Origin of the sequence: Paraherbaspirillum soli (assembly GCF_042654985.1) — a bacterium.
In the GTDB taxonomy this organism is placed as follows: Bacteria; Pseudomonadota; Gammaproteobacteria; order Burkholderiales; family Burkholderiaceae_D; genus Paraherbaspirillum; species Paraherbaspirillum soli.
Window position 1 is genome coordinate 282873 of record NZ_JBHSMT010000013.1, and the last position, 57671, is coordinate 340543.

54 protein-coding genes and 2 tRNA genes (2 of these 56 cut by a window edge) are annotated in these 57671 nt (G+C 55.3%); 18 read left to right on the forward strand and 38 right to left on the reverse strand.

Features of this window, described 5'->3' with window-relative positions; all coding sequences use genetic code 11:
- From ACFPM8_RS08850 to ACFPM8_RS08870, 5 genes are all read left to right on the forward strand, one after another.
- A protein-coding gene (locus tag ACFPM8_RS08850) for a bifunctional UDP-4-keto-pentose/UDP-xylose synthase (protein ID WP_378997129.1) crosses the window boundary here: on the forward strand, nt 1–215 show its final stretch. It extends 841 nt beyond the left edge of the window; 215 of the gene's 1056 nt are visible here — the last part of the coding sequence; its start codon lies off the left edge, out of view; its stop codon occupies nt 213–215.
- 84 nt (nt 216–299) lie between these two features.
- Nucleotides 300–1265: a polysaccharide deacetylase family protein gene (locus ACFPM8_RS08855; RefSeq protein WP_378997130.1), complete on the forward strand. Its 966-nt coding sequence runs from the start codon at nt 300–302 to the stop codon at nt 1263–1265.
- 123 nt (nt 1266–1388) lie between these two features.
- Nucleotides 1389–1811 carry a peroxiredoxin gene (locus ACFPM8_RS08860; protein ID WP_378997437.1) on the forward strand — a complete coding sequence of 141 codons (423 nt, stop codon included), beginning with the start codon at nt 1389–1391 and terminating at the stop codon, nt 1809–1811.
- A gap of 219 nt (nt 1812–2030) precedes the next feature.
- Entirely contained in the window at nt 2031–3713 is a 1683-nt protein-coding gene (locus tag ACFPM8_RS08865) for a PhoH family protein (protein ID WP_378997131.1), read from the forward strand.
- 117 nt (nt 3714–3830) lie between these two features.
- The gene (locus ACFPM8_RS08870) at nt 3831–4565 is read left to right on the forward strand and encodes a metallophosphoesterase family protein (protein ID WP_378997132.1); all 735 of its coding nucleotides are present in this window, start codon (nt 3831–3833) and stop codon (nt 4563–4565) included.
- Between the two features lie 50 nt (nt 4566–4615).
- Here ACFPM8_RS08870 and ACFPM8_RS08875 read toward each other — a convergent pair whose 3' ends face one another.
- The 3 genes from ACFPM8_RS08875 to ACFPM8_RS08885 all read right to left on the reverse strand — a co-directional run bounded on the left by ACFPM8_RS08875 (nt 4616) and on the right by ACFPM8_RS08885 (nt 7510).
- A complete protein-coding gene (locus tag ACFPM8_RS08875) occupies nt 4616–5470 on the reverse strand; it encodes an ABC transporter permease (RefSeq protein WP_378997133.1) in 855 nt (284 codons plus the stop codon).
- A gap of 48 nt (nt 5471–5518) precedes the next feature.
- Nucleotides 5519–6355: an ABC transporter ATP-binding protein gene (locus tag ACFPM8_RS08880; protein ID WP_378997134.1), complete on the reverse strand. Its 837-nt coding sequence runs from the start codon at nt 6353–6355 to the stop codon at nt 5519–5521.
- A gap of 138 nt (nt 6356–6493) precedes the next feature.
- Nucleotides 6494–7510, reverse strand: coding sequence for an ABC transporter substrate-binding protein (locus ACFPM8_RS08885; RefSeq protein ID WP_378997135.1), 1017 nt, complete (start codon nt 7508–7510; stop codon nt 6494–6496).
- A 152-nt stretch (nt 7511–7662) separates the two neighbouring features.
- On the opposite strand from ACFPM8_RS08885, the gene ACFPM8_RS08890 reads away from it, so the two are divergent.
- The 6 genes from ACFPM8_RS08890 to ACFPM8_RS08915 all read left to right on the forward strand — a co-directional run bounded on the left by ACFPM8_RS08890 (nt 7663) and on the right by ACFPM8_RS08915 (nt 14855).
- Entirely contained in the window at nt 7663–8337 is a 675-nt protein-coding gene (locus ACFPM8_RS08890) for a response regulator (RefSeq protein ID WP_378997136.1), read from the forward strand.
- Nucleotides 8334–9737, forward strand: a complete 1404-nt coding sequence (locus tag ACFPM8_RS08895; protein ID WP_378997137.1) for a sensor histidine kinase N-terminal domain-containing protein — start codon at nt 8334–8336, stop codon at nt 9735–9737. Before ACFPM8_RS08890 ends, ACFPM8_RS08895 begins: the two co-directional genes overlap by 4 nt.
- A gap of 135 nt (nt 9738–9872) precedes the next feature.
- Nucleotides 9873–10328 carry a MarR family winged helix-turn-helix transcriptional regulator gene (locus ACFPM8_RS08900; protein WP_378997138.1) on the forward strand — a complete coding sequence of 152 codons (456 nt, stop codon included), beginning with the start codon at nt 9873–9875 and terminating at the stop codon, nt 10326–10328.
- Between the two features lie 103 nt (nt 10329–10431).
- Nucleotides 10432–11946, forward strand: coding sequence for an efflux transporter outer membrane subunit (locus ACFPM8_RS08905; protein WP_378997139.1), 1515 nt, complete (start codon nt 10432–10434; stop codon nt 11944–11946).
- A gap of 57 nt (nt 11947–12003) precedes the next feature.
- Nucleotides 12004–13212, forward strand: coding sequence for an HlyD family secretion protein (locus tag ACFPM8_RS08910; protein WP_378997141.1), 1209 nt, complete (start codon nt 12004–12006; stop codon nt 13210–13212).
- A 74-nt stretch (nt 13213–13286) separates the two neighbouring features.
- Nucleotides 13287–14855: a DHA2 family efflux MFS transporter permease subunit gene (locus tag ACFPM8_RS08915; RefSeq protein ID WP_378997142.1), complete on the forward strand. Its 1569-nt coding sequence runs from the start codon at nt 13287–13289 to the stop codon at nt 14853–14855.
- Nucleotides 14856–15013: 158 nt separating this feature from the next.
- Here the strand turns inward: ACFPM8_RS08915 and ACFPM8_RS08920 are convergent, their stop codons facing one another.
- From ACFPM8_RS08920 to rpsF, 13 genes are all read right to left on the reverse strand, one after another.
- Nucleotides 15014–15814 (reverse strand): hypothetical protein, encoded by an 801-nt coding sequence (locus ACFPM8_RS08920; RefSeq protein ID WP_378997144.1) that lies wholly within the window; start codon nt 15812–15814, stop codon nt 15014–15016.
- Between the two features lie 329 nt (nt 15815–16143).
- Entirely contained in the window at nt 16144–16869 is a 726-nt protein-coding gene (locus ACFPM8_RS08925; protein WP_378997145.1) for an ABC transporter ATP-binding protein, read from the reverse strand.
- Nucleotide 16870: 1 nt separating this feature from the next.
- The gene (locus ACFPM8_RS08930) at nt 16871–18850 is read right to left on the reverse strand and encodes a branched-chain amino acid ABC transporter ATP-binding protein/permease (RefSeq protein WP_378997146.1); all 1980 of its coding nucleotides are present in this window, start codon (nt 18848–18850) and stop codon (nt 16871–16873) included.
- Between the two features lie 2 nt (nt 18851–18852).
- The gene (locus ACFPM8_RS08935) at nt 18853–19743 is read right to left on the reverse strand and encodes a branched-chain amino acid ABC transporter permease (RefSeq protein ID WP_378997147.1); all 891 of its coding nucleotides are present in this window, start codon (nt 19741–19743) and stop codon (nt 18853–18855) included.
- Nucleotides 19744–19983: 240 nt separating this feature from the next.
- Nucleotides 19984–21123 carry an ABC transporter substrate-binding protein gene (locus tag ACFPM8_RS08940; RefSeq protein WP_378997439.1) on the reverse strand — a complete coding sequence of 380 codons (1140 nt, stop codon included), beginning with the start codon at nt 21121–21123 and terminating at the stop codon, nt 19984–19986.
- A 409-nt stretch (nt 21124–21532) separates the two neighbouring features.
- Nucleotides 21533–21736: a cold-shock protein gene (locus tag ACFPM8_RS08945; protein ID WP_009665193.1), complete on the reverse strand. Its 204-nt coding sequence runs from the start codon at nt 21734–21736 to the stop codon at nt 21533–21535.
- Between the two features lie 373 nt (nt 21737–22109).
- Complete coding sequence (locus ACFPM8_RS08950) at nt 22110–23120, reverse strand: inorganic phosphate transporter (protein WP_378997148.1); 1011 nt, start codon at nt 23118–23120, stop codon at nt 22110–22112.
- A gap of 141 nt (nt 23121–23261) precedes the next feature.
- Nucleotides 23262–23888 (reverse strand): DUF47 domain-containing protein, encoded by a 627-nt coding sequence (locus tag ACFPM8_RS08955; RefSeq protein WP_378997149.1) that lies wholly within the window; start codon nt 23886–23888, stop codon nt 23262–23264.
- A gap of 152 nt (nt 23889–24040) precedes the next feature.
- On the reverse strand, nt 24041–25462 hold the full coding sequence (locus ACFPM8_RS08960) for a replicative DNA helicase (RefSeq protein ID WP_378997440.1): 1422 nt from the start codon (nt 25460–25462) through the stop codon (nt 24041–24043).
- Between the two features lie 100 nt (nt 25463–25562).
- Nucleotides 25563–26015 (reverse strand): 50S ribosomal protein L9, encoded by a 453-nt coding sequence (rplI, locus tag ACFPM8_RS08965; RefSeq protein ID WP_378997150.1) that lies wholly within the window; start codon nt 26013–26015, stop codon nt 25563–25565.
- Between the two features lie 26 nt (nt 26016–26041).
- A complete protein-coding gene (gene rpsR / locus ACFPM8_RS08970; protein WP_038488337.1) occupies nt 26042–26326 on the reverse strand; it encodes a 30S ribosomal protein S18 in 285 nt (94 codons plus the stop codon).
- A 23-nt stretch (nt 26327–26349) separates the two neighbouring features.
- Nucleotides 26350–26682, reverse strand: coding sequence for a primosomal replication protein N (priB, locus tag ACFPM8_RS08975; RefSeq protein ID WP_378997151.1), 333 nt, complete (start codon nt 26680–26682; stop codon nt 26350–26352).
- 53 nt (nt 26683–26735) lie between these two features.
- Nucleotides 26736–27104 carry a 30S ribosomal protein S6 gene (gene rpsF / locus ACFPM8_RS08980; protein WP_378997152.1) on the reverse strand — a complete coding sequence of 123 codons (369 nt, stop codon included), beginning with the start codon at nt 27102–27104 and terminating at the stop codon, nt 26736–26738.
- 258 nt (nt 27105–27362) lie between these two features.
- Between rpsF and lexA the strand changes: the two genes are divergently transcribed.
- Nucleotides 27363–28025 carry a transcriptional repressor LexA gene (gene lexA / locus ACFPM8_RS08985; RefSeq protein WP_378997153.1) on the forward strand — a complete coding sequence of 221 codons (663 nt, stop codon included), beginning with the start codon at nt 27363–27365 and terminating at the stop codon, nt 28023–28025.
- Between the two features lie 42 nt (nt 28026–28067).
- Here lexA and ACFPM8_RS08990 read toward each other — a convergent pair whose 3' ends face one another.
- The gene (locus ACFPM8_RS08990) at nt 28068–28844 is read right to left on the reverse strand and encodes an RNA methyltransferase (RefSeq protein WP_378997154.1); all 777 of its coding nucleotides are present in this window, start codon (nt 28842–28844) and stop codon (nt 28068–28070) included.
- Between the two features lie 145 nt (nt 28845–28989).
- On the opposite strand from ACFPM8_RS08990, the gene ACFPM8_RS08995 reads away from it, so the two are divergent.
- The 3 genes from ACFPM8_RS08995 to ACFPM8_RS09005 all read left to right on the forward strand — a co-directional run bounded on the left by ACFPM8_RS08995 (nt 28990) and on the right by ACFPM8_RS09005 (nt 32117).
- Nucleotides 28990–29793, forward strand: coding sequence for an inositol monophosphatase family protein (locus ACFPM8_RS08995; protein WP_378997155.1), 804 nt, complete (start codon nt 28990–28992; stop codon nt 29791–29793).
- A 213-nt stretch (nt 29794–30006) separates the two neighbouring features.
- A complete protein-coding gene (locus tag ACFPM8_RS09000) occupies nt 30007–30480 on the forward strand; it encodes a VOC family protein (RefSeq protein WP_378997156.1) in 474 nt (157 codons plus the stop codon).
- 266 nt (nt 30481–30746) lie between these two features.
- On the forward strand, nt 30747–32117 hold the full coding sequence (locus ACFPM8_RS09005; protein ID WP_378997157.1) for a DEAD/DEAH box helicase: 1371 nt from the start codon (nt 30747–30749) through the stop codon (nt 32115–32117).
- A gap of 126 nt (nt 32118–32243) precedes the next feature.
- Here ACFPM8_RS09005 and ACFPM8_RS09010 read toward each other — a convergent pair whose 3' ends face one another.
- From ACFPM8_RS09010 to ACFPM8_RS09045, 8 genes are all read right to left on the reverse strand, one after another.
- On the reverse strand, nt 32244–32858 hold the full coding sequence (locus ACFPM8_RS09010; protein ID WP_378997158.1) for a 2'-5' RNA ligase family protein: 615 nt from the start codon (nt 32856–32858) through the stop codon (nt 32244–32246).
- A gap of 391 nt (nt 32859–33249) precedes the next feature.
- Nucleotides 33250–33326: transfer RNA gene (locus tag ACFPM8_RS09015), tRNA-Arg, on the reverse strand.
- 257 nt (nt 33327–33583) lie between these two features.
- A tRNA-Pro gene (locus ACFPM8_RS09020) sits at nt 33584–33660 on the reverse strand.
- 324 nt (nt 33661–33984) lie between these two features.
- The gene (locus ACFPM8_RS09025) at nt 33985–34683 is read right to left on the reverse strand and encodes a response regulator (protein ID WP_378997159.1); all 699 of its coding nucleotides are present in this window, start codon (nt 34681–34683) and stop codon (nt 33985–33987) included.
- A gap of 54 nt (nt 34684–34737) precedes the next feature.
- Nucleotides 34738–36075, reverse strand: coding sequence for a phosphoglucosamine mutase (gene glmM, locus ACFPM8_RS09030; protein WP_378997160.1), 1338 nt, complete (start codon nt 36073–36075; stop codon nt 34738–34740).
- A gap of 83 nt (nt 36076–36158) precedes the next feature.
- The gene (gene folP / locus ACFPM8_RS09035) at nt 36159–37025 is read right to left on the reverse strand and encodes a dihydropteroate synthase (protein WP_378997161.1); all 867 of its coding nucleotides are present in this window, start codon (nt 37023–37025) and stop codon (nt 36159–36161) included.
- A 134-nt stretch (nt 37026–37159) separates the two neighbouring features.
- Nucleotides 37160–39046 carry an ATP-dependent zinc metalloprotease FtsH gene (ftsH, locus tag ACFPM8_RS09040; protein WP_378997162.1) on the reverse strand — a complete coding sequence of 629 codons (1887 nt, stop codon included), beginning with the start codon at nt 39044–39046 and terminating at the stop codon, nt 37160–37162.
- Nucleotides 39047–39195: 149 nt separating this feature from the next.
- Complete coding sequence (locus ACFPM8_RS09045) at nt 39196–39840, reverse strand: RlmE family RNA methyltransferase (protein WP_378997163.1); 645 nt, start codon at nt 39838–39840, stop codon at nt 39196–39198.
- A 31-nt stretch (nt 39841–39871) separates the two neighbouring features.
- Between ACFPM8_RS09045 and ACFPM8_RS09050 the strand changes: the two genes are divergently transcribed.
- Nucleotides 39872–40342: a YhbY family RNA-binding protein gene (locus ACFPM8_RS09050; protein ID WP_378997164.1), complete on the forward strand. Its 471-nt coding sequence runs from the start codon at nt 39872–39874 to the stop codon at nt 40340–40342.
- A 119-nt stretch (nt 40343–40461) separates the two neighbouring features.
- Here ACFPM8_RS09050 and ACFPM8_RS09055 read toward each other — a convergent pair whose 3' ends face one another.
- The 5 genes from ACFPM8_RS09055 to ACFPM8_RS09075 all read right to left on the reverse strand — a co-directional run bounded on the left by ACFPM8_RS09055 (nt 40462) and on the right by ACFPM8_RS09075 (nt 46772).
- Complete coding sequence (locus ACFPM8_RS09055; protein ID WP_378997165.1) at nt 40462–40923, reverse strand: DUF4149 domain-containing protein; 462 nt, start codon at nt 40921–40923, stop codon at nt 40462–40464.
- A gap of 99 nt (nt 40924–41022) precedes the next feature.
- Nucleotides 41023–41499, reverse strand: a complete 477-nt coding sequence (gene greA / locus ACFPM8_RS09060) for a transcription elongation factor GreA (RefSeq protein WP_378997166.1) — start codon at nt 41497–41499, stop codon at nt 41023–41025.
- Nucleotides 41500–41679: 180 nt separating this feature from the next.
- Nucleotides 41680–44901, reverse strand: coding sequence for a carbamoyl-phosphate synthase large subunit (gene carB / locus ACFPM8_RS09065; RefSeq protein WP_378997167.1), 3222 nt, complete (start codon nt 44899–44901; stop codon nt 41680–41682).
- On the reverse strand, nt 44894–46057 hold the full coding sequence (gene carA, locus ACFPM8_RS09070; protein ID WP_378997169.1) for a glutamine-hydrolyzing carbamoyl-phosphate synthase small subunit: 1164 nt from the start codon (nt 46055–46057) through the stop codon (nt 44894–44896). Before carA ends, carB begins: the two co-directional genes overlap by 8 nt.
- A 307-nt stretch (nt 46058–46364) precedes the next feature.
- On the reverse strand, nt 46365–46772 hold the full coding sequence (locus ACFPM8_RS09075) for a heme-binding protein (protein ID WP_378997170.1): 408 nt from the start codon (nt 46770–46772) through the stop codon (nt 46365–46367).
- Nucleotides 46773–47027: 255 nt separating this feature from the next.
- Between ACFPM8_RS09075 and ACFPM8_RS09080 the strand changes: the two genes are divergently transcribed.
- Nucleotides 47028–47588, forward strand: a complete 561-nt coding sequence (locus tag ACFPM8_RS09080; RefSeq protein ID WP_378997171.1) for a C40 family peptidase — start codon at nt 47028–47030, stop codon at nt 47586–47588.
- 129 nt (nt 47589–47717) lie between these two features.
- On the opposite strand, the gene ACFPM8_RS09085 is transcribed toward ACFPM8_RS09080, so the two are convergent.
- The 8 genes from ACFPM8_RS09085 to pstS all read right to left on the reverse strand — a co-directional run bounded on the left by ACFPM8_RS09085 (nt 47718) and on the right by pstS (nt 55800).
- Nucleotides 47718–48656, reverse strand: coding sequence for a patatin-like phospholipase family protein (locus ACFPM8_RS09085; protein ID WP_378997172.1), 939 nt, complete (start codon nt 48654–48656; stop codon nt 47718–47720).
- Between the two features lie 127 nt (nt 48657–48783).
- A complete protein-coding gene (gene phoR / locus ACFPM8_RS09090) occupies nt 48784–50088 on the reverse strand; it encodes a phosphate regulon sensor histidine kinase PhoR (protein ID WP_378997175.1) in 1305 nt (434 codons plus the stop codon).
- A gap of 215 nt (nt 50089–50303) precedes the next feature.
- Complete coding sequence (locus tag ACFPM8_RS09095; protein WP_378997176.1) at nt 50304–50993, reverse strand: winged helix-turn-helix domain-containing protein; 690 nt, start codon at nt 50991–50993, stop codon at nt 50304–50306.
- Nucleotides 50994–51040: 47 nt separating this feature from the next.
- Nucleotides 51041–51748: a phosphate signaling complex protein PhoU gene (phoU, locus tag ACFPM8_RS09100; RefSeq protein ID WP_378997177.1), complete on the reverse strand. Its 708-nt coding sequence runs from the start codon at nt 51746–51748 to the stop codon at nt 51041–51043.
- 34 nt (nt 51749–51782) lie between these two features.
- Complete coding sequence (pstB, locus tag ACFPM8_RS09105) at nt 51783–52571, reverse strand: phosphate ABC transporter ATP-binding protein PstB (RefSeq protein WP_378997179.1); 789 nt, start codon at nt 52569–52571, stop codon at nt 51783–51785.
- A gap of 34 nt (nt 52572–52605) precedes the next feature.
- A complete protein-coding gene (gene pstA / locus ACFPM8_RS09110; RefSeq protein WP_378997180.1) occupies nt 52606–53499 on the reverse strand; it encodes a phosphate ABC transporter permease PstA in 894 nt (297 codons plus the stop codon).
- Nucleotides 53496–54503, reverse strand: a complete 1008-nt coding sequence (gene pstC, locus ACFPM8_RS09115) for a phosphate ABC transporter permease subunit PstC (protein ID WP_378997181.1) — start codon at nt 54501–54503, stop codon at nt 53496–53498. The genes pstA and pstC overlap by 4 nt, the downstream gene beginning before the upstream one ends.
- 253 nt (nt 54504–54756) lie before the next feature.
- Nucleotides 54757–55800 carry a phosphate ABC transporter substrate-binding protein PstS gene (gene pstS / locus ACFPM8_RS09120; RefSeq protein ID WP_378997182.1) on the reverse strand — a complete coding sequence of 348 codons (1044 nt, stop codon included), beginning with the start codon at nt 55798–55800 and terminating at the stop codon, nt 54757–54759.
- Between the two features lie 291 nt (nt 55801–56091).
- Between pstS and ppk1 the strand changes: the two genes are divergently transcribed.
- Nucleotides 56092–57671 carry the 5' portion of a polyphosphate kinase 1 gene (ppk1, locus tag ACFPM8_RS09125; RefSeq protein WP_378997183.1) on the forward strand. 547 nt of this gene lie beyond the right edge of the window, so only the first 1580 of its 2127 coding nucleotides appear in the window; the start codon lies at nt 56092–56094; its stop codon lies beyond the right edge, outside the window.

The following is a 57671-nucleotide window of genomic DNA, read 5'->3' on the forward strand; positions in this document are numbered from 1 at the left end:
ATGCGGACTCGGCCAAGAAGGTCAAGCTGGTCGAAACCACTTCCGCCGCTTATTACGGCAAGGGCTATCAAGACGTGCAAAACCGCGTGCCGAAAATCACCAACACTTGCGACGAGCTGAACTGGCAACCAAGCACAACCATGGCCGACACCTTGCGCAATATTTTTGATGCGTATCGTGGCCAGGTGGCTGAAGCACGTGCGTTGATGGATTAAAAAAAGCATGACACAGGGTGGACTTGCGCCAGCTTTTCCACCCTTCCCCGCAGACCTCCTCCCCCTCTAGCCCGACCGAATACCTTGCCTCTTCTCACATTAAAGATCGACGCCGACACCTATCGCGGCACCCGTGAAGGAGTGCCCAATCTGGTACGCCTGCTCACCAAATACCAGGCCCGCGCCACTTTCCTGTTTTCTCTTGGACACGACCATACCGGCTGGGCCTTGAAACAGGTGTTCCGCCCCGGATTTTTCCAAAAGGTATCGCGCACTTCGGTGGTCGAACATTACGGCCTCAAGACCTTGATGTACGGCGTACTGCTGCCGGCGCCGGATATCGGCAAAACCTGCGCCAAGTACATGCAAGCAGTGCGCGATGCAGGATTCGAGTGCGGCATCCATACCTGGGATCATCGGGTCTGGCAGGACCACGTACGCCAGCGCGACGGCAGCTGGACCAGTCTGCAAATGCAGCGTTCGTTCGACCGCTTTACCGAGATCTTCGGCACGCCTTCGAAGACCCACGGCGCCGCCGGCTGGCAAATGAATCCCACCGCATTTGAACAGCTGGAGAAATTCGGCATGGCCTACTCATCGGACGGCCGCGCCATGCTGACCGAGCGCGGCACCTTGGCCGATCCCGCTGCGGGTCCGCATCGACTGCAGATAAACGGCAACACGCTGAACTGCATACAGTTGCCGACGACCCTGCCGACGCTGGATGAACTGCTAGGCCGCAGCATCGACGGCATCGAATTGAACCCATCGAATATCGCCGCGCATATCCTGAAGCTGACCGAAACTCCGCGCGATCATGTATTTACTCTGCACGCAGAACTTGAAGGACAGAAACTTGCCCCCATCTTCGAAAAATTGCTACAAGGATGGCGCGCACAGGGCTACGATCTGGTGGCCATGGAAGATCTCTATCAGCAAGTCAAAGACCAGCCGCTGCCGAGCCTGCCGCTACTGTGGGCGGAACTGCCGGGGCGGTCGGGTGAAATGATTATGCAAGCGCCGGCGGAGCCAGGCAGTCGGAGTACCTGAGACTGATGTTTTGACATCCTCCTGCGTTGGCAACCGATTCATCATATTTTTAGTGAACAGGACAATACAGTGGCTGACAAACCATCCATCATCGACAAGACAGTGCCCGACTTCTCCGCTGCCATGACCGGCGACAAGACTTTTACCTTGTCGGATTATCGCGGTCAAAATGTCGTGCTGTACTTTTACCCAAAGGACAACACCCCGGGTTGCACCACCGAAGGCATCCAGTTCCGCGACCTGTATCCGGAATTTCAAAAACACAATACCCAACTGTTTGGCATCAGCCGCGACAGCATTCGTTCGCACGACGGCTTCAAGGCCAAGCTAGAGATGCCGTTCGACCTGATTTCGGACCCGGACGAGACGCTATGCGTCATGTTCGACGTGATGAAAATGAAGAATATGTACGGGAAACAAGTCCGTGGCATTGAGCGCAGCACGTTTGTGATTGACGGCGCCGGCACATTGGTGAAAGAATGGCGTGGAGTGAAAGTACCGGGGCATGTTGCAGAAGTACTGGAGTTTGTTAAGACTATTGCTTGAGTTTATCTGTCCTTGAATTCTAAAATTTATCTCTGTAAGCCGTTTGCGGACAAGGTCACGAACCTTCCCAAACGGCTTTTTTACTTTCGATTTGTGCTTTTTGCAATTACCGATGTTCTTTCATCATTTGCCGTTGCCCCAGGCACTACCTCTCCCGTTTGCTCCAGTTTGTGTTAACGCTAAAGCGAACTATTTTTTTATCCTTAAAGCGAGGTTCTGATGCCCCTACCAAAATTACCGACCAAACCCGCTTCTTTACTATCCGTTCAAGATTATCCAAAAGCGGAAGCGGGCAAAGCCGTCAAACCCCGTATCGCTATCGTCGAGCCGATGGCCCGCAGCGTGGAAGCTGCGCCACCAGCACGCATCAAGCCAGTAGAAGCGCGTAAAACCGGCAAGGCGCCGGCAGAAAACGCGCGCGCCGTGATCGCCGCCAAACCGGCAAAACCGGCTGACCGCCCGAAATCAAGCACCAGCCGCGCCGCCGACAAATCCGGCGTGACCAAGTTGTTTGTGCTGGACACCAACGTGCTGATGCACGACCCGACGTCCTTGTTCCGTTTTGAAGAACATGACATCTACCTGCCGATGGTGACGCTCGAAGAACTCGACAATCACAAGAAAGGCATGTCGGAAGTTGCGCGCAACGCCCGCCAGGTATCGCGCTCGCTGGATGCCTTGGTTGGCGACGTGGTCGACGACCTGATCGACCACGGCATTCTGTTGTCCAAGCTGGGCAACAAGGACGCCAAGGGCCGTTTGTTCTTCCAGACCAAACTGCAAAACGCCGACTTGCCGGAAGGACTGCCGGTCGGCAAGGCAGACAACCAGATTCTCGGCGTGGTGCGTGCGCTCGAAGCAGAGCTGCCGACCCGTCCGGTGGTATTGGTGTCGAAAGACATCAATATGCGCATCAAGGCGCGCGCCATGGGCCTGCCGGCTGAAGACTATTTCAACGATCATGTGCTCGAAGATACCGACCTGCTGTATTCGGGCATCCAGCCTTTGCCGGACGATTTCTGGAACAAGCACGGCAAGGGCATCGAGTCGTGGCAAGAGAATAAACACGGCACCGGCTATACCTTCTATCGCCTGAGCGGGCCATTGGTGCCGTCCCTGCTGGTGAATCAATTCGTTTTCATCGAGCCGAAAAACGGTGAGCCGGCATTCTACGGACAAGTCACGCAGATCAACGGTAAAACTGCGGTGATGCAAACCTTGCGCGATTACGGCCATGCCAAAAACAGCGTCTGGGGCATCACTGCGCGCAATCGCGAGCAGAATTTTGCGCTGAATCTGCTGATGAATCCGGACTGCGATTTCGTCACCCTGCTGGGTCAGGCCGGTACCGGCAAGACCTTGCTGGCGCTGGCCGCAGGCTTGGCACAAGTACTGGAAACCAAGACCTACAACGAAATCATCGTCACCCGTGTCACGGTGCCGGTCGGTGAAGATATCGGCTTTCTGCCGGGTACCGAAGAAGAGAAAATGGGGCCGTGGATGGGCGCCTTCGACGACAACCTGGAAGTGCTGAACAAATCCGATTCTGATGCCGGCGAATGGGGTCGTGCCGCGACCCAGGATCTGATTCGTTCACGCATCAAGATCAAGTCGCTCAACTTCATGCGCGGCCGCACTTTCGTCAACAAGTTCCTGATCATCGACGAAGCGCAAAACCTGACGCCGAAGCAAATCAAAACCTTGGTGACGCGCGCAGGACCGGGTACTAAAATCATCTGCCTGGGCAATATCGCCCAGATCGACACGCCGTACCTGACCGAAGGCTCCAGCGGCCTGACCTATGTAGTGGATCGTTTCAAAGGCTGGTCGCACAGCGGCCATGTGACACTGGCGCGCGGCGAACGCTCGCGCCTGGCGGACCATGCCAGCGACGTGCTGTAACCGACCTCGCTGATCAGTGGTGCAGCGATGCACCACTCTGTAAGCTGAACGGGCGCGATTCGATCTCGATTGAATCGCGCCCATTTTTATTAGGAACCCCGGAACTGAGGCAAGCAAATGAAAATCGCAATTTTGTCTGACATCCATGGAAATATTTGGGCGCTGGAAGCTGTGCTGGCCGACGTCAAAAAACAGGGAGTGGACCTGCTCGTAAACGCCGGCGACATCCTGTCTGGACCGCTGGAGCCATCGGCCACCGCCGATTTATTGATGTCCCTGAACCTGCCGACCATCAAAGGCAATCACGAGCGTCAGCTACTCGCCTGCGAACACAAGCGAGGCGGCCCGTCCGACCAGTTTGCTTTTGAGCACACCACACAAGCGCAGCGCGACTGGTTGCAAGGATTGCCAGCCACGCTAGAGCTCAGCAATGAGGTTTTTATGTGTCACGGCACGCCATCCAACGACCTGATCTATTTTCTTGAAGAGGTCGACCAGCGCGGTCGTTACCTGGCGCCGATCGCAAATGTCGAAGCGCATGCAGGCAGCCTGAAGCACAGCCTGATCATTTGCGGGCATTCCCACAAGCCGCGCAGCTATGCCATCTCCGGCGGGCGTCTGGTGGTCAATCCGGGCAGCGTCGGCCTGCAAGCCTATGACGACGACCAGCCCTATTTCCACACGGTCGAAAACGGCAGCCCGCATGCGCGCTACGCCATTTGCGAGAGCGCCGGCAGCACCTGGAATGTCGGACATCGCTGCGTCAGTTACGAGCATGAAAAAGCAGCTGCGACAGCGCACCGCAATGGACAGCAAGACTGGGCCAAATGGCTGGCAACCGGCAGGGCATAAAAAAACGGCGCACCTCAGTGCGCCGCAACCTTAAGACAATACACAGTAACTTAGAACGCCACCGGACGCCACTTCAATAAGCGCTTTTCCAACGTGGTCAGCAAATAATCAGCAGCCAGCGCCACTACCGCCAGCACGATCATTGCAGCAAACACACCGCTGGCATTAAATGCGCCTTGCGCGGTCGAGATCAGCAAGCCGATACCCTGCTTGGAACCCAGGAATTCGCCGACCACCGCGCCAACCAGGGCGAAACCGAAGCTGACATGCAGGCTTGCCAAGATCCAGCTGAGCGCGGAAGGAATCACCACCGACATCGTGACCTGGCGCGGCGAGGCGCCCAGGATCTGGGCGTTGGCGATCATGTAACGATCGGCTTCACGCACTCCCTGGAATGCATTGCCGAACACCACGAAGAACACCATCACCACCGCCAGCGCGACCTTGGATGCCATGCCGAGGCCCAACGCGATCACGAAAATCGATCCAAGCACCACCCGAGGAATCGAGTTGGCGACTTGAATATAGATACTGAATACATCCGACAGCAACTTGTTGCGGCCTAACAAAATGCCGCAAATGACACCGGCCACCGAACCGATAAAAAACCCGAGCACGGTCTCTTCCAGCGTCACCAATACCTGCGTCCACAACGGTCCCTGCGAAGTGCCGTCGACCATCCAGTCGATAATCTGAATCACGATCAGCGATGGTTGCGAAAAGAAGAACGGATCGATCCATTGCAGCCGTGCCGCCAGCTCCCAGCCGCCGAGGATGAATACCAGGATGCCGATGCGCAAAGACATCACCAGCCAATAGCGCTGCTTGATTTTTCGTTGTGCTTCTTGCTCGACAGTGGCCAGGCTGGCAGCGCTGAGCTTGTCGATCGTTTGTACTTGATTCATGGTGCTACCTTTTTCCTCTCGCTCAATCTAAATAGTTGAACGACATAGTTAACTGATGTGTACTTCTTCTCGCAGGTCGGCCCAGATCTTGCGCGAGATGTCGATAAAGCGCTGTTCGTAGCGCACCTCGGACATCACGCGCGGGCGCGGCAGGTCGATCTCGTACACGCTCTTCAGGGTGGCTGGGCGCGCCGTCAACACGTAGACCTTGTCGGCCAATGCAATCGCCTCTTCCAGATCGTGCGTCACGAACACCACCGAGCCGGCTTGCGACGACCACAGCTGCAGCAACTCATCCTGCATCAGTGTCCGGGTCTGCATGTCGAGCGCGCTGAAAGGCTCGTCCATCAACAGGATTTCCGGACTATTGATAAAGGTCTGGGCCAGCGCAACGCGCTTGCGCATGCCGCCCGATAATTGATGCGGATAATGATTGCTGAACTTGTCGAGGCCGACCCGGCGTATCCATTCTTCCGCCAGCGCGTAGGCGGCATCTTTCGGCTTGCCGCGAAACAGCGGTCCGGCGGCGACGTTGTGCAGCACGCTGCGCCACGGGAATACGGCATCGTTCTGAAATACAAAACCGATGCGCGGATCGATGCCGTTGACCGGCTCACCCATGATGCGCACTTCGCCGACGGTCGGCTTCAGCAAGCCGGTGATCATGCTGAGCGTGGTCGACTTGCCGCAACCGGTCGGTCCCACCACGGCGACGAACTCGCCGCGCGCCACGCTCATCGTGAAATCGCGCAGCGCAACGGTCGCTTTGCCGTCCGGAGAAATAAAACGACAGGAGACGTTACGTAATTCGATCGCCGGCGTATCCCGCGAAACCTGCTGTGCCGACGCTGAAGCCGCAGCGGGGGCGTATGTTGATTGGTTCATTCCACATTTCCTTTGCATGAAGTAGGTCGGAAAAGCGCAGCGCCTTCCGACATGGCGGACTGCTGCGTCGGAAGGCGCTGCGCTTTTCCGACCTACGACATCGGTTGTTACCGGCGCATGGAGCGCCGGCCGTCGGCATTACTTCACTTGATTGACAAACTCGTCGGTGTAAGTTTTGGAGAGGTCAATGTGCTTGCCTTTGACGTTTGGATTAAATCCGGACAGCACTTGCAGTACGGTTTCCGGCCCGCCGACCGGCATTTTTCCGGTGGCTGAAAACATCGGCAACGAATTTTGCAGCGCCTGCACATACATCGCCTTGTTGTTGCCGTAATAGTCCTTCGGCATCTTGTCGGCGATTTCAGCGGCGCTATGGGTATTGATGAATTTCAGCGTTTTGGCGAAAGCGCGCGCCAGTTTGGTCGCCTCAACTTTGTGCGAGTTCAGCCACGGGCGTTGCACGTACAGGCTGGAAGCCGGATACAGGCCGCCGAGCGCCTTGACCGTACCTTCCACGGTGCGCATGTCGACCAGCACCGAAGCTTCGCCGGTTTTCAGCAATTGCGACGCGGTCGGTTCGGTGGTCATGCCGGCATCGATGCGGCCCTGCTTCATCGCCACGATGAAAGTATTGTCAGCGCCGACCGGCAACACCGAATACTGGTTGGAAGTAATCCCCTGCTTGGCAGCCAGATATTGGGTCAGGAAATTGGTTGAGGATCCCAGACCGGTCACGCCCAGGGTTTTCCCTTTGACGTCGGCCATGCTCTTGATCGTGGCTGCAGCTTTGCTCGACACCATTTCGACCTCGCCGGGAACCTGGCCGAAAATCACGATGGTGGTGACTTCCTTGCCTTTGCTTTGCAGGTCGATCGAGTGGTCGTAGAAGCCGACCACGGCCTGCACTGCGCCGGCCAGCAATTCGTTTTCGGCATCGACCCCGGCCGGCTGCGATTGCAGTTCGACATCCAGCCCCTCTTCCTTGAAATAACCGAGTTGCTCGGTCAGCTTGGCCGGCAAGTAAATCATCTTGGTGATACCGCCGACCATGATGGTGATTTTTGAGGAATCGGCTGCCATGGCTTGACTGGCGCCAATCACGCCGGCGCCAGCCAGCAAGACGGAAATAAGGGATCCGCGGATGAGGGTTTGCATTAAGTTGTCTCCATTTATTTTTTGGGATAATGACCGGATGCTTTTGCAGCTCCAATCTTGAGCGTATTCTAGGCTCCGATAACTTTCATCCAGCTTTCCAAATCCGCGCTATTTAACTTGCAGTGCAACATAACCATCAGGCTCTAGCACCAATGAAATTACTGCTGATCGAAGACAACCCGCCGCTGGCGCACTGGCTTACCAAGATCCTGAAAGAAGACAAATTCACCGTCGATGTCGCCACCGACGGCGAAGCGGCCGATCGCGTTTTGCAGAGTGAAAATTACGACGTGGTGCTGCTTGATCTGCTGTTGCCGAAGATGAATGGCAAGAGCGTGTTGCGGCGGCTGCGCGAGCGCCACAACAATGTGCCGGTCATGATCCTGACTGCCAGCGGCTCGATTGATGAAAAGGTGGATTGCCTTGGCGCCGGCGCCGATGACTACCTGGTCAAGCCGTTTGAAGTACGTGAGCTGGTGGCCCGGATCAAGGCGCTGATCCGCCGTCAAACGCCGGGCAAGACAGCGGAAATGCATTGCGGCAATCTGCGCTACGACAGCAACACGCGCCAGTTCTCGGTTGGCGAGCAATTGCTGGCCTTGCCCGGACGCGAGCACGATGTGCTCGAAATACTGATGCTGAAGCAAGGAAAAACCGTTTCCAAGACGGCGCTGATGGACGGCATTTTCGGACTCGATGAAGAGCCCAGCGCCGATGCGATCGAAATCTATATTCATCGGCTGCGCAAGAAACTGGAACATTGCCAGGCCGCGATCATGACGCTGCGCGGGCTCGGCTATTTACTCAAGAAGAAGGACGACCAGTGATCATCAGCCTGCGCCTGCGACTACTGCTCTGGCTGCTGATACCGCTCACATTGTTCGTCGGCATCAGCGCGGCGCTGTCGTACCGCAGCGCACAGCAGACCGCCGACCTGATCCAGGACCGTGCGCTGCTGGCCTCGGCACAGATGATTGCCGGTGCAATCAACTGGCAAGATGGCGTGCCGCATGCCAGCGTACCGCCGGCAGCGCTGGAACTGTTCGCTTCGCCGGAACAGGATCAGGTGTATTACCAAGTGGTTACCGACCATGATCGCTTGCTCGCCGGCCGTCCCGACTTCCCGCAGGACTTGCGTTTTCCGGCGCTGACGCCGGCGTTCAGCACCACCGACTACCATTCCCAGACCTTGCGTATCGTCAGCCAGGTGCGCACGCTTTACGATGCCGGCCAATTACGTAAAGTCGCGATCCTGGTCGGACAAACCATGCGCGCGCATGACCGCATGCTGGCCGACCTGTGGCGCCCCGCCCTGCATAGTCAAATCGCGATGCTAATACTGGCGATCGCTTTAGTGGTGCTCGGCCTGAGCATGGAGCTGCGGCCGATCATGCGCCTCAAGGACGAGTTGGCGGTACGCGATTCAATGTCCTTGTCGCCGCTCAGGCCGGGTCAATTGCAGCTGGAACTGCGTCCGATCGTTGACGCCATCAATCAATACATCCAGCGCCTGAACACCCAGGTCTCGGCGCAAAAGCGCTTTATTGCCGATGCCGCCCATCAGCTGCGCACCCCGCTCACGCTGATCGCTTCGCAAATCCAGTTTGCGCGGCAATTGACTGAACGCCTGCCCGCCGAGGCACAGGAGGCGCGCCTCGGCGAAGTGCTGCAAGCGATGCAGGAAAGCAGCGGCAACATGACCGACCTGACCAATAAGCTGCTTCTGCTGTCGCAGGCGGAAGCCGCGAACAGCACCGCTTTTCTAAGGCATCCGGTGGACTTGATCGCAGTGGCCGCTGCGGCGCTGGAAGAAATTGTCGGCCTGGCGCAGCGCAAGAATATCGATCTCGGGCTGGAAGCAAAAATACCGCATGCGCGGGCGCTGGGAAACGAAGCGCTATTCACCGCGATGATAATGAATCTGGTCGATAACGCCATCCGCTATACCCCGGCCAACGGCAAAGTCACCGTCGCTGTCGCCGTCAGCCAGGGACAGGTCGAGATCACTGTCAGCGATGACGGTCCCGGTATTCCGGCCGAGGTGCGCGGCCGCGTATTCGAGCGCTTTTTCCGTAACGCCGCCCCCGGTCAGGAAGGCACCGGCCTGGGTCTGGCGATCGTCAAGGAAATCGTTTTGGCCGCACAGGGAACGGTCACGCTGGGACCGGGAGCCAATAATCGCGGCCTGATCATTTTGGTGCAATTGCCCCTTTGCCAGCCGGAATAAGGGCACCCATAAGGAGCGAGGCAATATGCCTGGAATGTTGCCGTATGGATTGAATAACAGCTCTAATTAACCATCAGCACAAAAAATTGTTTTGCAGTATATTCTTGCCTAGTCAATGATTACCAAAGCAATGAAATGAGTCATCCCCCTCCGTTATTCACTCTCGATACCTATCAGATCGAGGACAGCATTGGTTATTTGCTGGCGCGGTCGCGCGCCATGCTGGTCAAAAGCTCGGACGAATTGCTTGCCGAATATGGGATTACCCATTCGCAAGCCGCGATCATTTTAATGTTATCTACCGGAAAATATTCCACTGCCGCGGACCTGGCGCGCGAGACTTACACCGATGCTGCCTCGCTCAAACGCATGATTGACCGCCTGGTCGCGCGCGACCTGATACAGCGCGAACATTGTTTGCATGACCGGCGCCTGATGAAGCTGCATCTGACCGAAGACGGCATCGAACTCTCCAAACAGATCCCGAAAGTTTTTTGTAGCGTGCTGAACCAGCATTTTTCCGAATTCAGCGCCGAAGAACTGGGCTTCCTGAAATCAATGTTGCGCCGTTTACTTGCCACTGGTAAATAATGACAGTTCATCAGCCGAAAAAATGATTGCCCATGCAAGATTAATTTGACCAGCACTTCCCTCTAGAGTTGTTAACTAACCAAGAAATCCAATCAACACCACCATGAACGCTCATTCATCCCAACCCCGGTCCGGTCTGCCAAAGCTAGGTACGCAACGGCTTGCCATCAGCGCTGCAATATTGTTGTTGACGGCTTGCGCCAACTACAGCGGCATCCATTCCACGGCACACACCAACAATCCGGACGATTACGCATCGGCATCGTCGCTGCCGGGACAAGGCGGGAAATGGCCAACGACATCAGATGTCACCATCATTGGCGGTGCGCCGTTGCAAGAGTTGGTGGATGAAGCGCTGGCGGGCAATCCCAGTCTGCAAGCCGCATCCTCCCGGGTAGCAGCCTCGCGGGCGATGGTGGAAGCAGCCGGCGCAACGTCCAAGCCGCAAGTCGGCGCCAGCCTGTCTGTCACACGCGAACGCTTTACCGAACACAGCATTTACCCGCCACCTTTCGGCGGCATGTATGTGACCGACTATGAAACCGGGCTGAACTTCAGTTACGACTTCGACTTCTGGGGTAAACACGCAGAGCAACTCCGCTCGGCGTTATCGCAAAGCAAGGCCGCGGAAGCTGAACACGTCGCGGTACGCCTGGTGCTGGCGACCGCAGTCTCGAAGACCTGGCTGCAATTGGGGCGCCAATTTGCGCAACTGGAGCTGACAGAACAGCAGTTGGCGCTACGCAGCAAGCTGGACCAACTGACGCAGCAGCGGGTTGCTGCCGGTCTGGATACGCAGAGCGACAACCAGCTAAGCCGCCAACAAATAGCCAGTCTGCACGCCGAACAAGCGCAATGGACGGAAGCGATCGCGCTGACCCGCAATCGACTCGCGGCGTTGATGGGCAAGGGACCGGATCGCGGCTTGACGATTGCGCGACCAGCGTTGCCCGCCGACACGGTGATCGCGCTGCCGGACCAACTACCGCTCGGCTTGCTGGGACGACGTCCTGATATCGTGGCCGCACGCTGGCAAGTCGAAGCAGCGCAAAGCGATATCAAGGTCGCCAAAACCGAGTTTTATCCGAACGTCAACCTGTCTGCGATGGTCGGCTTTTCCAGCCTTGGGTTTTCGAAATTCCTGACCAGCGGCAGCCGCGTGGTCGGTGCCGGCCCGGCGATCCGGTTACCGATCTTTGAAGGCGGCGCATTGCGCGCCCAACTCAAAGGCCGGGTGGCTGCCTACGATGGCGCGGTGGCGACGTACAACGAGACCGTCAACGATGCATTTCACGAGGTTGCCGACAACGTGCAATCGCTGCATGCCGCTGAGATCCAGGGGAAAAATCAACAAGCCGCAACCGAGGCAGCCGAGCGCAGCATGAAACTGGCTGAACAGCGGCAACAGGTCGGCACGGCAAATATGCTGCAAGTTGTTGCCGCCCAAATGAATTGGCTGACGCAGCGCAAGCTCGAACTCGACACGCGGGTCCGCCGCGTCGATCTGCGGATTAGCTTGATCAAATCTTTGGGCGGAGGCTTCGACGCTGCGGCCCAAGGTCTGACCCCAACCGCTGCCGAAGTTGATGCCCATGCCGCTGCTGCCGACGCCACTTAAGCCGTCAACAGCATTATTTAATTAATAAAACCGTCCACTTTTTGCGAAACCCGCATCATGAACACACCAATGCAAACATCTCAAAATAATTCTGCCGCTCCCGCCACTCCAGCCGCCGGCAACGGCAAGCGGCGCGGTCTGTTGATCGGCGCCACCGTGATTTTGATCATCCTGCTGATTGCCTACGGCATCTGGTGGATGGTCTTCGCCCGTCATTACGAAAGTACCGACGATGCATACGTCGGCGGCAACGTGGTCCAAGTCACGCCGCAAGTCGGCGGCACCGTGCTGGCGATCCATGCCGACGATACCGAACTGGTACAGGCCGGCAAGCCGCTGATCGAACTGGACAAGGCTGATGCCAAGGTAGCGCTGGATCAAGCCGACGCCCAATTGGCGCAAACCGTGCGCGAAGTGCGCACCCTGTTCGTCAACAACAGCACCTTGACCGCCAATGTCAACGTGCGTACCGCCGAACTGGAAAAAGCCCGTGCCGACTTGACCCGCCGTCAGCAATTGATCAGCACCGGCGCCATCTCCAAGGAAGAACTGGAGCACGCCAAGGTGGCAGTGCAAGGTGCGGAAGCAGCGCTGCAATCCACGCGCGAGCAACTGACTTCGAGCCGGGTCCTGACTGACCATACCTCGGTCGAGCAACATCCGAACGTACAGCGCGCCGCGGCCCAGGTTCGCAATGCTTATCTGAACTACGCCCGTACCACCTTGCCAGCGCCTATCACCGGCTATATTGCCAAACGCTCGGTCCAGCTCGGCCAGCGCGTAGCCGCCGGCACCCCGCTGCTATCGGTCGTGCCTTTGAACCAGCTGTGGGTGGATGCCAACTTCAAGGAAGTGCAGATCACCAATATGCGGATCGGCCAGCCGGTAACACTGAAGTCCGATTTGTACGGCTCCAAGGTCGAGTACCACGGCAAAGTAGTCGGCCTGGCGGCCGGCACCGGTTCTGCCTTCGCCCTGCTGCCGGCGCAAAACGCCAGCGGCAACTGGATCAAGATCGTGCAACGGGTTCCAGTGCGTATTTCGCTTGATCCGAAAGACCTGGAGGCACATCCGCTGCGCATTGGCGTTTCGATGGATGCCGTGGTCGACGTCGCGCAAACCGAAGGCACTTCACTGACGGCAGGCGCCGCACGCACCACTCCGGCCTACACCACCACGGTGTTCGACACCATCGGCAAGGAAGCCGATGCCCGCATCGCCGGCATCATCGCCGCCAACAACAATACTGCTGCTGCTGCACGTTAATAAACCACGCAAATTTATTACTTTCGATGCCGTCTGCGGCATCGAAAGTGAAATAACCCAACCGGAATGCCTGCATGAGTTCCCCTAATCCACCGAATCAGCCGCCGCAAAAGCGGCAACCCCTCACCGGCGGCAAGCTTGTTATCGGCACGGTAGCGCTATCGCTAGCTGTGTTCATGAACGTGCTCGACTCGTCGATTGCCAACGTCTCCATCCCTGCCATTTCAGGCGATTTGGGCGTATCGCCACAACAAGGCACCTGGGTCATCACCTCGTTTGCGGTAGCCAACGCGATCTCGGTGCCATTGACCGGCTGGCTGACCCAGCGCTTCGGCCAGGTAAAGCTGTTCATCACTTCGATCATCCTGTTTGTGCTGTCGTCGATGCTGTGCGGCCTGGCTCCCAGCATGGAAGTCCTGATTGCCGCGCGCGTGCTGCAAGGTGCGGTCGCCGGCCCGATGATTCCGCTGTCGCAGGCATTGCTGCTGTCCAGTTACACCCCTGCCAAGAGCGGCATGGCGCTTGCGTTCTGGGGCATGACGACACTGGTGGCGCCGATCATGGGGCCGCTGCTGGGCGGCTATATTTCAGACAATTACACTTGGCCGTGGATTTTCTACATCAACATCCCGATCGGCGCGTTCGCTGCCTGGGCCACGTGGTCGATCTATCACAAGCGCGAGACCGCGGTACGCAAGCTACCGATCGACAAGCTTGGCCTGGCGCTGCTGGTGATCTGGGTTGGATCGCTGCAAATCATGCTGGACAAGGGTAAGGAGCTGGACTGGTTCAATTCGACCGAGGTCGTGATACTGGCGGTAATCGCCGTGGTCGCCTTCATTTACTTTGTCATCTGGGAGCTAGGCGACGATCATCCGGTGGTCGACCTGTCGCTGTTCAAAGGCCGCAGCTTTAGCGGCGGCGTGGTGGCGATCTCTGTCGGTTACGGGCTGTTCTTCGGCAGCCTGGTGATTCTGCCATTGTGGTTGCAAACCCAGATCGGCTATACAGCAACGCTGGCGGGCATCGTGATGGCGCCGGTCGGCATTTTTGCTATTTTGCTGTCACCGATTATCGGCAAGATATTGCCCAAGGTAGATGCGCGCTGGGTGGCCAGCGTCGCATTCGTGATCTTTGCGATCGTATTTTTCCTGCGTGCGCAGTTTACGGAAAACGTCGATACCATGACGCTGATGATTCCTACCGTGATCCAGGGTGCGGCAATGGCGATGTTCTTTATCCCGTTGACCTCGATCATCCTGTCGGGCCAGCCGCCGGAAAAGATGCCTGCGGCGGCAGGGCTTTCCAACTTCGTTCGTATCATGTTCGGCGGTATCGGCACCTCGGTCACCAGTACGTTCTGGGAACGGCGCACGGCGCTGCATCATTCGCAACTCACGGAGTTTTCCGGCTCCCACAGCCCGGCATTTACCGAAGCGGTACATAACCTCACCGCGCAAGGCATGCCGGAACCTGCGGCATGGGCCACCGTCGACCGCTTGATGACGGTCAAAGCCAGCACCATGGGCGCCACCGATATTTTCTGGATATCGGCGATCATGTTCCTGGGGTTGATCTCGCTGGTTTGGCTGACCAAGCCGTCACGCTCAAGCGTGCCGGCTGATGCTGGCGGTGCGCACTAAAACTGTTCGACATCTGCAGCCAACGGGTTCTGGCAGAAACTGGACGGCGCTAAAAACTGAAATAGTCGCAAGACCATCAAGGTTTTAAGCGCCGTACAGCGGCAGATCAGGTTCGTGCAACAAGATCCTGATCCACCGCTGGAAATACAGGCCCAGACTTACGACCGGTATTCGTGCCGCGCATTGCCGGCACGAATACCTGACTTGAGCATGCCGCCATCTACCGTCTTTTGCTGCTGGTTAAGGATCAAATCGGGATGATGCAGCTCGCACATGAAGCCAAGCAGGGGATGCGCCGCGGCCTGCCAGCGGGCCTCGGCCGTTGCCACTTCGAGCGCCAGGACCCGGTGCGGCAAATTACCCACATGGCGCATCGGCATGAATCCCTGTCCCGGGAAGGCATCCTGGAACAATAAGGCTTCATACTGCCTATCCAGCGGGGCACGCGCGGTAATCACCATCCAGTCGATATTCTGCGCAATGCAATACTGGAAAAAGGCTTTGAACAGCATGGTCTTCACCACCTTGCCGACTTGCCCCCCTGCCACTCCCAGGCGCGTTGCTTCGGCTAGAGTGCCGCCTTGCAGCCAGTCCGGCAAGCTGACCGAATGCTCGACCGCCAGCGGTTGATAGCGATTGTTCTGAATCCGCATCGTGCCCAGCGATGCACCGTCCAGCTTCGACTCCGCCAATAGCACGACGACCCCGGATTCAAGATCGGCGTGCTCGAACGCCCCCATTTTTTCAGCCAGTTCAGGCAGGTGCCGGCCATAAGCGGCCTGGCGGATATTGACGGCCTTGCGCAAGGCTCGCTCATCATCCACAACCCTGATCGTGAATGGCATGCGCTGCTCAGGTTTTGCTTGCGCCCCTTGCGAATGACTGTTTGGCTGTAACGACTGGATTGCGGCGCCGATGGCTAAGGAAGGATTGAGCGCGGCTATTTGATGCGGTTTCATATCGTAGTACCCCTGAAATTGAGAACATAGTTAACCGTTTTATGCAGTTTGCATTACGGCAATATCAGATTCTCACGTTCCGAAGATTCAGGGCAAAGCAAACCTCATTTGAGGCGAGCCGCAGTAGAGTGACGATCAGTCTGACAGAGCAAAAGCACAATGCTTGTCATTATTGCACCACCGGTGCCGCCAGAGGATAGATTTATGATCAAAATGGTAATTTCCCGCACATGGAGTTAGCTGGCGACCCTGTGCGGGAATTGGTTCTAATGCGGGGATATAACAGCGTGCAGGGACGGAAACCAGCGCACAAACGAGAATATTGACGATCAGTGCTGTCCACCACCCAGATACGCCGCCTTGACTGCCGGATCGTTCTTTAATTTATCCGCCGGCCCATGCACCGAAATGCGACCGTTCTCCAAAACATAGCCGTAATCGGCAACGTTCAATGCAGCAGCTGCAAATTGCTCCACCAGCAACATCGTCACGCCCTGCTCTTTTAGCCGCGAGATGATGCGAAACACCTCTGCAACCAGGATAGGCGCCAGTCCCATCGACGGCTCATCCAGCAAAATCACTTCCGGATTCAACATGACCGCACGCGCCATCGCCAGCATCTGCTGCTCGCCGCCCGACAAGGTGCCGGCCAGCTGGCTTTGCCGTTCTTTCAGTCGCGGGAATAACTCCAGCGCTCGTTCCAGATCGAGCTTGATGTCCCCTCGGGGACGGGACCGGGTAAAGCGCGGAAACGCACCCAGCAGCAAGTTATCAATCACGCTCAGCGTCGCAAACACCCGCCGCCCCTCCGGCGAGTGGGCCAGCCCTGCTCTGGCGATCTGGTACGAATCGAGGCCTGTGATATCCACTCCAGCCAATGTGACGCTGCCGGATTTGGCCTTGATCATGCCGGAGATAGCGCGCATGGTGGTGGTCTTGCCGGCACCGTTGGAGCCGATCAAGGTCACTACCTGCCCCTTCGGCACCTTTAGCGAAATACCGTGCAGCACTTCAACCTTGCCGTAGGCGGCGTGCAAATTGGATATTGAGAGCATCTCAGGACCTCGCTGTATCGTAAGTGGGTATTTCAGCGGCCTCGGCACCCTCGCCGATGCTACCGCCGAGATAGGCCTCGATCACCTTCGGGTCCACTTGTATTGCGATGGGCTTGCCTTCAGCAATTTTCTGGCCGAAGTCGAGCACCGTGACCGTATCGGAAATCGACATCACCACGTCCATATGATGTTCGATCAGGATGATCGTCATGCCTTGCTGCCGGATCTTATGAATGATGGCGATCAAATCCTTGATATCCGGCGCGGTCAAGCCAGCGGCCGGCTCGTCCAGCAGCAGCAATTCCGGATTCAGTCCTAGCGCGCGCCCGATTTCGAGCAAGCGTTGTTTGCCATACGGCAGATTGCGCGCTTCCTCATGCGCCAGATCAGACAATCCGACGAATTGCAAAATGCCGGCGGCGCGAACTCGCGCAGCTTGCTCTTCGTTGCGGTAACGGCGGGTATTGAAAATCACATCCAGCACATTGCTGCGGTAGCTGTGATGCAGTCCGACCAAGACGTTCTCGGTGGCGCTCATTTCCCCAAACAGTTGCACATTCTGGAAAGTCCGGGCCACACCGCCGAGCGCGATCGCCGACGGGGTCGAACCGGAGATCGTCTTGCCCTTGAACTCGACCTTGCCGGCAGTCGGCTGATAAATACCGGTGAGTACGTTCATCATGGTGCTCTTGCCCGAGCCATTCGGCCCGATCAGACCATGCACCGAGCCTTTGACGATATCCAGATTGACTTGATTGAGCGCTTTGAGACCGCCGAACTGCATCAGAATTTGCTTGACGCTGAGTAGATTGCCGCCGGCTGCGACTTTGCCGCCGCTCGCAGCCCATGCATGCTCAGGATTGGGCGCGGCGGTTGGCACCGATATGTCCAATGGCGCAGCTCCTTTGCCAAGCATTCCTCGCACAAACCCGACGATGCCATCCTGCAAGTAATAGACGACAAACAAGGTCATCAGCCCGAATATCGTCAAGCGCCAGTCGGTCATGCTTTCCAGCCGATAAGAGAAGATCGCCATAGCGACAGTCGCGACCACGGGCACGACAATCTGACGCCATGTTTTGCGCTGCTTCAGCAACAAGAATGCGCCGGCCAACACGGCAATCACTGCCGCAGCCGTGGCAATTTGTCGAAACAGCGCAATATCCGCCAACAAACTTGGCAGCATCACCACGATTAATGCGCCTATCAGCGATCCGCTGCGGCTCTTGCGGCCACCCATGATGACCGCCAGCAGGAATAGAATCGTCAACTCGAAGTTATAGGTATTGGGCGAAATATATTCTTCCGAATACGCATACAGGCTGCCCGACAGACCGGCCAGCGCAGCACTGATCACGAACGCGTACACCTTGTAGCGGTAGACCGACACCCCCATGCAATCGGACGCAATCGGACTGTCGCGCAGCGCCTGGAAAGCACGCCCCAGGTGGGATCTGACTATCCGATGGACGGCGATCAGCGACAGCAGCATCAATCCCGCCACCAGATAAAAATAGCCGACCTCACCCAGTTGATAGCCGAAGAATGACGGCTTGCTCAACTTGATACCCATCGGGCCTTCAGTCAGAAAGCTCATTTCATTGATCAAGATCTGGATGATGGTGCCGAACGCCAGCGTGACCATTGCCAGATAAGGGCCGGTAACGCGCAATGCCGGCAATGCCAGAATCGCACCGAACAAGGCCGTCACCGCGAAGCTGGCCGGCATCGCCAGCACAAATGGCCAGCCGAGTTTGAACACCAGTACGCCAGTGGTATACGAGCCGATGCCGAACAATCCGGCATGCCCGAGCGAGACTTGTCCGGTGTAACCGACCACGATATCCAGCCCGAACAGCAGGATCGCGTAAATCAGGATGGTTTCGGCCAGATGAATGTAATACGGGTTTGTGAATACCTGCGGAAACGCCGCCAGCACAACGATGGCGGTCAAAGCCAGTGCGAATATCTTTTTGTTCATGCTCAGACCTTCTTGACTGCGGTTTTACCGAACAGGCCAGCCGGTTTGATTGCCAACACCAACAGCAACAGCAGCAATCCCGGAACTTCTTTGTAACCGGTCGACAGGTAAAACCCGGTAAGGGTCTCGGCAATCCCCAATATCAAGCCGCCGACCACCGCCCCCATGCCCGATGTCAAGCCGCCGATAATCGCCACCGCAAACGCTTTCAAGCCCAGCACCGCGCCCATCGTGGCGCCGGTCAGCGTCAGCGGCGCCACCAGCACCCCGGCAAACGCGGCGGTGGCGGACGACAAGGCGTAAGAAAAAGTAATCACCATGCTGGTATTGATGCCCATCAGGCCGGCGGCATCGCGGTCGTTCGAGGTGGCGACCACAGCCTTGCCGTAAATCGACTTGCGGTTGAACAGCTCGACCGCCAGCATCATCGCCAGCGCACCGAGCACCACCAGCACTTGCATCGGCTGCACCTGGGCGCCGAACACTTGAAACGGCGTCGCCGACAAGGGCGTCGGAAAAGTCAGGTCTTCTTTGCCCCAGATGTTTTCGGCGACATTCTTGAAGATAATGGCAAGCGCGATGGTCGACATGATCCAGCCGAATTCCGATTTGATCTTGAGCGCCGGACGCACACCGATCCGTTCGACCAGCATGCCTTGCAACGCACCGAACACAATCACGATCGGAATCATCAACCAGTAGTTGAGATAAGGGCCGCCGTGAATATTGCCAACCAGGCTAAGGCCAACCAAAGCCCCAAGCATCAACGCTTCACCCTGACCGAAATTGAGGGTGCCGGAAGTAGCAAATGTGAGTTGATAACCAAAAGCGATCACCGCGTAAATCATTCCTAGCGCGATGCCGCTAAAAACCAGTTGCAGCAGAATGTCCATAATATTTACCCAGGGAGTTGCGTCTCAGCGGCGTTGCGAAAGCGACGCGATCATGTGGGGCAAGGTGGGCCGGCGCTTTAGCAAGGCCGGCCTGAGCAAGAGAATCCGATTCAAGGAGGCTAACGAGCAAGCGTCAACCGGCGCCGGACGGCACGCAGCGAACCAGGCATTACCTGATATCGTCCAGCGCCAGTCCAGGCATATGCAGCAAGCTGTTGAACCGGCCCTAACGCTGCTCGCTTATTTGGCCAATACCACGCGGCCGTTTTTGACCTCGCCGATCACCACCATATTGGGCTTGATCGCCTCATGGTCATCGTGCGTATATGGCCTGTTGTAGGTGGTGATGACGCCTTCCAGCTTCTCGTTCAGGTTCTCCAGTGCTTCACGCACCTTGACGCCATCGGTGCTGCCGGCCTGTTTGATAGCGGCAGCCAACAGAAAGATCGAATCGTAGCCCTGTGCAGCCGACACGGCGGAAGGAATGCGGTCGACCTTGTAGGCTTTCTGATAGGCCTCGATGAAGGCCTTGCGTTTTGGCGTATTGCCGTCCTGGATAAAGGTTTGCGGCATGCGAGCCCCCTCGCCATTCTTGCCGGCGTTGTCAATGAAATTCCCCATCGACAGCGGCCAGCTGCCAATCATTGGCACCTTCCAGTTGAGTTTTTCCATGCCGTTGGCTATTTGCGCCAGTTCCGGGCCGATGCCGTAAGTCAGCACCACTTCCGCCCCGCCTTGCTTAGCCTTGAGCAATTGGGCGGTCATGTCGACATCTTTCAGGTTGTACTTTTCGACGGCAACCGGTTTGATGCCCTTGGCGGCCAAAGCGCGTTCCAGGTCTTCTTTGCCGAGTTGGCCATAGTTCGTCGAGTCAGCAAGAATCGCGACTTTAGTGTGTTTCTGACGCACCACTGCTTCGTTGACTATCATCGCGGACTGGATCGCGTCGTTGGCAGACGTGCGAAATATGTAGTTGTCTTTGTATTCTGGCAGCACAAACTGCCTGGTAATCACGCTACCGGTGGCGACGTTATTCATGACCGGGATCTTGGCGGCTTGATAGAAACGTTGCGATGCCAGCGCTACGCCGGTGTTATTGAAACCGACGGTGGCAACCACGTTCTCTTTGTTGATCAGTTCTTGCGCAACCTGCACGCCACGTTCATTTTTTGCTTCATCGTCACGCTCGACCAATTGCAACGGGCGTCCCAGAACGCCTCCCTTGGCATTAATGTCGGCAACCGCCAACTTGACGCCATCGCGCATGGAAACGCCCATCGGCGCCGAGCCTCCGGTGAACGGACCGGAAACGCCAATCTTGATTGGCTCGGCCGCGGTAGCTACGGCGGCCAGTGACCACCCTACCAATGCTGCAGCCATATACGTTTTAGTTATGTATGCCATGTCGTCCTCTTTCCCTCGTTATTTTGTTGATTAGCTTTAATGCAAACGGATTCTGCGAAATTTCAACAACAACCGGTCAACGCTTACTTTACAAACTTGGACATAAGTTATTGAAATACTTTTATGCGATCCAATGCTGGAAAGCAATAGTTATCGTAGCATTTCAGTTAACTCTTACAGGTTCCTGACAGCAACATGTTTTTTGACTATCGCTGTACTATATCCGATCATTTGCTTTAATGCTTACAATAAAGCCTCAATCAATTTGCGAAAGTTCTTCTTCATGCCTAAGGTTTTTTTGACTTTGATGGCAACTTACGAACCGTATAGGCAAAAAAAATCCCCGGCGAACCGAGGATTTTTTTGATACTTGTTGCGTCAGCTATTAGATAGGCTGAATATTGGAAGCTTGCTTACCCTTTGGGCCAGCAGTAACTTCAAACGAAACGCGTTGGTTTTCTTGCAGCGACTTGAAGCCGCTCGATTGAATTGCGGAGAAGTGTGCGAACAGATCTTCACCACCTTCATCAGGAGTGATAAAACCAAAACCCTTCGAATCATTGAACCACTTTACGATACCAGTTGCCATTACATTTCCTATTTCAGTTAAGTTGGGCTGTCGCCCGTTAGATCGTTTGAAGCAAGAAAGGAATGACAGACTAATACTGCACTACTAGCTCGAATCTTAAACGACATCGTATTATAACGGAAAATTTGATTTAAAACACATGAGGCGCAAATAAAAGTTGCGCAGTGGAAAATATTTGCGTTTTTAATTGCCATATCTACCACGACAACTGCCAACCATCGCGGCTTGCAGTCAACTCCGCTGTCCATGTCGCTTGATCTGCCTACGACCGGTCAAGTACCATTTTTTCCTACATTGCGCTTGGCGCTGGCTGCCCGGCCGGGGCGGAATTAATCGCTTCCACCGCCCAGCCTGAGATCAATCAATCGCCGGCTTACAAAATATGCCGACCGACCCACCAGGCAATCGCCGCCATGAAGGCCGATGCTGGAATGGTCAGCAGCCAAGCCCAAACGATATTGCCGGCGACTCCCCATCGCACTGCAGACATCTTGTGTGCTGCACCGACGCCGACAATGGCGCCGGTAATGGTATGCGTGGTCGAAACGGGTACGCCGAGCATGGTTGCCAGGAATAGCGTGATCGCACCGCCAGTTTCGGCGCAAAAACCGCCCACAGGTTTCAGTTTGGTGATTTTTTGTCCCATGGTCTTGACGATCCGCCAGCCGCCAAACAGTGTGCCGAGACTGATCGCGCTATAACAGGAAATAATGACCCACCAAGGCGGCAAAGTATCGGATTGCTGTGAAAAACCTGTCGCGATCAACAACATCCAGATGATGCCTATCGTCTTTTGCGCATCGTTACCGCCGTGCCCCAAGCTATACATCGAGGCCGATACCAGTTGCAATCGACGGAACCATTTATCCACCTTGCGCGGCGTCGAACGCACGAATATCCACGACACCAGCACCATCATGATTGAGCCGAACACAAAGCCGAGCAGCGGCGACAGCACAATAAATGCGATGGTCTTGATCAGTCCTGCCGAGATCAATGAGCCAGTGCCGGCCTTAGCCACGGCGGAACCGACCAGCCCCCCGATCAGCGCATGCGACGACGATGACGGAATGCCGTAATACCAGGTCAGGATGTTCCAGCAGATAGCCCCAACCAACGCGCCGAACACCACGTAGTGATCCACCACGCTGGGATCGATGGTGCCCTTGCCTACCGTCGCTGCAACGTGCAGCTGAAATACGGCAATCGCTATAAAGTTGAACAAGGCGGCCATGGCGACCGCTTGCTGCGGTTTCAGCACGCCGGTGGAAACAACCGTGGCGATGGCATTCGCGGCATCATGAAAACCGTTCATGAAGTCGAATACCAACGCCAGTGCGATAAGAGAAACGAGAACGTAGATACTGATTTGAAGAGTGTGCATGAATAAGTCGAGTCGTCTTTTTTTGGATTACATCAATTTGGTACGAGAGCAGCAATTCCGATTTGCATTAAAAGCACAAGGACGCAACGGAATAACGGAAGCAATGTGCAAGCGACCGTCAGCTACTCCCCCACTCTGCCATCAGGCGTTTTCTACGATGATGCCTTCGATGATGTTGGCGACATCCTCACAACGATCAGTCACAGTTTCCAGGAGCTCGTAAATCGCCTTGAGCTTGATCAGGGTCCGTACATCCGGCTCATCGCGGAACAGCTTGGACATTGCCGCACGCATCACGTGGTCGGCATCCGACTCCAGACGATCAATCTCAACGCAGATTGCGAGAATCTCGCGCGAGTTGTCCATGTTGTGCAATAAAGCCACTGCCGCCTTGACCTTCTCGGCGCAGCCCAGGCAGAGTTCTGCCAGGCGCTTGGCTTCTGGCGTGATGGCCTTGATGTCGTACAGCGAAATGGTCTGTGCCGCATCCTCCAGCAGGTCCAGGATGTCATCCATCCGTGTAATCAACTGATGGATATCGTCGCGGTCGAGCGGTGTAATGAAGGTTTTATGCAACATGTCGATCGCGTTGTGCGTAACTTGATCTGCCTGCTTTTCAATTCCTTCGATCGCATGGACGCGAATTTCCAGATCGTCGAAATTAGTCATCAATGCCACCATTTCTTTGGCGCCCTTGACGCATAATTCTGCGTGCTGGTTAAAGAGCTCAAAGAATTTGCCCTCGGTGGGCATCAGTCGTCCAAACATGTTTACTCTCTCTTCTGAGGGGGGGGTTAAGCTGAATCTAAAGCCGAATATCTTAAATTAATGCACACAATCGCCACAAGCCTGAAATATTACAGGCTCGGGCTAGTTCACATCGAGTGGGTGTTACAGATGTCGCCGATATCGTCAGGCGATCAATCTCCGCCGTACGGGGCTGCCAGACTACCGGCGTAGTTATCGAATTTTGTATATTGCCCCAGGAAGCTCAGCCGCACACTGCCGATTGGGCCGTTACGCTGCTTGCCGATGATGATCTCGGCGGTCCCTTTTTCTTGCGAATCCGGGTTGTAAACTTCGTCACGATAAATGAACAGAATGACGTCGGCATCCTGTTCAATAGCGCCCGATTCGCGCAAATCGGACATGACCGGACGCTTGTTGGGGCGTTGCTCCAGCGACCGATTCAACTGCGATAACGCGATGACCGGACATTGAAGCTCTTTTGCCAAGCCTTTCAGATTACGAGAAATTTCAGAAATTTCAGTGGCGCGGTTTTCGCCCGCATTGTTGGCGGACATCAGCTGCAAATAGTCGATAATGATCAGGCCGAGCGTGCCGCACTGGCGCGACAAGCGGCGTGCACGCGCGCGCAACTCGATGGAACTCAGCGCGGGCGTTTCGTCAATGAACAACTGTGCGTCGTTCATCTTCTGTATCGCATGTGTCAAACGCGGCCAGTCTTCGTCATTGAGACGGCCGGTACGCAAGCGATGCTGATCGAGCTTGCCGACCGAGCCCAGCATACGCATGGCCAGCTGAGCGCCGCCCATTTCCATCGAAAAAATCGCCACCGGCAAACCGCTGTCGATCGCAACGTTCTCGCCGATATTGACTGAGAACGCAGTCTTACCCATCGACGGCCGACCTGCAACGATCACCAAATCGCCCTTCTGCAAGCCGGAAGTCATCTTGTCGAGATCGATAAAGCCGGTAGACACCCCGGTAATCTCGCTCTGATTGTCGCGGTTGTAGAGTTCGTCGATACGCTCGACCACCTGCGTCAACAACGGTTGGATTTCCTGGAAACCCTGGGCGCCGCGGGCGCCTTCTTCCGCAATCGCAAAGATCTTCGATTCGGCCTCGTCCAGCATCTGCTTGACTTCCTTGCCTTGCGGACTGAAAGCCTGACCGGAAATTTCGTCAGCGACGGTGATCAGTTTTCGCAACACGCCCCGGTCACGCACAATCTCGGCATAACGACGAATATTGGCGGCGGACGGGGTGTTCTGCGCGAGCGCATTGAGGTAGGTCAGACCGCCGACTTCCTCGGCCTTGCCGGTACCGCTCAGCGACTCGTAAACGGTGATGACGTCGGCCGGCTTCGTACTATTGATCAGCTTAACCATGTGCTGAAAAATAATACGATGATCGTAACGATAAAAATCGTCGGCGTTAACAAAATCAGCGATCTTGTCCCACGCCGCGTTATCCAGCAACAATCCACCTAAAACAGATTGCTCTGCTTCGATCGAATGGGGTGGAACGCGGAGGGAGTCAAGCTGTGGATCAGGCGCTGCTTTTGAAGGTGCTTTTGAAGATGCTTTCATGGCGCGAATTATACCCGCTTCGCCCTCTCATCCAGAATAAAAAGGGCAATAAAAAAGCCGGGAAAACCCGGCTTTTTCAATACTACAACAACTATTGGCTAGACACCAATTAAGCGTGCTCGCCGATCACAGCAACGGTGACGTCAATGACGACGTCAGTGTGCAATGCAACCGATACAGCGTGCTCGCCAACGATCTTCAACGGACCGGTAGGCAAACGCACTTGTGCTTTTTCAACCGCAAAACCTTGCTTGGTCAACGCTTCAGCGATATCGAAGTTGGTGACGGAACCGAACAAACGGCCATCAACACCCGACTTTTGCGAAATCTGTACGGTCATGCCGTTCAGCTTCTCGCCCTGCGCTTGAGCCGCAGCCAATTTTTCAGCAGCTGCCTTTTCCAGATCAGCACGTTTCGCTTCGAATTCAGCGATAGCTGTCGTTGTAGCACGACGTGCCATGCGTTGCGGGATCAGGAAGTTACGCGCGTAACCGTCTTTGACACGAACAACTTCACCCAGATTGCCGAGATTAACGACTTTTTCCAACAGAATAACTTGCATATTTTTCTCCTATTTCAAGTCGTCAATTACGCGTTGTGCAGATCGGTGTATGGCAGCAGCGCCAGGAAACGTGCGCGTTTGATCGCGGTGTCCACTTGACGTTGATAAATTGCCTTGGTGCCGGTCAGACGTGCTGGCATGATCTTGCCGTTTTCCTGAACAAAATCCTTCAGCGTGTCGACGTCTTTGTAATCAACGCTAGCAACGTGTGCAGCGGTGAAACGGCAGAACTTCTTACGCTTGAACAGCGGGTTTTGTTGTTGACGCTTATTTTTCAGTTTGCTTTTATCGAACTTTTTACCGAATGCCATTTTTGGCTCCTGTATCTAAATAATTAATCTGCACTTTCAGCTGAGCTTCCAGTTTCGTGTGCAGCGAAATCCGTGATGTGAAATACCAGGCTTCTACCGTTGCGACTCTTACGCGCCATAAATCCCGAGAACCAGAATTTCCCTCCCAGCTCTGCCCGACTGAATCTTCCCGAAATTTCGCCCGCGGCAACCGCGGAAATTTCGAATTCAATCTGGCGCTGGATCCCCGCCTCAATCGGCTCCGACCTGTGCTGCAATGTTGCCGCCACGATCGGAATACCTGCCGGCGTATAGCGTATTACCTCACGCTCGGCAATTTCTGCAATCAATTGAAAGACGTTATTGGGCTTACTCACTCCAGGCAGGCTTAATGAATACGTAATGAATGCAGGTGGCAGCTTAGTCTTGCTTAAGCTGCTGGCGCCTCAGTGCGATGGCTCTTGGCAGCATCTTCCTTCTGCACGGCCTTCATCATTGGCGAAGGACCTGTTTCAGCCTTCTTCAGCTTGACGGTCAGATGACGCAGAACTGCATCATTAAACTTGAAGCCGGTTTCGATTTCAGCCAGAGTTTCGCTGTCGCACTCGATATTCAGGCAGACGTAATGTGCTTTAGCCAGTTTCTGGATCTGGTAGGCCAGTTGACGACGACCCCAGTCTTCTACGCGATGAATGGTACCGCCACGTGTGGTGACGATGCCCTTGTAGCGTTCGATCATTGCAGGCACTTGCTCGCTTTGATCTGGATGGACGATAAATACGATTTCATAATGACGCATGTAAGCTCCTTTTGGACGGATTGAAAAATCGCCCACCTCGGCGTCAAGACGAGTGTGGGAAGAGGAAAACCAGTAATCATACTAGCAAACCCGAGAAAACTCAACGCCTTCAAGCCCCTCGCCTTTTATTGATGCGCCTTGGCGTGTGCAAGCCAGCGATTTCACTTGCATTTACATAAATACTGTACAAAAATACAGACTGTCTTTATACACAGCCCAATTATTTGGCGCTATTTCTCTCTTGCTTGCAACCACGCCATGATCAAATTGACCGCCCGCCAGCAACAAATCCTTGATCTGATCAAGGACGCCATCGAAAATACCGGCTTCCCTCCTACCCGCGCCGAAATTGCCGCCGAACTCGGCTTTCGCTCGGCCAATGCGGCGGAAGAGCATCTACAGGCGCTGGCACGCAAGGGCGCAATTGAAATTTCGCCTGGCACCTCACGCGGCATACGTCTGCTCGACACGCATCAAAATGTTGGCGAGCGAGGGCCCGGTACGCAATTGGCTTTACCACATCCAGCCTTGATGCAACTCAGTTTGCCGCTGGTTGGTCGCGTGGCCGCCGGATCGCCGATTCTGGCGCAAGAACATATTCAGGCCAGCTACAACGTCGACCCAACGCTCTTCAGCGCCAAGCCGGATTATCTATTGAAGGTACGCGGAATGTCGATGCGCGACGCTGGCATACTGGACGGCGATTTGCTGGCGGTAAAGAAGGCCGACAGTGCAAGAAACGGGCAAATCGTCGTCGCACGACTGGGCGATGACGTCACCGTGAAACGCTATCAAAAATCTGGCTCGACTATCCAGCTATTACCAGAAAACCCGGAGTTTGAGCCAATCATAATTACCTCAAAGCAAGAAGACTTTGCATTGGAAGGCCTTGCCGTCGGGTTACTGCGCAGCTGGACTTAACCCGGCACAACAATCCTGGTTAGCAGGCAACCAACTCGTCCATCAGGATTTATCCAAGCGGCGCCGCTTGGTCAAGATCTGACTGGCAATGCCACGCAAAATATTCACCTCCTCAGCTTCCAACTGAGTTCGCGCAAATAGCCGCTTCAAGCGCGGCATCAATTTTTTCGGATTGGCGGGATCGAGGAATTCGATCTCCACCAACGCTTTTTCAAGATGCGCGAACATGCCGTCGACCTCAGCCAGGCCGGCGGGACTTCCATGAAAGCCAATGCCCCCAGCCATTTCAGGCGGCGACTCTTCGATTGCTGCAAGCCGGCACTCATACGCGAGCACCTGTACCGCCTGCGCCAGATTCAACGATGAATACGAGGGATTTGCCGGGATGTTGATCAGCACGTTGCATTTTTCGACGATTTCATTCGGCAAGCCATAGCGCTCACTGCCAAACAGTACGGCCCCGGTCAGGCCCGCGTCGGCGGCAAGTTGCGATGCCAAAGCGCGAGGCGAAATAAGAGGCGGAGAAAACTCACGTAAGCGAGCACTCAAGGCCGCGGCAAAATTGCAACCGTCCAATGCTTGTTCGACGCTATCAACAATTCGCGCCGAAGCCAGAATGTCCTGCGCACCACTGGCGAAAGCAATTGCCTCATCACGCTGCAAAACATCGGGAAAACGTGGATTCACCAATATCAGTTCGGAAAAACCCATGGTTTTAATCGCTCTCGCGGCAGCGCCAACATTGCCGGGACTGCTGGTTTCGACCAGCACAAAGCGCAAGCGCTTAAAAAGAGACGTATTGGTTTTTGTCTGGTTCATTTAAAATAGCGCCATCAGGTGGACTTCAGCGACCAAAAGGCAACTTTTGTTCAAGAATGCCCACATCGTTCATTATTATTCATATAGGTGGTTCTGTTCCCGGTAGGCGACAGTGCCGCCATTCTAACGGAACCAAATCCCGATTATGCATCCTATGCTCAACACGGCCATCAAGGCCGCCCGTCGCGGTGCCGCAGTTATCTCGCGCGCGTCTTTCGATCTCGATCTGCTGAAGGTCACCAAGAAACAGCACAACGATTTTGTCACCGAGGTCGACCAAGCCGCAGAAGCTGCGATCATCGACGTGTTGAAGAATGCCTACCCGGACCATGCAATCCTGGCTGAGGAATCCGGCGCGTCGGCCAATCTGCACGACGACAATGAAAACGTCTGGATCATCGATCCGCTCGACGGCACCACCAATTTCATTCACGGCTTCCCGCAATATTGCGTATCGATCGCACTACAACATCGCGGTCAAATTACCCAGGCTGTGGTTTACGACCCAACCCGCAATGACTTGTTTACCGCCACCAAAGGTTCGGGCGCCTACCTGAATGAAAAACGCATTCGGGTCGGCAAGCGCGACAAAATCGCCGATGCCTTGATCGGCACAGGTTTTCCATTCCGCGAGACTGAAGGTCCGGTGATGGATGAATACATGAAAATGTTTCGCATCATGACTCAAAGTTGCGCCGGTTTGCGTCGTCCGGGCGCCGCCGCTCTGGATTTGGCTTACGTCGCAGCCGGTCGTCTGGATGGCTTCTTTGAAAAAGGCCTGAAGCCTTGGGATGTGGCCGCTGGCTCGCTCCTGATTACCGAAGCCGGTGGCATCGTAGGCACCTTTGCAGGTGATTCCGACTATTTGTACAAAGGCGACATACTGGCCGGCAGCCCGAAGATTTTCGCGCAAATGGTTGGGCTGCTATCACCGTTTGCCAAGAAGTAACATCTGACCTAAGCTGGTGGAGGACGATAAATACGCCCTCCACTGCTTGTCGCATCCCGCCTTATGCCGATAGCAATACAATTATCGTTTTATTTGCGAACAAGAAATCTGCAACATTCCAGCGTAACTCGCACCACGAATTAGCTACACATCACACGTCTCAGTCTAATTAAAAAGTTGCAACGCCCATCTCTCAACCTCAAGGAGAGCATCATGGCAGTCAAACCAATCCCCGAAGGCTATTCCACCGTTACCCCCTACTTGGCTATAGAAGGCGGAGCCAAAGCAATCACGTTCTATAAAAATGCATTTAATGCAATAGAGATAATGCGCTTCGAAGGTCCCGAAAACACGATTGGACACGCCGAGATCCAAATCGGCAATTCGCGCATCATGCTCGCGGATGAAATGCCCGGCATGTGCCTTACTCGCAGCCCTAAATCTTTGGGCGGCGCCGGCATCAGTATCATGCTGTACGTCGACAATGTAGACACTCTGTTCGCCCAGGCAATCGCTGCCGGCGGCACGCAGTTACGGCCGGTGCAAGATCAATTCTACGGCGACCGCTCCGGCACCCTGCAGGACCCGTTTGGGCATGTTTGGACTATTTCGACTCACATCGCCGACTATTCCCTGGAAGAAATCCGTGAACGCGCTGCAGCGGCGATGAAACAATCGGAATCATAACCGCCAGCCGAATTACCTGCTAAAAACCGCGATTCGCGTTGGGACGCCAAGCGGATCGCCCGGTGCGGCGTCTGATTGCGCATTGTCAACCATGTCGGAATCACTTGCCTGACGGTCGCCGTTGTTATACTCTGCGCCGTCGCAGCACATTCTCCAGTCAAATGCTGCTGTCAAGGAGTCAAACGACTCCTCTTCCCCCTCTAATCCGTTTGCCTGCGACTGGCGCCCCATGAGGCGACAGGCTGATATTCTTCTATTGAGTAGTCATGTCATTTTCTGAACTCGGCTTGTCCGAAGCCATCGTTCGCGCAGTAACCGAACACGGTTACACCACCCCGACCCCAATCCAGACCCAGGCAATTCCTGCCGTGCTGGCCGGCGGCGATTTACTCGCCGGCGCCCAAACAGGGACCGGGAAAACTGCCGGATTTACTTTGCCTGTGCTGCATCGTCTCTCGACCGCGGCCACCAATCCAACCGGCAGCCAACGACCAGTCCGGGCACTGATCCTTACGCCAACCCGCGAACTCGCGGCGCAGGTCGAAGAAAGCGTGCGCCTGTATGGCAAATATCTAAAACTCACCTCCGCCGTTATTTTCGGCGGCGTCGGCATCAATCCGCAAATCAAATTGCTAAAGCATGGTGTCGATATCCTGGTTTGCACACCAGGCCGCCTGCTTGACCACATGCAACAGGGGACGGTCAACCTGAACCATGTCGAAATCCTGATTCTGGACGAAGCTGACCGCATGCTCGACATGGGCTTCGTGCGCGACATCAAGAAGATTCTTGCCGTGCTGCCTAAGAAGCGCCAGAACCTGTTGTTTTCGGCCACCTTCTCGGACGACATCAAAGCCCTGGCCGATAGTTTACTGAACTCACCGGCCATGATCGAAGTGGCGCGCCGCAACTCGACCGTTGAAGTGATTCAGCAAAAAATTCACCCGGTCGATCGCGATCGCAAGCATCCGCTGCTCGCCCACCTGATCAAGACTCACCAATGGTCGCAAGTGCTGGTCTTCACCCGCACCAAGCATGGCGCCAACAAATTGGTCGAGCAACTCGAAAAGGACGGCATCAGCGGCATGGCGATCCATGGCAACAAGAGCCAATCAGCACGTACCCGTGCATTGTCTGAATTTAAGGACGGCAGCCTGCAAGTGCTGGTGGCGACCGACATCGCTGCGCGCGGTATTGATATCGACCAGCTGCCACACGTGGTCAATTACGACTTGCCGAATGTGCCGGAAGACTACGTCCATAGAATCGGCCGTACCGGCCGTGCAGGCGCCAGCGGCGAAGCCGTGTCCTTAGTTTGCGTCGACGAGCACCAAATGCTGAAAGACATCGAGAAACTGATCAAACGCGAATTGCCAAAAGAAATAATCGTCGGCTTTGAGCCAGATCCAAATGCTCGCGCGCAGCCGATTCAGTTGCGCAGCGGCGGCGGCGGTGGAAATCGTGGCGGTGCTGGTGGCGGACGTGGACGCTCCCAAAGCCAACGCACCCCGGGCGCTACAGCACCAGGATCAGGCGCAGCAAGGCCAAGTCACGGCCCGTCCCGCGGCCATGGCGGCGGGAACAACTCTCAAGCGCGTCCTGCGTCGCCACATCGCTCTGGTGGGCGCGGCCGCTAAGCAATTAGCGAGCGAGAACTGCCCATGAAATAACGGGCCCGGTATTGATTACCGGGCCCGTTGTCATTTTGCAGCGCGATTTAGCGTCGCAACAATCCAATGATTCCTGGTTGTTCTCGGTGCCGGTCAAAATAGGCCCGCATGAGGTACGCCACGCAAAGGCCACTTACCTAGCACCGAATAAGGGCGCCTCTGGTCAATGTGCCGGCGCAATAGCACGAACTCGCGCACGCCCCATTCGACTGGCTCGACCGTATGTTCGAGAATTTTTTGCCTGTCGTATAGCAAGGTCATGTGAGGCGTCAAACTTGCCGACATGCCCCCGAACCCGATACTGCGCAAAGCATCTACCAAACCTTTATGCAGGATCGTCAGCCCAGTTGCGCCCTCGCTGCTGCAAAGAACAGTAGGATATTTGTCCGACACGCGGGATTTGTAACGAAAGGTCAGCACCTTGTCGAACCGAACTGGAAACGCCTCTTGGGTAATTTGTGAAGCGGCCCAGAATGCAGCGGCAAGCAGATATTTCGGCAGACCGACATGATCGCCCAAGCCAAGAAGCGTAATGTGCAATTGTCCGGCATGCAGCGGCGTGCCGTGCAAGGCGTGCTTGGAGCGTAGCGCATGGGCTAGCTGCTCAATGCACATAGCGACAGAGATATCAGGCAAGACCGCAAAAAGCAGGCGATCCGTCGGTTTTGGCGGAGGGTCAAAGCCAGGCAAGGACATCAAGTCCGACATTCAGTATCCCCTTAAAAAATCTGGCTCAACTTGAATTCTTTGACTAGTCGGCTCAAGACAAGCGCCCTCGCCGGCTGGGCTAACTCGCCCAACGATACCTGCAACCATAATATTAAATTGAATTGGTTTCTTGGACGACCGTCGAGTTCAGAGAGCCATGCTTGCGTAGAAGTGTACTGATGCACGACGCGTAGAGAAATTGCGTTAGCCACACGATCCGCAGCGTCCTGAATGTTCGTCAAGGCGGAGCTCAGCCGATGCTTACGCAATAGCAAATTGACGAAAAAAATCTGCCACCAGAAAAAACATGGCGGCATCGGCTGTGACGATATATGGAAGCGTGTGCTGGAAAGGATGTGCCGGGTGATGCTGAATACGACAGGCAGAAAACTGGTCCGGCCGGAGGGAATCGAACCCCCAACATTTCGGGTAGAAGCCGAATGCTCTATCCAGTTGAGCTACGGCCGGATTGTTCCGCCGGTACTACCGGGCCCTTCGAAAAACCTACTGCGCGGCTCAATCTCGCGACTGCGATGCTCGCCGTACCTCCGTACGGCTGTGCTTCTCGCCCCGACCTTGAACCGCTCGCTACGGTTCTTCGATGTGCCCTACGATTCATACAAATCGCATGGATTTGCTACGATTAATGCTCTTTGTTTCAAGAAGCATTTTTTCCCGCTACAAATAGAAAACGGGCTGTCAAAAGACAGCCCGTTTTTTTAATGTGGTCGGAGTACAAGGATTCGAACCTTGGACCCCCTGGTCCCAAACCAGGTGCGCTACCGGGCTGCGCTACACTCCGAGAAGCAAGATAATACTCAAATATGCATTTTGCGTCAAGCTTTTTTACACAGAAAATTTAGAACTTTTCCTGCCAAAAACCATTCCACATCAGCGCTCAGAAAGCATTAACTGCGGTAAAACTTAAGACACGCATTAGACCAGAATTTGAAACAATTTGCGACAACTAAATGCAGAAAAACTTAAAAAATTTCACTGCAACACGCAACTCAATATCAGCACTCTGAGAACACTAACTGCGTCAAAACTCAAGACACGCATTAGACCAGAAATTGAAATAATTTGCGAGAAAAAATGCAAAAAATTTTGCGCCGCTCCTCACTTATCAAACAGCCGGTTCCGCGTTCAGCTTGTAGCCGACACCGCGTACGGTCTTGACATAATCGGAGGCCAATCCAAGCGATTTACGCAAGCGCATGATGTGGACATCAACCGTGCGCTCCTCAATGAAAGTGTGGTCGCCCCAAACTTTGTCGAGCAGTTGTGCGCGCGAGAAAATCCGGTCCGGATGCGCAATCAAAAAACGCAGCAATTTGAATTCGGCTTGATCCAGTTCAATTTCTTGACTGTTCACCGTGACTTGGTAGCGATCGGTATCCATGCGAATCAAACCATGCGTCAACAAGTTTTGACCGAGCTCCGGCGCTTTGCGTCGTAATAAGGCCTGAATCCGTGCAATCAATTCTCTTGGCGAGAATGGCTTGGTAACGTAGTCGTCAGCCCCTGCATTCAAGCCTCTTACCTTATCCTCGTCCATGCCTTTGGCGGTCAGCATAATGACTGGCAAGGCAGCGCTGCGCGCCTGGCTGCGCCATTCCTGCAACAGGGCCAGGCCGGACGTATCCGGCAGCATCCAGTCCAGCAATACTGCTTGCGGCAGCAGGTTGACGATAGCCTGCCGCGCCTCATTTGCACTGTGTGCGATCTCGCAAGAAAACCCGGCATCGTCAAGAGTGAATCTCAACAGTTCGGCGATGCCTGGCTCGTCTTCGACAATCAAAATGTGGGTTTGATATTTCGACATCAGGACTTTGAAAACCGGATTAAAGAATCAATGAAATGCGCGTCGACACGACAATCAAGCCGGCACTTTGTCAGCTATTCGACGTGCCATCGCCTGCGCCAGGTCAGCGCTCTTCGCTTCGACCATCACGCGAATCAGCGGCTCGGTGCCGGATGCACGAATTAACACGCGGCCGCTGTCGCCTAGCTCTTGTTCAACGGCCTCCTTCTCTGCCACGATCGCAGAATTCTTTTGCCAGTCAAAACCCGCCGCGACTTTCAAGTTGATCAAGGTTTGCGGGTAAAGCGCAATGTCTGCAGTGAGCTCGGCCAGCGTCTGACCGCTGCGCTTCAAAGCCGATAAGACTTGCAGCGCCGACACGATGCCGTCGCCAGTAGTATGTTTATCAAGGCATAAAAGATGACCGGACCCTTCCCCGCCGAGATCCCAGCCGCGCTCCCTCATCAACTCGAGCACGTAACGATCGCCAACCTTGGCACGAGCGAATTCGACACCCATTTGGCGAAAAGCCACTTCCAACGCCATGTTGGTCATCAAGGTCCCAACCGCGCCTTTTACCGGCCCAGTCTTCATCCGCGCCTTGACCATGACGTACAGCAGTTCATCGCCGTTGTATATGCGGCCGTCGGCATCGACCATCAGCAGGCGATCCGCATCACCGTCCAATGCGATGCCGACATCTGCGCGATTCGCACGGACTGACTGTGCCAGCGCATCGGGTGCGGTCGCGCCAAAACCGGCATTGATATTAAAGCCATTCGGCTGATTGCCGATCGCGATTACCTCTGCGCCCAACTCATGAAATACGAATGGCGCAATGTGATAGGCAGCACCGTGCGCGCTATCGACAACGATCGTCAGGCCTCGCAAATCCAGTTCATTTGGGAAGGTGCTTTTGCAAAATTCGATATAGCGCCCCGGAGCGTCATCCAGCCGCTTGGCCTTGCCTAATTTTTCAGATGTAACGCATTCCATAGGCTGCTCTAGTTCCGCCTCAATCGCGGCTTCGACTGCATCCGGTAATTTATTGCCTTGAGCTGAAAAAAATTTGATACCGTTATCGTCGAACGGATTATGCGAGGCCGAAATCACGACCCCGGCCGACAAGCGCAAAGCCCGTGTCAAGTAAGCAATTGCCGGAGTCGGCATGGGCCCCGCCAACATCACGTCAACTCCGGCGGCGGCGAATCCTGCCTCCAGTGCGGCCTCCAGCATATAGCCCGAAACTCGCGTGTCCTTGCCGATCAATACCGTAGGCTTGCCTGAGGCGGATTCCGCCTGTGCCAACACCTTGCCGGCAGCGTAGCCCAGTTTCATCACAAAATCGGGCGTAATCGGCGCAACTCCGACGTGACCACGAATACCATCGGTACCAAAATATTTTCTTTTCATATTAAGTTTTATCCAAATTATTCATACGCATGCGTTGCATGCCTCACACGAACATCCGACACCCGCTCGCCTGTGGCATGACGTCAAATATTCGACCAATTGCCGGTAGTCGTATGTGCTGCGTGCCAAATTTTAAGTGCGTCAACAGTTTCGGCGACGTCGTGAACTCTGATGATCTTAGCACCCTGGGCAACCGCAACCAATGCAGCAGCAAGACTGCCCGCAAGACGCTTTTCGATCGGCCTGCCGGTCAAATCGCCAAGCATGGTCTTGCGCGACATACCCGCCAACAACGGCAAATCCAGCGCTTGCTGAATATGCCCAATGTTTTGCAGTAAAGCGACATTGTGCGCGATGGTTTTACCGAACCCGAAACCTGGATCGATACTGATACGATTTCGCGCAATGCCGACCTGCTCCATCGCTGCCACGCGCTCGCGTAAAAAATCGCTTATCTGCGCTATCACATCATCGTATTCAGGCTTCGCTTGCATGGTCTGAGGCACTCCCTGCATATGCATCACGCACAACGCACAGTCGCTGTCCCTGACAGCCTCCAGAGCGCCTGGCGCACGAAAACCATTGATATCGTTAACAAGATCGACACCGGCGGCAATTGCCTCACGCATGACTGCCGGCTTATAAGTATCAACCGATATCGGTTTGCCGCAATCGCGCAAGGCGTAAATCGCAGGCATCACTCTATCCAACTCTTCTTCCTCGGATAACGCCGGGCTACCGGGACGGCTCGATTCGCCGCCGATGTCGATAATATCAACGCCATCGGCGATCATCTGCTCCGCATGCGACAACGCAAATTCGAGCGAATAAAACTTGCCGCCATCCGAGAACGAATCAGGCGTTATGTTGAGAATGCCCATCACCAGCGGCCGCGCCTCCGGCGTATTGATCGGCAATCGATAACGACCGCATTGATAATATTTTTCCATTTTTAAATATTAAAAATCAGCATTGAAAATCAGCGGAAAAATAAAAAGGGCGAGGATCGCTCCTCACCCTTATTTGCATCAGATCAGCAAAGCTTAGTCAACACACACACCGACAACACCCTCAACACGACCTATCAAGCAGGTGCAGTCGCATTCGGGGAAACACCGCCTGATGAACTGTCGCTCGGCGCCTTCCGAACCGAACTACCAGCTTTCGGCAAGCGCGGATCAAGACCTTCCATGATGTCGTTGATCTGGTCGGCGTCGATGGTTTCCCAGTCCAGCAGTGCTTTTGTCATCGCTTCGACCTTATCGCGGTTTTCTTCCAGCAACTGGCGCGAAAGCGCATATTGCTGATCGAGAATTCGGCGGATCTCCGCATCGACTTTTTGCTGGGTAGCTTCCGACACTGTCTTCGAAGACATGCGGCCAAAATACGCATCCTGCTCAGTATCCTCGTACACCATCGTACCGAGGCTTTCCGACATGCCGTAACGGGTGACCATCGCACGCGCCAATTTGGTTGCGCGTTCGAAGTCGTTGGAAGCACCGGTCGACATTTGGTGCATAAAAATTTCTTCAGAAATACGACCGCCGAACAAGATTGCGATCTCTTCCAGCATCTTGTCCTTGTACATATTGACGCGATCATGTTCCGGCAATTGCCAAGTCAAGCCCAGCGCGTAACCGCGCGGCATGATCGTCACTTTATGAACCGGATCGGCCTTCGGCAGTAATTTGGCAACCACCGCATGACCGGATTCGTGATAGGCGGTATTGCGACGCTCTTCTTCCCGCATCACTGCGGACTTGCGCTCCGGACCCATGACAATCTTGTCTTTGGCGTCTTCAAAATCCTGCATTTCCACCAATCGCTTGGCGCGCCGCGCCGCAAACAATGCCGCCTCGTTGACCAGGTTAGCCAAATCGGCACCGGAAAACCCAGGGGTGCCGCGCGCCAAAATGTCTGCCTTGACATCGGTGGAAATAGGTACCTTGCGCATGTGAACGTTCAAGATCTGTTCACGGCCGCGGATATCTGGCAAGCCGACGACCACTTGGCGGTCAAAACGACCTGGACGCAGCAAAGCCTTGTCCAGCACATCAGAGCGGTTGGTTGCAGCGATCACGATGACGCCGGAGTTGGCTTCAAAGCCATCCATTTCAACCAGCATCTGGTTCAATGTTTGTTCGCGCTCATCGTTGCCGCCTCCCATGCCGGCACCACGATGGCGACCGACCGCATCAATTTCATCAATGAAAATAATGCAAGGAGCATGCTTCTTGGCGTTTTCAAACATGTCGCGTACACGCGACGCGCCCACGCCAACGAACATTTCAACGAAATCGGATCCCGAAATAGTAAAAAATGGCACTTTGGCTTCGCCGGCGATCGCTCGCGCCAACAAAGTCTTACCAGTACCCGGCGGGCCGACCATCAGCACGCCATGGGGAATACGGCCACCAAGTTTCTGGAATTTGGTTGGATCGCGCAGAAAGTCGACCAGTTCGGATACTTCTTCTTTAGCCTCATCGCAGCCGGCTACATCGGCAAAAGTGACTGAGTTGCTGTTTTCATCAAGCATGCGCGCCTTCGACTTGCCGAACGAAAAAGCACCGCCCTTGCCGCCGCCCTGCATTTGTCGCATGAAGAAGATCCAGACGCCGAGCAGCAAAATCATCGGGAACCAGGAGATGAAAATCTGTTGCAGGAACCCTGGCTCTTCCGGTTGCTTGACGTCAAATTTGACGTTGTTATTAATCAGGTCAGCGATCAAGCCGCGATCCAGACTAGTGGTGGCAGTTTTCACTTTCTTGCCATCCGAGGTGGTCGCAACAATGCTGCGATCTTCAATGACAGCCTCAGTGACATGACCGGCCTTGACCTCGCTGATGAACTCAGAGTAGGCCATCGGTGATGCGCCGCTAGCCAATCCCCGACTATCGAATTGCTTGAAGACGGTGAAAAGCACCAGGGCGATGACCACCCAAATGGCGGCTTTTGAAAACATGTTGTTCACTAGAACTCCTTGGACGCGCTGTGCGCCTGATATAGGTACAGCTTCGAGGTATGTAGCGTAGATTTTACTCGGAATAAGCAGCTGTTACTAGGCGGGATATGCGGCTAAACCTATGAAAAATCAAGGATTAAATACTCTTAATCCGATAATTATCGTGGATTCTTCAATATTTTTCCGAGTAAGAATATTTCCGATGATTTATCGCGACTCGCTTTTGGCTTTCTGGAAGCCACGGTTTTGAATTCCTGGCGAAATTTTGTCAGAACTTCGTTGTAGCCCGTACCGTTGAAACATTTGGCCAACAAGGCTCCGCCCGGTTTCATATGCTGTTGCGCAAACTCAATCGCCAAATCGATAATTTCCTCAACCCTTGCGGCATCGGCAATCGCAATGCCGGATAAATTTGGCGCCATATCGGACAATACCAGATCAACCTTACGACCAGCCAACAAGCGCTCAAGTTGACGCAGGCTTTCCTCTTCACGAAAATCGCCCTGGATGAAATGGACGTCGGCGATCGGTTCCATCGGCAGAATATCCAGGCCGATGATCGTTCCGTGAATGCCGCCGCCATCCTGACCCGCAAGCTTGTTGCGAGCGTACTGAGACCAGCTTCCCGGCGTGGATCCGAGGTCGACAATGATCTGCCCCGGCTTGATCAATTTATCGAGCTCGTCGATTTCCTTCAACTTATAGGCGGCACGAGCGCGGTAGCCTTCCTTTTGCGCCAGCTTCACGTAGGGGTCGTTAATGTGATCGTGCAGCCAGTTTTTGTTTAATTTCTTCTTTGCCATTCGCGTAGAATACCGTTTTTAAGGAATTTTTATGTTGAAACTTACATCCGCCGAGCGCAGCGAGCTCCGTTCCCAAGCCCATGGACTGAATCCAGTGGTACTAATCAGCGAAGATGGTTTGAAACCGTCCCTGCTGAAGGAAATCGATGCCAGCCTGAATGCCCACGGCCTGATCAAAGTGCGTGTGTTTGGCGATGACCGCGAAGCGCGGATTACGATCTACGAAACTATTTGCGACAAACTCGGTGCCGCGCCGGTGCAGCATATCGGCAAACTGCTGGTGCTGTATCGCCCACAAAAAGATGCCGTCAAGGAACGCAGCGAAACGCGTGGCAAAGGCATGCGCGAAGTCACCATCGTCAAACCTAGCCCGAGTGGGACCAAGCGGCCATCAGTCACCAAAGTGATGGTAAAGGGTAACGAACGCGTTACCGCAGGCGGCTCTATCAAGCGCGCAAAGCCGCGTCAAAAGAGCAGCAAGAAATCAGCACTGGGTAGTTAATCGGAGACGGCGCTGTCATTGGCTCCAGCAAACAAAGGGGGTTTTTACGCGTTGCATCAAGCGTAATTACCGGGTTATCGCGAACCGCCCCTTTGTGCGCCAAACTGCAAAATAAGCATTTAGCGCAAATTTCTCAACTTCAAAATCAGACCAACACCCAACAGGCTCTGGATAAGATAGAAGCCTTGCGCAATCCCATGCAAAATGCCGAATTGCGTTCTTGCACCTGATGCCATCACGCCACCAGCGCCTGCCGCAGCCGCACGCAAGCTGGCCATGAACGGCTGGGTTGCGAAATAGCCGACCAGCGTACACAACATCATCGCCAACGTCAGTCGCAGCAGCATTTTGCGCAATGGCGCCGCATCGTCATGGGTTCGGTAGCTGAACAACATGATTAGCGCGACCCCGCACCCCAGCACCAGCCATGCCTCAATCCGAAACAAGTTGGCGGCGATGGTCCCAGCCAGCACACGGTCAGGCAAGGTAGCAAACAAAGTCGGCGCCACCAAACCGCCGACCGTCCACAAGCTTCCCACTAATACAGTGGCAATCAACAATCTGGCACGCACTGCGAACATTGCTACTCCTGACTGCGCACTTGGCATGGTTTCAATACCAAACTCCCGCAATCGCCATCTTTTGCCAGCGATGCAAGGAGAGATATGGATTGAATAAAATCAAACGTAGCGGACTTCCAGAATCTCATATTCACGACCGCCGGACGGCGCCTGAACTTCGACCACATCGCCAGCCGCTTTACCGATAATGGCGCGTGCGATCGGCGAGGTCACCGACACTTTGGCATGCTTGATATCGGCCTCATCTGTACCGACGATCTGGTAAGTCACCTTTTCGCCCGATTCCAAATCCTCCAAATCAACGGTGGCAGCAAACACTACGCGACCGTCTGCGTCCAGCGTCGTCGGGTCGATAATTAGCGCCGCACCCAATTTACCTTCCAGATCGGCGATCCGGCCCTCGATAAAACCCTGACGCTCTTTGGCCGCATCATAGTCTGCATTTTCAGACAGGTCGCCGTGCGCCCTGGCTTCGGCGATCGCATTGATAACGGCCGGCCGTTCTTTTGTCTTCAGGCGCTGCAGTTCTTCCTTCAACAATCCGGCGCCGTGTTTGGTAATAGGTACTGAGCTCATAAGGGATGCAATTCTTAAATACGGTTTGTCAATCTCACATGCCGCGATAAAAAGCCACGGAGGCCACATACTCGCCGAAAATCGGCACCGTTTGTGACCTCCGTGGGACTTCTATCTAGCTAAATTGTGCGCTTCAAACTTAAAGCCTAGTCAAGATCCAATCGGATCCTGATCGGGGTCTTAGTGTAAGGTTTTATGCAAACCTTGTAAATCGTAGACATGCAACTCTTCCAAATGACGCATGCCTTCGACTGCGGCTTCCGCACCAGCGATCGTGGTGTAAGTCGTTGCCCGTGCCGCCAGAGCAGAAATCCGGATCGCCCGTGAATCGACAATCGCGTTGCGTTTCTCTTCAACGGTGTTGATCACCAAGACAACCTCATTGTTCTTGATCACATCGACAACGTGCGGGCGCCCTTCAACCACCTTGTTGACAGTCTCGACCGGAATCCCGGCAGCACTGATCGCGGCAGCGGTACCCTTGGTCGCCACCACTGTGAAGCCCATCGCCACCAAGTCTTTAGCTACCTGCACCGCACGCGGCTTGTCGCTGTTCTTGACACTGAGGAAGACCTTGCCTGAAGTCGGCAACTTGATGCCGGCGCCGAGTTGCGATTTGACGAATGCTTCGCCAAAGGTTTTGCCGACACCCATCACTTCACCGGTAGATTTCATTTCCGGCCCGAGGATGGTATCGACGCCAGGGAATTTAACGAACGGGAACACCGCTTCCTTGACGCTGAAGTATTTCGGCACGACTTCTTCTTTAATGCCCTGGCTGTCCAGCGATTGGCCAACCATGCAGCGCGCTGCGATCTTCGCCAGTTGCAAGCCGGTTGCCTTCGAGACGAACGGCACGGTGCGCGAGGCGCGTGGATTAACTTCCAGCACATACACGATGTCGTTGCCGTCGACTTGCTGAATCGCGAATTGCACGTTCATCAAGCCCACCACGTTCAAGCCCTTGGCCATCAATGCTGTCTGACGCTTCAATTCGTCGATGGTGGTTTGCCCCAGCGAATAAGGCGGCAATGAACAAGCCGAGTCGCCGGAGTGCACGCCGGCCTGCTCGATATGCTCCATGACGCCGCCGATGAAGGTGCGTTCGCCGTCGGACAGGCAGTCCACATCCACTTCGATCGCATCGTTCAGGAAGCGGTCCAGCAATACCGGCGAGTCGTGCGAAACCTTGACCGCTTCGCGCATGTAGCGCTCCAGATCGCGCTGCTCGTGGACGATTTCCATCGCGCGGCCACCCAGGACATAGGACGGACGCACCACCAGCGGATAGCCGATTTCCTGCGCCAGACGCAATGCGTCCTCTTCGGTGCGTGCGGTACGGTTTGGCGGTTGACGCAGATTCAGGTCCTGCAACATTTTCTGGAAACGTTCACGGTCTTCAGCCGCATCGATCATGTCTGGCGAAGTGCCGACGATAGGCACGCCATTGGCTTCCAGATCGAGCGCCAGCTTCAACGGCGTCTGACCGCCGTATTGCACGATCACGCCATATGGCTTTTCCTTGTCGACGATTTCCAGCACGTCTTCCAGCGTCAACGGCTCGAAGTACAGACGATCGGAAGTATCGTAGTCGGTCGATACGGTCTCCGGATTGCAGTTGACCATGATGGTCTCGTAGCCGTCCTCGCGCATTGCCAGCGCCGCATGCACACAGCAATAATCGAACTCGATACCTTGACCGATGCGGTTCGGTCCGCCGCCCAACACCATGATTTTCTTTTTGTTGGTCGGTTGCGATTCGCACTCTTCCTCGTAGGTCGAGTACATATACGCGGTGTTGGTCGAGAATTCGCCGGCACAGGTATCAACCCGCTTGTAGACCGGACGGATATTCAACGCGTGACGCTTCAGGCGCACCGCGGTATCGGTGGTTTTCAACAACTTGGCCAAACGACGATCGGCAAAGCCTTTTTGTTTCAGACGGAACAGCGTGTCGCGGTCCAGCGCATCGAGCGTCTGGCTGTTTTCCAACCACAATTCGATATCGACGATTTCCTTGATTTGCGACAGGAACCACGGATCGATATGGGTCAGCTGATGCACTTCTTCCAAGGTAAAGCCTTGAGCGAAAGCGTCGCCGACATACCAGATACGGTCCGGACCAGGCTCGCCAAGCTCTTCTTCGATCACTTCGCGATCCTGGGTCTTCTCGTTCATGCCGTCGACCCCGACTTCGAGGCCGCGCAAGGCTTTCTGGAACGACTCCTGGAAGGTGCGGCCGATCGCCATCACTTCACCCACCGACTTCATTTGAGTGGTCAGATGATTATCCGCAGCAGGGAATTTTTCGAACGCGAAACGCGGGATCTTGGTGACCACGTAATCAATCGACGGCTCGAAAGAAGCCGGTGTTGCACCGCCGGTAATCTCGTTGCGCAACTCATCCAGCGTAAAGCCGACCGCCAGTTTGGCTGCGATCTTGGCAATCGGGAAACCGGTTGCCTTGGAAGCCAGCGCGGACGAACGCGACACGCGTGGATTCATTTCGATCACGATCATGCGGCCATCGACCGGATTGACCGAGAACTGCACGTTGGAACCGCCGGTATCGACGCCGATCTCGCGCAATACCGCCAGCGAGGCGTTACGCATGATCTGGTATTCCTTGTCGGTCAGCGTTTGCGCCGGCGCCACCGTAATCGAGTCGCCGGTATGCACGCCCATCGGGTCCAAATTTTCGATGGAACAAACGATGATGCAGTTGTCCGCCTTGTCGCGCACCACTTCCATCTCGTACTCTTTCCAGCCGATCAGCGATTCTTCGATCAACAATTCGTTGGTCGGCGACGCTTCCAGGCCGCGGCGGCAGATGATGTCGAATTCTTCGGCGTTGTAAGCGATCCCGCCGCCAGTGCCGCCCATCGTGAAGGATGGACGGATGATGACCGGGAAGCCCAGTTCTTTCTGAACCGCCCACGACTCATCCAGCGTGTGCGCCACGCCGGAACGGGCTGAACCGAGGCCGATCTTGGTCATCGCTTGCTTGAACTTGGAGCGGTCTTCCGCCTTGTCGATGGCTTCCGGCGAGGCGCCGATCAGCTCGACGCCGTATTTGGTCAACACACCGTTGTGATGCAGATCGAGCGCGCAATTCAATGCGGTCTGGCCGCCCATGGTCGGCAGGATGGCGTCCGGCTTTTCCTTGGCGATAATGCGTTCCACCACTTGCCAGGTAATCGGCTCGATGTAAGTGACGTCGGCCATTTCCGGGTCGGTCATGATGGTGGCCGGATTGCTGTTGACCAGGATGACTTTATAGCCCTCTTCGCGCAAAGCCTTGCAGGCTTGGGCGCCGGAGTAATCGAATTCGCAGGCCTGGCCGATGATGATCGGGCCAGCGCCAATAATCAGGATGCTTTTAATGTCGTTACGCTTAGGCATTTTTGTTTTTCTCCATCATCGCCACAAAGCGATCAAACAGGGGGGCGATGTCATGCGGACCGGGCGATGCTTCCGGGTGGCCCTGGAAGCAGAATGCCGGTTTGTCGGTACGCTCGAAACCTTGCAATGAACCATCGAACAGCGATACGTGGGTGACCCGGCAATTGGCCGGCAGCGTCGCCCCATCAACCGCAAAACCATGGTTTTGCGAAGTAATCATCACTTGCTTGGTATCCAGATCCTGCACCGGATGGTTGGCGCCGTGATGGCCGAATTTCATCTTAAGTGTCTTGGCGCCGGAAGCCAGCCCCATGATCTGATGGCCGAGGCAGATACCGAAAGTCGGAATAGCGCGCTCGATCAATTCCGTCACGGCAGCAATCGCGTAATCGCACGGCTCCGGATCGCCAGGACCATTCGACAAAAAGATGCCGTCGGGATTGAGCGCCAGCGCATCGGCGGCTGAGGCCTGTGCAGGCAGCACGGTCACTTTGCAGCCGCGTTGCGCCAGCATCCGCAGAATGTTGAATTTAACGCCGTAGTCAAACGCGACCACGTGATATTTAGGGGTAATTTGTTTATCGTAACCGCGGCCCAGACGCCATTCGGTCTCGCTCCAGCCGTAGGCCTTGGTGGTGGATACCACTTTGGCCAAGTCCATGCCGGCCAGCCCCGGGAAGCCACGCGCCAGTTCCAGCGCCTTGGCGGTCGCGACCGCGATATCCGGCTCGCCGGCGACGATGGCGCCGCTCTGGGCGCCCTTCTCGCGCAAGATGCGGGTCAGCTTGCGGGTGTCGATGCCGGCAATGGCGACGACATTGGCTTCTTGCAAATAAGCCGGCAAAGTTTGGGTGGAGCGGAAATTGGAGACCAAGTTCGGCAGATCGCGAATAATCAAACCCGCAGCGTGCACCTTGGAAGACTCGACGTCTTCCGCATTCACGCCGGTATTGCCGATATGCGGATAGGTCAAAGTAACAATCTGGGCGCTATAGCTGGGGTCGGTGAGAATTTCCTGGTACCCGGTCATGGCGGTATTGAATACTACTTCGCCAGTCGTATGACCAACGGCGCCAATCGAAAAACCTTGAAAAATCGACCCATCTGCTAGCGCGAGGATGGCCGGAACGGTGTGGCCAGAAAAAAATGGCTGCAAGGGGTAACTCCTGATGTTGTTACCGCCGCTGCGCTGCGCCAAACGATCGTTATGAAACCCCAAACAGTGACGACTTGGTGATTTTAAATAGTCTTTTTTTGGACGAAATGGAAGGTGATATGCGCTACGGCGGAGTAAATTGGGCTAAACCCTGCAATTATAGCGCAAAACCCCCTCCCCGGCAAATCGGATCAGGCACCGGCAAGAGGGTTGAGCAGAAGCAATCATCGCTGATCAATTGACAACAAAACTGACAATTTAACACCAGTCATCTGCAACTTATTGCCACATATTTCCAAGAATCAACTTAAGCAGCCAATGCAGCGATACCAGCCTTAGCAATTTGCACGTCTTCCGTCGACTTCACGCCGGAGACGCCGACCGCACCCAGATACTCGCCATTCACCAGGATAGGCACGCCACCCTCAAGCAAGCCTTCCAGATTCGGCGCGGTGATAAACGAGAAACGACCGTTATTGATCATGTCTTCATAAATCTTCGACTCGCGCTGACCCAGCGCTGCGGTCTTGGCCTTGGCCGGCGCAATGTGGGCCGAAATCGGCGCAGCGCCATCCATCCGTTGCAACCACAGCAGATGACCGCCATCATCGACCACAGTAATCGTTACCGCCCAGTTGTTCGCCTTCGCCTCAGCCTCGGCTGCGGCAGCAATCTTCTTTACGTCGTCGAGTGTCAATACTTGTTTGGTTTTCATTTTGGCTCCTTGTAAAAACAACTGACAATTGTACTTTAGTGATTTGCAATAGACACCTTCAGCACATACATTCAATGTACTTTGCAATGGCACAAGAATTGCTTAATTTGAACGAGATTCAGAAACCTTGGAACTTTTGCCGGAAATTGTCGTCCCGACATGCTTCCATATATCAATCCCGGCCGCCAGGTTTGACAGGGTGTGTTTATTCCCTTACATTCATGCGGTTGTAATGCCCCAACTCCCTCCAGAACGATGACGATCAAAGAAGTTCCGCCACTATTCCAGATTTTTGCACTCATGTGCACTTTCATCGCCGGCCTCTGGCTGTGCGCTCCTGCCTGGGGATCTGACATTACCGATCTCGATGTTCCACCTCATGCAAGCACCCGCAGCAAACTACAGCAATTTACCGATCGCGCATCGGATTTGGCGGTAAGCGCGATGAACGTGCTCGGCATTCGCTATAAATATGGCGGCAACAGCCCGGAAAACGGTTTGGATTGTAGCGGCTTGGTACGTTATGTTTTTAAGGACGCATGGGGCGTCAATGTCCCGCGCACGTCGGTGGAGCTGAGCCGCAGCGGCGAAAAGGTCGACAAACAGGATTTGCAGCCGGGCGACTTGGTGTTTTACAACACGCTGAAACGCAGCTTCTCTCACGTTGGAATCTATCTCGGCGACAACAAATTCATCCACGCACCGGCCGCCGGCGGCCAGGTTCGGATTGAAAGCATGGATATGGCTTACTGGAAAAATCGCTTCAACGGCGCCCGCCGCATCAACGACCCTGATTCTGCCGCCAAACCGCACTAACCCTCTCATCGGCCCGCATTCGCAAAACAGCCCCTATAAGTCGCAAACTTATAGGGGCTGTTTTCACATCCATGCGCTGCATTGATCAGGCTTACGCCGGTTGCCGGCGTCATCCTGGAAACCGAATTTCTACTCTTCGCGCTTTTCCTTCAATTTCTTCTTGATCAATGCCATTTGAGCCATCGTGGCCTGCTCGCCGGCCATGATCGCCGTATTACGCGCATTGAAATCGTTCCCCTTCATCGTGCCGAGATCCGGCCGGATAACGATATCGGCGTCTTTCAATTCCTTGTTATTGATGCTCTGTCCCATGATGGCGAACGTCTGCAGCAATACATCCACCGAACTGGTAGCGGACTGCGCCTCGGGCGCGGCGGAAATATTGACCGCAATCACAAAATCGGCCCCCATGTCATGTGTAAAACGTACCGGCACCGGCGATACCAGGCCGCCATCCACATATTGGCGATCGCCGACGCGCACCGGCTGAAACACCCCAGGCACAGCCGACGATGCCCGCACCGCAACGCCGGTATTACCACGCCGAAACAAGATCGGCTTCCCGGTGTTCAAGTCGGTTGCCACCGCACCGAACGGGATTTTCAGTTTCTCGATTGGCACATTGTGAATTGTCTTGTTGACGTAATTCTGGACAGCTTCGCCTTTCAGGACCCCGCTGACCTTGGCAAAAAACGGCACCGCCCAGTCCGAAATCTCGGTTTCATCCATTTGCAACGCCAGCTTCTGCAGTGCGAATCCATTATTGCCGGCAGCATACAGTGCGCCAACCACGCTGCCGGCACTGGTGCCGACCACGATATCGGGCACGATTCCCTGCGATTCCAGCGCCTTGATCACGCCGACGTGGGCAAAGCCACGCGCAGCGCCGCCGCCCAATGCCAAGCCGATCTTGATCGGCCGCGGCGGCTTCGGCGATACGGTCGGCGCCGTGCTGGTTTGCACTGCCGGCTGGCTCGGTGCTTGGGACTGCTGCGAACCGGTGGTGCATGCCGCCAACAGAGTGCTTAAAACAAGACTAAAGGAACGCAAATAGCGTGAAGAAAACATGGGATTCAATTGGATGAGAGAGGAAGGTGGAACAGGACTCGGGGCAACAATCGCGGTGAGCGACTCGCCGCAGCTGCCGAATTGTAGCCGAAGTTCGCAGCCTCATCCCAGGCAGCGATGCCAGCCCTTAAGCCTTGGCCGCAGCCACGATAGCCCCCGCCGGCAGCTTGACCGTAAACACACTACCCTCCCCCGGCTGCGATTCCACCCCCAATGAGCCGTTATGCCGCAGCAATACATGCTTGACGATAGCCAGCCCCAGACCGGTTCCTTGCGTATCCCTGGAACGGCTTTTATCGACCCGGTAAAAGCGCTCGGTCAAGCGGGAAATATGTTCAGCGCTGATGCCGATGCCGGAATCCCTGACCACTAGTTGCGGACCGGCTTTGGCGTTTTGCCAAAGAATCTGGATCTTCCCGCCGGCTGGCGTGTAACGCACCGCGTTAGAAATCAGGTTGCTGAATGCACTGCGCAATTCGTCGGCATTGCCGGTCACATCCGGGCCGTCGACGGTCAAGGCTAAGCTGTGCTTGCCGGCCGATAGGACCTCGGCTTCCAGCAGCAGGCTGCGCAGCATCGCGTCGATATTGACCCGCTCCAGGCGCAGCGGGTAGTCGACCGACTCCAGACGCGTCAAGGTCAACATATCGCCGATCAGGTTTTGCATGCGGTGTCCCTGCTCGATCATCAGTTGCAGATGTGCTGCACGGGTTTTTTGATCGAGATCGGGTTGCGCCTGCGCGATTTCCAGAAAACCATTAATGACCGTCAACGGCGTCCGCAGCTCATGCGAGGCGTTGGCGATAAAGTCGCGCCGCATCATGTCGATGCGTTCCGATTCGGTGACATCGTGGGTCACCAGGATTTGACGGCGATTCTCAAACGGGATGATTTGCACGATCAGCTTGCGCTCGCGCAGACTCAAGGTCAGCGGCTGGTCGTAGCGGCCGAGAATAATGTAGTCGATGAATTCGGGCGTGCGGATCAGGTTGGTCACCCGCATGCCTTTGTCGCGGCCGTGCTGGAGGCCCAAATGACGTTCGGCGGCCGGATTGCACCACTCCAGGAACAACACGTCGTCCATGATGACGACGCCATCCGGCAGCAGATGCATCGCCTGCCGGAAGCGCGCCAGCCATTCGGTCAACTCGGTCTGGTGTTTTTCATCGTCGCGCCGCAAGCGGTACAGGCGCGAAAAAATATCGGTCCATGCACCCCAGCCATCGGGCAATTTTTCGCTGCGGGGATTATCCAGCCAACCGCTGAGACGGAACAAATAATGCAGTTGCACCACCACCGCGGTCGCCATGCAGACCAGGGCCAGCAACAAGCCAGGGATCGCGCCGAAAAACAGCCCGATCACGCCAGAGGCAATCAAGACCAGCAATATCCGCAGCAATGCAGGGATCCAGAACAGCATCTGTGGGTTCATAAATAACTATTTTGTAAAGGCAACGCAGCGATATTACGCCGCTCTAGTGGACTGTAACGGTGGATTCGGAAGTGAAGGGCGCGTACTCGGCGTGCAGGACAAGGCGCACAGCACAGCGATAGTGGACTATCGCGAGCATTTGCAACGCCGCCATGCGCGTCGAGTGCACGACAGGCACTATCGAATCTATCGTTACAGTTCACTAGTCGTGCCGGCTACTTGGCCGACAACATGTAGCCGACGCTACGCACCGTGCGGATCAGATGCTCCGCCTCGCGCAAGGCCTTGCGCAGCCGCAGCACATGGACATCGACGGTACGCTCTTCGATGACGACGTGGTCGCCCCATACCTTGTCCAGCAACTGGCTGCGCGAAAACACCCGGTCCGGGTTGGTCATGAAAAACTTCAACAAGCGATATTCGGCGTGACCGATATCGATCTTTTCATTCTCCAGGCAAACCGAGCAGCTGGCCGGGTCGAGCGTCACGGCGCCGGCCGACATGACGCCGGAGCTCTGATCGGGACTCTTGCGCCGCAATAGCGCCTTGACCCGCGACGTCAGTTCGCGCGGAGAAAACGGTTTGGTCATATAGTCGTCGGCGCCATTGTCGAGGCCGGCGATTTTGTCTTCTTCCATGCTTTTGGCGGTCAACATCATGACCAACATCGACTGCAGCTGGCGATCGGCCCGCATTTGCGACAGCAGCCGCAAACCGCTCTGATCCGGCAGCATCCAGTCCAGCAGCACCAACTCCGGCATGCGGCGCTGGACGAACTCCCAGCCCTCTGCCGCGGTATGCACGATGGATGGGCTCCAGCCGGCTTCTTTGAGCGTAAATCCGATCAATTCGGCAATTGCCGGCTCGTCTTCAATAATCAAAATCGATGTTTTATCGGCAGCCATTTTTGTTTAGACAAGCAAAGCGTTATCGAGCGACATCAGAAGGCAAGTCATTCCTCGTCATCGAGCTGGCTGGCGGCGTAATCGGTATGACGCACGTCCTTGCCCTTGACGATATAGATCACGTATTCGGCAATATTCTTGGCGTGATCGCCGATCCGCTCGACCGCCTTGGCCACCCACAGGGTATCCATCGAAGCCGAAATGGTGCGCGGATCTTCCATCATGAAGGTAATCAGATTGCGCATGATCAAACGGAAATCGCGATCGATCACAGCGTCCTGCGCAATCAGTTTGATCGCTTGCACTTCATCCAGCCGCGCCAATGCATCCAGCGCGTCATGCAGCATATCGGCGGCGGCATTGGCAATCACGCGTACCGTGTCGATGTGCTCGATCGAGTCGATACCGCCGCGTTTATGCAAGTGAATAGCGCTGCGGGCGATCTTGGCGGCTTCGTCGCCGATCCGCTCCAGGTCGGTAATCACCTTGACGGTCGCCATCACCGTGCGCAGGTCATTGGCGGTCGGCTGACGGCGCACGATCAGGTGGCTGCAGGCATCGTCCAGTTCGACTTCCAGGCGATTGACGTTGTCGTCATCCTTGATGATCCGCTCGGCCGAATCCAGATTGCCGTTTTGGAAGACGTTGATCGCCTCTTGAAACTGGCGCTCGACCAGTCCGCCCATCAGCAGCACTTTGGAGCGGATCGCTTCCAAGTCCGTGTCATATTGTTTTGAAGAATGTTCGCCAGTCATCTGAGTTCCTTACGATTCAATAGAGTTAGCCGAATCAGCCAAAGCGACCGGTAATGTAGTCCTGCGTTTCCTTGCGTGCCGGGTTCAGGAAAATCTGATCGGTCTCGCCGAACTCCACCAGTTCGCCAAGGTACATATAGGCGGTGTAATCGGAGCAGCGAGCAGCCTGCTGCATGTTATGGGTGACGATGGCGATGGTGTAATCCCGCTTCAATTCGCTGATCAGTTCTTCCACCTTGGCGGTCGAAATCGGATCCAGGGCCGAAGTCGGCTCATCCAGCAGCAGCACATCCGGACGCACCGCAACGCTGCGGGCGATACACAGCCGCTGCTGCTGACCGCCGGACAGGCTGAGGCCGCTCTTGTTCAGCTTGTCCTTGACCTCGCCCCACAACGCAGCTTGCGACAGCGCCCATTCGACGCGCTCATCCATTTCACCTTTTTGCAGGTTTTCATACAGGCGGATACCGAACGCGATGTTGTCGTAAATCGACATCGGGAACGGCGTCGGCTTCTGGAACACCATGCCCACCTTGGCCCGCAGCATGTTGAGATCCTGTCCTGCTTCCAGGATATTGCGGCCGCCGTACATGATCGTGCCTTCCGCCCGGTGGCCTGGATACAGGTCGTACATCCGGTTCAGGGTGCGCAGCAGCGTCGATTTGCCGCAGCCGGACGGGCCGATAAATGCCGTCACTTTCTTTTCATTGATGTGCAGATTGATGTTCTTCAAACCCTGGAACTGACCGTAGAAGAAATTCAGCTGCGAGATTTCTATGATCGGCTTCTTGTCGGACGTATTCGATATTGATGATGTTTGCATGGTGATGGCAATCGCAGTGGATGCAGTGAATCAATTAACCTGGAATTTTCTGGCTGAACAAGGAGCGCGACAGGATGTTCAGGGCCAGCACGCTGAAAGTAATCAGCAGCGCCCCGCCCCATGCCAGCGGCACCCAGTTGTCGAACGGGCTCATCGCGAACTGGCTGATGACGACCGGCAAATTGGCGATCGGCTTGTTCATGTTGGTACTGAAAAACTGATTGTTCAGCGCGGTGAATAACAGCGGCGCGGTTTCCCCGGCGATGCGGGCCACTGCCAGCAGCACTCCGGTCACGACACCCGCCTTGACCGCGCGCAGGCGGACCAGCAAGGCCACTTTCCAACGCGGCGCACCCAAGGCGAAAGCCGCTTCGCGCAGACTGCCGGGCACCAGCCGCAACATATTGTCGGTAGTCCGCACCACCACCGGCACCGCAATCAAGGACAACGCGAAAGTTCCGGCCCAGCCGGAGAAATGACCGACCTTGGCGACATAGATCGCATAGACAAACAGGCCGATCACGATCGACGGCGCCGACAGCATGATGTCGGTGACAAAGCGCGTAATTTGCGCAAGCTTGCTTTGCTCGCCGTATTCAGCCAGATAGATGCCGGCCAGAATCCCGATCGGCGTGCTGATCAGCGTCGCCAGGCCGACCAGCATCAGGCTGCCGATAATCGGATTGAGCAAGCCGCCGGCGCCGGAGCCAGGCGCCGGCGTGTTTTGCGTCAGCATGCCGAGACTGAGCGCGCCCAAGCCCTTGCTCACCAGGGTCGCCAGAATCCACAGCAACACCAGCAACCCGAGCGCCATCGCCAGGAACGACAGCAGCATGCCGAAGCGGTGCATCAGCAAGCGCCTGCGATAGACCGCATTGGTCGCTGGCTGGTGCAGTGTATCGATCTCGATTTGCGGCGAATTCTTCATTTGGCGCCTTCTTTACGGGACATGCCCATCAACATGATTTTGGCTAGCGACAGCACGATGAAGGTGATCACGAACAGGATCAGGCCGAGTGCGAACAGCGCCGACACATGCATCGTGGTCGAGGCCTCGGCGATTTCATTGGCGAGGGTCGAGGCGATGCTATTGCCCGACGCGAACAGCGACCAGGACAGCCGCTGCGAATTGCCGATGACGAAGGTAACCGCCATGGTTTCCCCCAGCGCTCGCCCCAGACCCAGCATGACGCCGCCGACCACGCCAGTTTTGGCATAGGGCAGCACCACCTTGCGCACCACTTCCCAGCGCGTGCAGCCCAGCCCGTAGGCGGATTCTTTCAAGACTGCCGGCACCACTTCAAACACATCGCGCATGACCGAGGCGATGAACGGGATAATCATCACCGATAAAATCAAGCCCGCGGTCAACATCCCTATCCCCATCTTGGGGCCGTTGAACAAGACTCCGACGAACGGCAGCTGACCGAGCGTCGCCGACAAAAACGGTTGTCCGTATTCAGCAAATAGCGGCGCAAACACGAACAAGCCCCACATGCCGTAAATGATGCTGGGCACGCCGGCCAGCAACTCGACCGCGGTACCCAGCGGACGGCGCAATTTGGTCGGGCAGATTTCCGTCAGGAACAAGGCGATCCCGAAGCTCACCGGGAACGCAATCAACAACGCGATCAACGAGGTCACCAGCGTGCCGACAATCGCGATCATCGCGCCGTAATGGTCATTGACCGGGTCCCACTCGATAGTGGTGATAAAAGCCGGGCCGAACTCGCGAAACACCGGCCAGGCGCCGATGGCCAGACAAACGATAATGCCAAGCAGCACCAACAACACGATCAGCGAAAATAGCAGCGTCACTTTATGAAAAAAGAAATCCTGGATGCGTTGCTTGCGCATCGTCGCATGCAGGGCCTGATGCGAGATGCCAGCCTGTTCAGCGCTGAGTGCGGGGGGAGAAAGTGTATGTGCCATGGCAAGAGTATTTGCACTCATGTGTAGCGATATCCGGTGAAGTATAAGAAGACACTGCGGCGAATGCTATGGCGGCCATGCCGTTATTTAACATGCGGCTTCAGTGCGCAGCGATAGCCTGGTTTGAATTTGCTGTGCAAAATCCGTATCTTCGATAACCGCAAGCTCGTGTCCGTGCCGGACGCAAGCTTGCGGCTTGTTTCTACAGCTTGCAGGGCAAACTGAACCTTGCAATTAAAAAGACACTAAATAATTACCAGACTGCCTTGCCCGCGCTGTCTTTGACTTGTGCCTTCCAGGCGTCTTCAACCAGCTTCACGACCGATGCCGGAATCGCCACGTAATCCAGTTCCGTTGCCGATGCACCGCCGTTCTTGTATGCCCAGTCGAAGAACTTCAGGACTTCCTTGCCCTTGGCAGCATCAGCTTGTGTTTTGTGCATCAAGATGAAGGAAGCGCTGGTGATAGGCCAGCTGGTCTTGCCGGCGGCGTCGGTGAAGTCGACCGCGAAACCAGGAGTCTTGGCCCAGTCGGCACCGGCGGCGGCGGCCTTGAAAGTTTCGTCATCCGGCTGCACGAAGCTGCCGTCGCGATTCTTCAGTTGGGTGTGTTGCAGTTTGTTCTTCTTGGCGTAGGCATATTCAACGTAGCCAATCGCGCCCTTGATCTTTTGGACGTTGGCGGCGACGCCTTCGTTACCCTTGCCGCCTACCCCGACCGGCCATTTGACCGCAGTACCGGCGCCGACGCCGCTCTTGAACGCAGCGCTGGTCTTGGACAAATAGCTGGTGAACACAAATGAAGTGCCGGAGCCGTCAGCGCGATACACCACGGTGATGTCTTCCGCCGGCAATTTAACGCCAGGATTGAGGGCGGCAATTTCCGCTGCATTCCACTTGGTGACCTTGCCCAGATAGATATCGGCCAGCACCAGGCCTGTCAGTTTGATCTGTCCAGGAGCGACGCCGTCCAGATTGACGACCGGTACCACGCCGCCCATGATCGCCGGGAATTGCATCAGGTTGTCGGCGTTCAGATCTTCGACTTTCAATGGCATGTCGGAAGCACCGAAATCAACCGTTTTGGCTTTGATTTGCTTGATGCCGCCGCCGGAACCGATCGACTGATAGTTCAGGCTGTTGCCGGTAGCGCCCTTGTAGGCTTCAGCCCACTTGGAATAAATTGGATAAGGAAAAGAAGCACCGGCACCGGTGATTTCCGCTGCCATCGCAGAGGAAACCGTCAATGTCGCTGCCACGGCGAGGACGACGGATTTTACGAGGTGATTCAATCGCATTTGTTACTCCAGGTGGTTGAGTAGATTCAGTTTGCTTGGGCCGAGGTGTTGCGAAGTGATGTCATTTGAAGATTTCAATTTCACAACAGCCGTAAGACAGGACGAACTCTAACCAACATTTATGACAGCTTTATGACAAGTTGAGGGCGAGTGAAAAATCACTGAAAATCGATTTCCGCCGATAGAAATTCGGCATCGGCACTTCCACTTTGGTCATCAAGCTGTCATATTGCCTCAATACACTCCGCCCAAACCATCAAATCAGCTGCCTGATTCATGAACAAAAAAACCATGTCGGACAATGATGCAAAAACCAACCTCAACAATCTCGATGCCAACCCGATCTATCTAAATCGCGAGTTATCGCAACTGGCATTCAATCGGCGGGTCATGGCGCTGGCGGAAGACAAGCATGTCCCCCTATTGGAGCGTCTGCGATATCTATGCATTGTCAGCAACAATCTCGACGAATTCTTTGAAGTCCGCATCGCCAGCCTGCTGGCAAGCAGCCAAATCGACGGCGCAACGATCGAGTCGTCAAAATTGACGGCCGCATTGGAACGCACCAGTGCCGAATGTCACCAGATCGTCGCCCGCCAATATGCAATCCTGAATCAGTCGATTTTGCCGCAGCTTTCCGCCATCGGCATCCATCTGTTGCACCACAACGATCGCCATGAACGGCAGCGGGCCTGGATCAAATCCTTTTTCGACCAGGAAATCCGCCCCCTGCTGACCCCGATCGGCCTCGATCCGGCCCATCCGTTTCCACAAGTGCTCAACAAGAGCTTGAATTTCATCGTTGAAATGGCGGGCAAAGATGCGTTCGGACGCAATACCACGATAGCGATCATCAAAGCGCCGCGCGTCCTGCCCCGCGTGATCAAGCTGCCGGACGTGTTGTCGCCCAAGGGAGTCTCGTTCTGCCTGCTGTCGTCGATTATCCACGCCCACATCGGCGATCTTTTCGCCGACCGCGAAATTTTGTCTTATTCGCAATTCCGGGTGACGCGCAACAGCGACCTGTGGGTCGACGAAGAAGAAGTGAAGAATTTGCGGCAAGCCTTGCAAAGCGAACTGCACAGCCGCCAGTTCGGCGTCGCCGTCCGGCTTGAAGTCGCCAAGAACTGCCCCGAGCATCTGGCCCAGTTTCTGCTCAATCAATTTTCCATCGCCCCCAACCGGCTATATGCAGTGGATGGACCGGTCAACATGGTGCGATTGTCGGAAATGATCGACCAACTGCCAGAACCGGCGCTGCGCTTTGCGCCCTTCTCGCCGGGCTTGCCGGCGCATATCGACAATGTCGACGATATCTTCACGCAATTGAAAAAGAAGGACGTGCTGCTGCACCACCCGTTTCAATCGTTCCAGCCGGTCGTCGATTTCGTCCGTTCCGCCGCCTATGACGCCGAGGTGGTGGCGATCAGGCAAACCATCTATCGCACCGGCATGAATTCCGACCTGATGGAGTCGCTGATTATTGCCGCACAACGCGGCAAGGAAGTCACCGTCATCGTGGAACTGATGGCGCGCTTCGACGAAGAAGCTAATATCAACTGGGCCGACAAACTGGAGCGCGCCGGCGCCCAGGTGGTCTACGGCGTGGTCGGGTTGAAAACACACGCCAAACTGTCGCTGGTGATCCGCCGCGAACGGGATAAGCACGGCAACGGCGAACTGCGCTATTACGCCCATCTGGGCACCGGCAACTACCACCCGAACACGACCAAGCTGTACACCGACTTCGGCCTGCTGACCTCCAATCAGAAATTGGCGATAGAAGTCAATGAAGTCTTCATGCATCTCACCAGCCTGACAAGGCCGAAGAAAATGGATTACCTGTGGCTGGCGCCGTTTGCGCTGCAAAA

What these genes read in the sequence shown, in the direction of transcription:
- ACFPM8_RS08860 (WP_378997437.1), top strand. Translation starts at nt 1,389, where the DNA reads ATGACCGGCGACAAGACTTTTACCTTGTCGGATTATCGCGGTCAAAAT.
- ACFPM8_RS08865 (WP_378997131.1), top strand. Translation starts at nt 2,031, where the DNA reads ATGCCCCTACCAAAATTACCGACCAAACCCGCTTCTTTACTATCCGTT.
- ACFPM8_RS08870 (WP_378997132.1), top strand. Translation starts at nt 3,831, where the DNA reads ATGAAAATCGCAATTTTGTCTGACATCCATGGAAATATTTGGGCGCTG.
- ACFPM8_RS08875 (WP_378997133.1), bottom strand. Translation starts at nt 5,470, where the DNA reads ATGAATCAAGTACAAACGATCGACAAGCTCAGCGCTGCCAGCCTGGCC.
- ACFPM8_RS08880 (WP_378997134.1), bottom strand. Translation starts at nt 6,355, where the DNA reads ATGAACCAATCAACATACGCCCCCGCTGCGGCTTCAGCGTCGGCACAG.
- ACFPM8_RS08885 (WP_378997135.1), bottom strand. Translation starts at nt 7,510, where the DNA reads ATGCAAACCCTCATCCGCGGATCCCTTATTTCCGTCTTGCTGGCTGGC.
- ACFPM8_RS08890 (WP_378997136.1), top strand. Translation starts at nt 7,663, where the DNA reads ATGAAATTACTGCTGATCGAAGACAACCCGCCGCTGGCGCACTGGCTT.
- ACFPM8_RS08900 (WP_378997138.1), top strand. Translation starts at nt 9,873, where the DNA reads ATGAGTCATCCCCCTCCGTTATTCACTCTCGATACCTATCAGATCGAG.
- ACFPM8_RS08905 (WP_378997139.1), top strand. Translation starts at nt 10,432, where the DNA reads ATGAACGCTCATTCATCCCAACCCCGGTCCGGTCTGCCAAAGCTAGGT.
- ACFPM8_RS08910 (WP_378997141.1), top strand. Translation starts at nt 12,004, where the DNA reads ATGAACACACCAATGCAAACATCTCAAAATAATTCTGCCGCTCCCGCC.
- ACFPM8_RS08915 (WP_378997142.1), top strand. Translation starts at nt 13,287, where the DNA reads ATGAGTTCCCCTAATCCACCGAATCAGCCGCCGCAAAAGCGGCAACCC.
- ACFPM8_RS08920 (WP_378997144.1), bottom strand. Translation starts at nt 15,814, where the DNA reads ATGAAACCGCATCAAATAGCCGCGCTCAATCCTTCCTTAGCCATCGGC.
- ACFPM8_RS08925 (WP_378997145.1), bottom strand. Translation starts at nt 16,869, where the DNA reads ATGCTCTCAATATCCAATTTGCACGCCGCCTACGGCAAGGTTGAAGTG.
- ACFPM8_RS08930 (WP_378997146.1), bottom strand. Translation starts at nt 18,850, where the DNA reads ATGAACAAAAAGATATTCGCACTGGCTTTGACCGCCATCGTTGTGCTG.
- ACFPM8_RS08935 (WP_378997147.1), bottom strand. Translation starts at nt 19,743, where the DNA reads ATGGACATTCTGCTGCAACTGGTTTTTAGCGGCATCGCGCTAGGAATG.
- ACFPM8_RS08940 (WP_378997439.1), bottom strand. Translation starts at nt 21,123, where the DNA reads ATGGCTGCAGCATTGGTAGGGTGGTCACTGGCCGCCGTAGCTACCGCG.
- ACFPM8_RS08945 (WP_009665193.1), bottom strand. Translation starts at nt 21,736, where the DNA reads ATGGCAACTGGTATCGTAAAGTGGTTCAATGATTCGAAGGGTTTTGGT.
- ACFPM8_RS08950 (WP_378997148.1), bottom strand. Translation starts at nt 23,120, where the DNA reads ATGCACACTCTTCAAATCAGTATCTACGTTCTCGTTTCTCTTATCGCA.
- ACFPM8_RS08955 (WP_378997149.1), bottom strand. Translation starts at nt 23,888, where the DNA reads ATGTTTGGACGACTGATGCCCACCGAGGGCAAATTCTTTGAGCTCTTT.
- rplI (WP_378997150.1), bottom strand. Translation starts at nt 26,015, where the DNA reads ATGCAAGTTATTCTGTTGGAAAAAGTCGTTAATCTCGGCAATCTGGGT.
- rpsR (WP_038488337.1), bottom strand. Translation starts at nt 26,326, where the DNA reads ATGGCATTCGGTAAAAAGTTCGATAAAAGCAAACTGAAAAATAAGCGT.
- rpsF (WP_378997152.1), bottom strand. Translation starts at nt 27,104, where the DNA reads ATGCGTCATTATGAAATCGTATTTATCGTCCATCCAGATCAAAGCGAG.
- lexA (WP_378997153.1), top strand. Translation starts at nt 27,363, where the DNA reads ATGATCAAATTGACCGCCCGCCAGCAACAAATCCTTGATCTGATCAAG.
- ACFPM8_RS08990 (WP_378997154.1), bottom strand. Translation starts at nt 28,844, where the DNA reads ATGAACCAGACAAAAACCAATACGTCTCTTTTTAAGCGCTTGCGCTTT.
- ACFPM8_RS08995 (WP_378997155.1), top strand. Translation starts at nt 28,990, where the DNA reads ATGCATCCTATGCTCAACACGGCCATCAAGGCCGCCCGTCGCGGTGCC.
- ACFPM8_RS09000 (WP_378997156.1), top strand. Translation starts at nt 30,007, where the DNA reads ATGGCAGTCAAACCAATCCCCGAAGGCTATTCCACCGTTACCCCCTAC.
- ACFPM8_RS09005 (WP_378997157.1), top strand. Translation starts at nt 30,747, where the DNA reads ATGTCATTTTCTGAACTCGGCTTGTCCGAAGCCATCGTTCGCGCAGTA.
- ACFPM8_RS09010 (WP_378997158.1), bottom strand. Translation starts at nt 32,858, where the DNA reads ATGTCGGACTTGATGTCCTTGCCTGGCTTTGACCCTCCGCCAAAACCG.
- ACFPM8_RS09025 (WP_378997159.1), bottom strand. Translation starts at nt 34,683, where the DNA reads ATGTCGAAATATCAAACCCACATTTTGATTGTCGAAGACGAGCCAGGC.
- glmM (WP_378997160.1), bottom strand. Translation starts at nt 36,075, where the DNA reads ATGAAAAGAAAATATTTTGGTACCGATGGTATTCGTGGTCACGTCGGA.
- folP (WP_378997161.1), bottom strand. Translation starts at nt 37,025, where the DNA reads ATGGAAAAATATTATCAATGCGGTCGTTATCGATTGCCGATCAATACG.
- ACFPM8_RS09045 (WP_378997163.1), bottom strand. Translation starts at nt 39,840, where the DNA reads ATGGCAAAGAAGAAATTAAACAAAAACTGGCTGCACGATCACATTAAC.
- ACFPM8_RS09050 (WP_378997164.1), top strand. Translation starts at nt 39,872, where the DNA reads ATGTTGAAACTTACATCCGCCGAGCGCAGCGAGCTCCGTTCCCAAGCC.
- ACFPM8_RS09055 (WP_378997165.1), bottom strand. Translation starts at nt 40,923, where the DNA reads ATGTTCGCAGTGCGTGCCAGATTGTTGATTGCCACTGTATTAGTGGGA.
- greA (WP_378997166.1), bottom strand. Translation starts at nt 41,499, where the DNA reads ATGAGCTCAGTACCTATTACCAAACACGGCGCCGGATTGTTGAAGGAA.
- carB (WP_378997167.1), bottom strand. Translation starts at nt 44,901, where the DNA reads ATGCCTAAGCGTAACGACATTAAAAGCATCCTGATTATTGGCGCTGGC.
- ACFPM8_RS09075 (WP_378997170.1), bottom strand. Translation starts at nt 46,772, where the DNA reads ATGAAAACCAAACAAGTATTGACACTCGACGACGTAAAGAAGATTGCT.
- ACFPM8_RS09080 (WP_378997171.1), top strand. Translation starts at nt 47,028, where the DNA reads ATGACGATCAAAGAAGTTCCGCCACTATTCCAGATTTTTGCACTCATG.
- ACFPM8_RS09085 (WP_378997172.1), bottom strand. Translation starts at nt 48,656, where the DNA reads ATGTTTTCTTCACGCTATTTGCGTTCCTTTAGTCTTGTTTTAAGCACT.
- phoR (WP_378997175.1), bottom strand. Translation starts at nt 50,088, where the DNA reads ATGAACCCACAGATGCTGTTCTGGATCCCTGCATTGCTGCGGATATTG.
- ACFPM8_RS09095 (WP_378997176.1), bottom strand. Translation starts at nt 50,993, where the DNA reads ATGGCTGCCGATAAAACATCGATTTTGATTATTGAAGACGAGCCGGCA.
- phoU (WP_378997177.1), bottom strand. Translation starts at nt 51,748, where the DNA reads ATGACTGGCGAACATTCTTCAAAACAATATGACACGGACTTGGAAGCG.
- pstB (WP_378997179.1), bottom strand. Translation starts at nt 52,571, where the DNA reads ATGCAAACATCATCAATATCGAATACGTCCGACAAGAAGCCGATCATA.
- pstA (WP_378997180.1), bottom strand. Translation starts at nt 53,499, where the DNA reads ATGAAGAATTCGCCGCAAATCGAGATCGATACACTGCACCAGCCAGCG.
- pstC (WP_378997181.1), bottom strand. Translation starts at nt 54,503, where the DNA reads ATGGCACATACACTTTCTCCCCCCGCACTCAGCGCTGAACAGGCTGGC.
- pstS (WP_378997182.1), bottom strand. Translation starts at nt 55,800, where the DNA reads ATGCGATTGAATCACCTCGTAAAATCCGTCGTCCTCGCCGTGGCAGCG.